Source organism: Streptomyces sp. NPDC053069 (genome assembly GCF_044546895.1).
Classification (GTDB): Bacteria; Actinomycetota; Actinomycetes; order Streptomycetales; family Streptomycetaceae; genus Streptomyces.
This window is the reverse complement of the sequence record NZ_JBITZN010000004.1, coordinates 281,024-338,012: the sequence shown is the minus strand read 5'-3', so window position 1 is coordinate 338,012 and position 56,989 is coordinate 281,024. Positions and strand designations below refer to the sequence as shown.

Genomic DNA, 56,989 nt, shown 5'->3' with positions numbered 1-56,989 from the left:
ACGCCGTTCGTCCAGCTCAGCAGCCTGTGGAATCGTGGATGAACGATCTCCACAGACTGTGGACAAGGGAAGGATCCACAGGCTGTGCACGGAGTTGTCCACCGACGACCCACAGGCCGATGCCGGTTGTCCCCAGCAATACCCGGCTTCTCCACATGGCTGTCCACTGTTCGGCAACGCGACGCACCCTCTCACCGCGTCGAGTGAAAGCCGTCACACGAAGGTGCCGGGTTGGGGTGTGGGAAACGTGGGTAAACCTGGGGACGCAGCTGGGGAGAACTGCCCTCAGGCTGTGGGCGGAGTGTGCAGAACTTTCTGTTCTCCACAGACACCCCTGGTTGTCCACCGCCTCCACCCACAGGCCCCGTGGACAAAATTCCGGCCCTGAGCTGGGCAAACGAGGTTATCCACGGTATCCACAGGCCCTACTACTACTCCCGACTAGAGAGAGCTCGGCAATCGTTTTGAAGCGGGGCCTGTGCACAACTCGCTGTCTCGCGCCCGACTGCCCCTAGGAGCGACTTGACCCCGACGGGCACCTACTGTCAGTGCCGTGCGTCAGACTGGTCCCCGGTGTCCTTCCCTCCGCAGTGAGCGGTGACACCGAGTCGGAGGACTCAGTAGCAACAGCAGGAGGCGGCTTACGGTGAAGATCCGGGTGGAACGCGACGTACTCGCGGAGGCAGTGGCGTGGGCGGCACGCAGCCTCCCGGCCCGTCCGCCGGCGCCTGTCCTCGCCGGCCTCCTCCTCAAGGCCGAGGACGGCCAGCTGAGCCTGTCGAGCTTCGACTACGAGGTCTCCGCGCGCGTGTCCGTGGAAGCCGAGGTCGAGGAGGAGGGCACCGTCCTCGTCTCCGGCCGGCTGCTCGCCGACATCTCCCGCGCGCTGCCCAACCGGCCGGTGGAGATTTCCACAGACGGTGTACGGGCGACGGTGGTCTGCGGGTCCTCCCGGTTCACCCTGCACACCCTGCCTGTGGAGGAATACCCGGCGCTGCCGCAGATGCCGAACGCGACCGGTACGGTCCCCGGCGAGGTCTTCGCGGCCGCCGTCTCCCAGGTGGCCATCGCCGCCGGCCGTGACGACACGCTGCCCGTCCTCACCGGTGTGCGCATCGAGATCGAGGGCGACACGGTCACCCTGGCCTCCACCGACCGCTACCGCTTCGCCGTCCGCGAGTTCCTGTGGAAGCCGGAGAACCCGGACGCCTCCGCGGTCGCCCTGGTCCCGGCCAAGACGCTGCTGGACACCGCCAAGTCGCTCGGCGCCGGTGACAGCGTGACGCTGGCGCTGTCCGGCTCGGGCGCGGGCGAGGGCCTGATCGGTTTCGAGGGCGCCGGGCGTCGTACGACCACGCGGCTGCTGGAGGGCGACCTGCCGAAGTACCGCACGCTGTTCCCGACCGAGTTCAACTCCGTCGCCGTGATCGAGACCGCGCCCTTCGTGGAGGCCGTCAAGCGTGTGGCGCTGGTGGCCGAGCGCAACACCCCGGTGCGACTGAGCTTCGAGAAGGGTGTGCTGATCCTGGAGGCCGGGTCCAGCGACGACGCACAGGCTGTGGAAAGGGTCGACGCCCAGCTGGACGGCGACGACATCTCCATCGCCTTCAACCCGACGTTCCTGCTGGACGGTCTGAGCGCGATCGACTCCCCGGTGGCCCAGCTGTCGTTCACGACGTCCACGAAGCCGGCGCTCCTCAGTGGGAAGCCGGCGGTGGATGCCGAGGCCGACGACGCGTACAAGTACCTGATCATGCCGGTGCGGCTGAGCGGCTGAGCGGCCGACCTTTTTCCACAGCTGTGCATGGTGCCGGGTGCTCTCACGGGTGCCCGGCACCGCAGGTCAGGGGCGTAACGCATGAGCGGGTATGCCCACAACTGTGCGTGACTGGGCGGGTTTAGGCTCGCCTTCGGCACCTCGTGCCTCTCACGCCACACAGCGACCTAAGGAACACAACTGATGGAGCTCGGTCTCGTCGGCCTCGGCAAGATGGGCGGCAACATGCGCGAGCGGATCCGCCGCGCGGGCCACACCGTCATCGGATACGACCGCAACGCGGACCTCGCGGATGTCCACAGCCTGGAAGAGCTTGTGGGCAAGCTCAGCGGTCCGCGCGTGGTCTGGGTGATGGTCCCGGCCGGCGAGCCCACCCAGTCGACCATCGACCAGCTCGCCGAGCTGCTGGAGCCCGGCGACGTGGTCGTGGACGGCGGCAACTCCCGCTGGACGGACGACGAGCGGCACGCCGAGGAGCTGGCGGCCAAGGGCATAGGCTTCGTCGACTGCGGTGTCTCCGGCGGCGTGTGGGGCCTGGAGAACGGGTACGCGCTGATGTACGGCGGCGACGCCGAGAACGTCGCCAAGGTGCAGCCGGTCTTCGACGCGCTGAAGCCGGCGGGCGACTTCGGCTCGGTGCACGCCGGCAAGGTCGGCGCGGGCCACTTCGCGAAGATGGTCCACAACGGCATCGAATACGCGATGATGCAGGCGTACGCCGAGGGCTGGGAGCTGCTGGAGAAGGTCGACTCCGTCACGGACGTCCGCGAGGTGTTCCGCTCGTGGCAGGAGGGCACCGTCATCCGGTCCTGGCTGCTGGACCTCGCCGTCAACGCCCTCGACGAGGACGAGCACCTGGAGGGCCTGCGCGGTTATGCACAGGACTCCGGTGAGGGACGCTGGACCGTGGAGGCCGCGATCGACCACGCGGTGCCGCTGCCGGCGATCACCGCGTCGCTGTTCGCGCGGTTCGCCTCCCGTCAGGAGGACTCGCCGCAGATGAAGATGATCGCCGCGCTGCGCAACCAGTTCGGCGGTCACGCCGTAGAGAAGAAGTAGTCCACAAGGACCCGCAGGGATCCACAGGGCCGCCCCGCGAGGCCCGGGATCCACAGTCCATCAGCACTCTGGGGAAGGCCGGCGGAACGACCATGCACGTCACGCATCTTTCGCTGGCCGACTTCCGCTCGTACGCCCGGGCCGAGGTTCCGCTCGATCCGGGCGTCACCGCATTCGTCGGCCCGAACGGGCAGGGCAAGACCAATCTGGTGGAGGCGGTCGGATACCTCGCCACCCTCGGCAGCCACCGGGTCGCCTCCGACGCCCCCCTCGTCCGCATGGGCGCCGAGCGCGCCGTCATCCGGGCGCAGGTCCGCCAGGGCGACCGGCAGCAGCTGGTCGAGCTGGAGCTGAACCCCGGCAGGGCCAACCGTGCCCGCATCAACCGGTCCTCGCAGGTCAGACCGAGGGACGTGCTGGGGATCGTACGGACCGTGCTGTTCGCGCCCGAGGATCTCGCCCTCGTCAAAGGCGACCCGGGGGAACGGCGGCGGTTCCTCGACGAGCTGATCACCGCCCGGTCACCGCGCATGGCCGGGGTGCGCTCCGACTACGAGCGCGTGCTCAAGCAGCGGAACACCCTGCTCAAGACGGCCGCCCTGGCGCGTCGGCACGGCGCGCGGAGGGGGGCACCTGCCGGGCGAGCGGATTCGAGCCCGGGGGCGGATCTGTCCACGCTCGACGTGTGGGACCAGCATCTGGCGCGTGCGGGCGCCGAGCTGCTCGCGCAGCGGCTGGACCTGATCGCCGCGCTGCAGCCGCTGGCCGACAAGGCGTACGAGCAGCTGGCCCCCGGCGGCGGGCCGCTGGCGCTGGAGTACAAGCCGTCCGCGCCCGGCGAGGCCCATACGCGCGAGGACCTCTACACCCAGCTGATGGCGGCCCTGGCCGAGGCGCGCAAGCAGGAGATCGAGCGCGGTGTCACCCTTGTCGGCCCGCACCGGGACGATGTGATTCTCAAACTCGGTCAGCTGCCGGCCAAGGGGTACGCCTCGCACGGCGAGTCCTGGTCCTACGCGCTCGCTCTGCGGCTGGCCTCCTACGACCTGCTGCGGGCCGAGGGCAACGAACCGGTGCTGGTCCTGGACGACGTCTTCGCCGAGCTGGACACGCGCCGACGCGAGCGGCTGGCCGAGCTGGTCGCGCCCGGTGAGCAGGTGCTGGTCACCGCGGCCGTGGACGACGACGTACCGCATGTGCTGGCCGGGGCGCGATACGCCGTGTCCGGCGGGACGGTGGAGCGCGTATGAGCACCGGCGAACCCGCTCCCGGGAAGGCTCCGGGACCCACCCCGCAGAACGTTCCGGAACCCTCCGGCGTCGACCTCGCGCGCGTGGCGTTGCGCGCGGCGAAGGAACAGGCACGCGCGCGGGGTGACGCGGCGCGGCAGAAGAAGCAGGCGCGGCGCGGCGGTGGGCTGCGCTCCGGTGCGCGCGCCGACGGGCGCGACCCCATGGCGCTGGGTGCCGCGATCAACCGGCTGCTGACCGAGCGCGGCTGGGAGACCCCCGCGGCGGTGGGCGGTGTGATGGGCCGCTGGCCGCAGATCGTCGGCGAGGACCTGGCCAAGCACTGTGTGCCGCAGCGGTACGACGAGGACGAGCGGGTGCTGGTCGTGAGCTGCGACTCGACGGCCTGGGCGACCCAGCTGCGCCACCTCGCGCCCGCGCTGGTCGCCCGCCTCAACGAGGACCTGGGGCACGGCACCGTGCGGATGATCAAGGTGCTCAATCCGGGCGGTCCGGCCCGCCGCTACGGTCCGCTGCGGGCTCCGGGGAGCTCCGGGCCCGGCGATACGTACGGGTGACGTACATCACGTTGGAGCGGGGGGCGGTGCCGTGTGCGTGCCGCCGTATCACAGGTGTGGACGGCCGTCGTGGCGCGGGCGGACGGCCATCTGACCCCCCGGTAGCCAAGGGTTGACGGCTCGAAGCGCTGAGTGCCGCTGTGAGCCCCTTGGAGCCCCCATCCGTATATCGGGACCCGGTCGAGGCCGGTTCAGGGCGGCACATGGGGACTCAGGTACCGGCAAACCCCCATCGATGTCAGAGCTACCGGTAGACTGGAAGACAATCCCGCCCCATCGTGGGGACCGCCCGGGAAAAGCTGAGCAACGCTGATCAAGGCTTACCAACGCAACATGCCGCAGCCGCTCCGGCAACCTGCCGACGAGCCCGGCTCGTGCTGTGCCAGAAAGGGCGCTTCGTGGCCGATTCCGGCAACCCCAACGAGAACATCCCGTCCACCGACGCCGGCGTGCACGGCGAGCCCGCCGAGGCCCCCGTGAACAGCGAGGCAGCAGCCTCCGCCTCCTACGACGCCAGCGCCATCACCGTGCTCGAAGGGCTGGACGCGGTCCGCAAGCGGCCCGGCATGTACATCGGTTCCACGGGCGAGCGCGGTCTGCACCACCTGGTGTACGAGGTCGTCGACAACTCCGTCGACGAGGCGCTGGCCGGGTACGCGGACACGATCGACGTCACGATCCTCGCCGACGGCGGCGTCCGGGTCGTCGACAACGGCCGTGGCATCCCGGTGGGCATCGTGCCCTCCGAGGGCAAGCCGGCCGTCGAGGTCGTGCTGACCGTGCTGCACGCCGGCGGCAAGTTCGGCGGCGGCGGTTACGCCGTCTCCGGCGGTCTGCACGGTGTGGGCGTGTCCGTCGTGAACGCGCTGTCCACGAAGGTCGCCGTCGAGGTGAGGACGGACGGCCACCGGTGGACGCAGGACTACAAGATGGGCGTCCCGACGGCCCCGCTCGCCCAGCACGAGGCGACCGAGCGGACCGGCACGTCGGTCACCTTCTGGGCCGACCCGGAGATCTTCGAGACCACCGAGTACTCCTTCGAGACGCTGTCGCGGCGTTTCCAGGAGATGGCGTTCCTCAACAAGGGTTTGACGATCAAACTCACCGACGAGCGCGAGTCCGCGAAGGCCACCAGCGGCGCGGACGAGGCGGGTGCGGACGAGAAGGCCGAGGTCAAGACCGTCACGTACTACTACGAGGGCGGCATCGTCGACTTCGTGAAGTACCTCAACTCCCGCAAGGGAGAGGCGGTTCACCCCACCGTCATCGACCTGGAGGCGGAGGACAAGGACAAGAGCCTGTCCCTCGAGGTCGCGATGCAGTGGAACAGCGGCTACACCGAGGGCGTGTACTCCTTCGCGAACATCATCCACACGCACGAGGGCGGTACCCACGAAGAGGGCTTCCGCGCCGCGCTGACGTCGCTGATCAACAAGTACGCGCGCGACAAGAAGCTGCTGCGCGAGAAGGACGACAACCTCACCGGTGACGACATCCGCGAGGGTCTGACCGCGATCATCTCGGTCAAGCTGAGCGAGCCTCAGTTCGAGGGCCAGACGAAGACCAAGCTGGGCAACACGGAGGCCAAGACCTTCGTGCAGAAGGCGGTCTACGAGCACCTCAACGACTGGCTGGACCGCAACCCGGTCGAGGCCGCGGACATCATCCGCAAGGGCATCCAGGCGGCCACCGCGCGCGTGGCGGCCCGCAAGGCCCGCGACCTGACCCGCCGCAAGGGCCTGCTGGAGTCGGCGTCCCTGCCCGGCAAGCTCTCCGACTGCCAGTCGAACGACCCCACCAAGTGCGAGATCTTCATCGTCGAGGGTGACTCCGCCGGCGGCTCGGCCAAGTCCGGCCGCAACCCGCAGTACCAGGCGATCCTCCCGATCCGCGGCAAGATCCTGAACGTGGAGAAGGCCAGGATCGACAAGATCCTGCAGAACCAGGAGATCCAGGCGCTGATCTCGGCCTTCGGCACGGGTGTGCACGAGGACTTCGACATCGAGAAGCTCCGCTATCACAAGATCATCCTGATGGCGGACGCCGACGTCGACGGCCAGCACATCAGCACCCTGCTGCTGACCTTCCTGTTCCGCTTCATGCGGCCGCTGGTCGAGGCCGGGCACGTGTACCTGTCCCGTCCCCCGCTGTACAAGATCAAGTGGGGCCGGGACGACGTGGAGTACGCCTACTCGGACCGCGAGCGCGACGCACTGATCGAGATGGGCCGCCAGCGCGGCAAGCGTGTCCGTGAGGACTCGATCCAGCGCTTCAAGGGTCTCGGCGAGATGAACGCCGAGGAGCTGCGCGTGACCACGATGGACCAGGAGCACCGGGTCCTGGGCCAGGTCACCCTGGACGACGCCGCCCAGGCCGACGACCTGTTCTCGGTCCTGATGGGCGAGGACGTCGAGGCCCGGCGCCAGTTCATCCAGCGCAACGCCAAGGACGTCCGCTTCCTCGACATCTGAGTCGGTCTCAGCTGACCGCACCAGGAAGGATCTTCACCAGCAATGGCCGACGAGAACACACCGCAAAGCCCTGAGACCGAGGGCGGCGAACTCGCGATGCGCGTCGAGCCCGTCGGGCTCGAGACGGAGATGCAGCGTTCGTACCTGGACTACGCGATGTCCGTCATCGTGTCCCGTGCGCTGCCGGACGTCCGGGACGGTCTCAAGCCCGTCCACCGGCGCGTGCTGTACGCGATGTACGACGGCGGCTACCGCCCCGAGCGCGGCTTCTACAAGTGCGCCCGCGTGGTCGGCGACGTCATGGGCAACTACCACCCGCACGGCGACAGTTCGATCTACGACGCGCTGGTGCGCCTCGCCCAGCCGTGGTCGATGCGGATGCCGCTGGTGGACTCCAACGGCAACTTCGGCTCCCCGGGCAACGACCCCGCGGCCGCCATGCGGTACACCGAGTGCAAGATGGCGCCGCTGTCGATGGAGATGGTCCGTGACATCGACGAGGAGACCGTCGACTTCACGGACAACTACGACGGCCGCTCCCAGGAGCCGACGGTCCTGCCGGCCCGCTTCCCGAACCTGCTGATCAACGGCTCGGCCGGTATCGCGGTCGGCATGGCGACCAACATCCCGCCGCACAACCTGCGCGAGGTCGCCGCCGGCGCCCAGTGGTACCTGGAGAACCCCGAGGTCTCGCACGAGGAGCTGCTGGACGCGCTCATGGAGCGCATCAAGGGCCCCGACTTCCCGACCGGCGCGCTCGTCGTCGGCCGCAAGGGCATCGAGGAGGCGTACCGCACAGGGCGCGGCTCCATCACGATGCGCGCGGTGGTCGAGGTCGAGGAGATCCAGGGCCGGCAGTGCCTGGTGGTCACCGAGCTGCCGTACCAGGTGAACCCGGACAATCTGGCGCAGAAGATCGCCGACCTGGTGAAGGACGGCAAGATCGGCGGCATCGCGGACGTCCGTGACGAGACCAGCTCCCGCACGGGCCAGCGCCTCGTCATCGTCCTCAAGCGGGACGCGGTCGCCAAGGTCGTGCTGAACAACCTGTACAAGCACACCGACCTGCAGACGAACTTCGGCGCGAACATGCTGGCGCTGGTGGACGGGGTACCGCGCACCCTCTCGCTGGACGCGTTCATCCGGCACTGGGTGACGCACCAGATCGAGGTCATCGTCCGCCGCACCCGTTTCCGGCTGCGCAAGGCGGAGGAGCGCGCGCACATCCTGCGCGGCCTCCTCAAGGCCCTGGACGCCATCGACGAGGTCATCGCGCTGATCCGGCGCAGTGAGACCGTCGATGTCGCGCGCACCGGCCTGATGGACCTGCTGGAGATCGACGAGATCCAGGCCAACGCGATCCTGGAGATGCAGCTGCGGCGCCTGGCGGCCCTGGAGCGGCAGAAGATCGTCCAGGAGCACGACGAACTCCAGGCGAAGATCAACGAGTACAACGAGATCCTCGCCTCCCCGGTCCGCCAGCGCGGGATCGTCAGCGAGGAGCTGGCCGCGATCGTCGAGAAGTACGGCGACGACCGCGCGACCAAGCTGATCCCGTACGAGGGCGACATGTCCATCGAGGACCTGATCGCCGAGGAGGACATCGTCGTCACGGTCACGCGCGGCGGCTATGTCAAGCGGACCAAGACGGACGACTACCGGGCGCAGAAGCGCGGCGGCAAGGGCGTGCGCGGCACGAAGCTGAAGGAAGACGACATCGTCGACCACTTCTTCGTCTCCACCACCCACCACTGGCTGCTGTTCTTCACCAACAAGGGCCGGGTGTACCGGGCGAAGGCGTACGAGCTGCCCGAGGCCGGCCGGGACGCGCGCGGACAGCACGTGGCCAACCTGCTGGCCTTCCAGCCGGACGAGGCGATCGCCGAGATCCTCGCGATCCGGGACTACGAGGCGGCGCCGTACCTGGTGCTGGCCACCAAGTCCGGTCTGGTCAAGAAGACGCCTCTGAAGGATTACGATTCGCCCCGCTCCGGCGGCGTGATCGCGATCAACCTGCGCGAGCGCGAGGACGGAACGGACGACGAGCTGATCGGTGCCGAGCTGGTCTCGGCCGACGACGATCTGCTTCTGATCAGCAAGAAGGCACAGTCGATCCGGTTCACCGCCTCGGACGAGTCCCTGCGCCCGATGGGCCGCGCCACCTCCGGCGTCAAGGGGATGAGTTTCCGTGAAGGCGATGAACTTCTGTCGATGAATGTTGTTCGACCCGGTACGTTCGTGTTCACTGCCACCGACGGTGGGTACGCGAAGCGGACCGCCGTCGACGAGTACCGCGTCCAGGGCCGCGGCGGCCTCGGCATCAAGGCCGCCAAGATCGTGGAGGACCGCGGTTCGCTCGTCGGCGCGCTGGTCGTCGAGGAGAGTGACGAGATCCTCGCGATCACCCTCTCCGGCGGTGTGATTCGCACGCGAGTCAGCGAGGTCAGGGAGACGGGCCGTGACACCATGGGCGTCCAACTGATCAACCTGGGCAAGCGCGATGCCGTGGTCGGTATCGCACGTAACGCCGAGGCGGGGCGCGAGGCGGAGGAAGTCGACGGCGACGTGGCCGTGGACGAGACCGCCGAAGGTGCCGCGACCACCGGCACGGACGAGGGTGAGGCACCCTCGGCCGAGTAGCACGAGGAGTGAGTCATCGTGAGCGGAGCCACGGGCGCCGGATCGGCCGGTACCTCCACGGGTACGGAAACGGACGGCGGCGGCCGTGGCTCCGCCGCGAACGGGACGGGTGCGGGGAGCATGGCCGACCCGCACACGACCAACCTGAAGCCGGTGCAGGTGTCCGGTACGGACTCCGCCGGCACGTCTGGACCCCAGGGGGGCACTGTGACGGACACCCGAGGACCGGCCGCGGCCGGCGAGGCCCAGCAGCCGGCGTCCCCGCTCCCCGGTGAGCGGCGCCCGGAGCAGCCCGCCGGGCCGTACCACCCGCCGCAGGCCTATCCGGCGCAGGCCCCGGCCGGCGCCGTACGCCGCCCCCGCACCGGCGCGCGCACGGCCCCGCGCACCCGCAAGGCCCGGCTGCGCGTGGCCAAGGCCGACCCGTGGTCGGTGATGAAGGTCAGCTTCCTGCTCTCCATCGCGCTCGGCATCTGCACGATCGTCGCCTCGGCGGTGCTGTGGATGGTCATGGACGCGATGGGCGTGTTCTCGACGGTGGGCGGCACGATCTCGGAGGCGACCGGCTCGAACGAGGCGAACGGCTTCGATCTCCAGGCGTTCCTGTCGCTCCCCCACGTGCTGATGTTCACGACGGTCATCGCGGTCATCGACGTGGTCCTGGCCACGGCGCTCGCGACACTCGGCGCGTTCGTCTACAACCTCTCCGCGGGCTTCGTGGGCGGCATCGAGCTGACCCTGGCGGAGGACGAGTGACCGCCTTCCGACGCCCTGCGGGTTCCTGACCTGACAGTCCCCCGACAACCGATTTTGGGACTGACGTGGTCGTGCGCTAATCTTCAGGAGTCAGCGCGCGGAACACACACCGCAAAGCGCGGCGGGGCTATAGCTCAGTTGGTTAGAGCGCATCCCTGATAAGGATGAGGCCACAGGTTCAAATCCTGTTAGCCCCACCAGTTCGACGACCCCCAGCCGGTATCGGTTCGGGGGTCTTCGGCATTCGAGGGCCCGGCCCCGCACGGGAACAGAAAAGGCCCGACCGCTGGCGACGGGGGATGCACCAGCGATCGGGCTGTGGCCAAGGGTAACAAGCCTCGGCGCCTGGCGGGGGAAGTCGGGCAGGAATAAGCCAGATTGGTCGATCAGTGGCCGCAGGGCGGATCGTAGGAGAGGCGGGGCAGGTACTCGTGCCACTTCTGCGGGGTCAGTACGCCCCGGGTGACCGCGCAGATGTGCTCGATCGCCGCGTCGGCGTCCAGGCTCCACAGGCGGACCGTGCCGGTGCCGCTGGAGACCCCGAGGACGTTGCTCCTGGGGCTGAAGGACAGGAACGTACCCGACCTGGCGTTGGGGCCCATCGACTGACCGATGGGGGTCGCCGAGGCGGGGCGGCCGACGTTCCACAGCCGGTCCGTGTTGTCGTTGCCGCCGCTGGCCAACACGTGCCCGTCCGGGCTGAACGTCAGCAACTTGACCGCTTCCGTGTGGCCGACGAGCGGCGCACCCAGCCCGCGCGCCGCGGCGGGGTGGCCGACGTTCCACAGCCGGACCGTGTCGTCGTCACTGCCGCTGGCCAGAACCTGCCCGTCCGGACTGAACGCGATCGCGTTGACCGGTCCCGTGTGGTCCGTGAGCCGGCCGAGCGCGGTCGCCCGGGCCGGATCGGTGACGTTCCAGAGGCGGACCGTGCTGTCCGCGCTGCCGGAGGCGAGGGTCCGGCCGTCGGGGCTGAAGGCGAGCGCGTTGACGTAGCCGCGGTGACCCGTCAGCGGCTTGCCGAGCGCGGCGGGGTGCCCGGGGCGGGTGACGTCCCACAGCTGGACGGTGGTGTCGTCGTAGGCCGTGGCCAGGGTGCGGCCGTCCGGGCTGAAGGCGAGCGTGGCCGGCCCCGCGAAGCGCGTCCGCAGCGTGATGGGTGATCCGGCGGCGACCGGGTGGGCCGGATCGCTGACGTTCCACAGGTACACGGCATGGTCGTAGGTGAGGACGGCGAGGACGCGGCCGTCGGGGGAGAACCGCAGCGCACGATGGCCGGCGTCCCCCTGCATGAACGGTTTGCTCAGCAGCACCGGCCGGTCGGGCCGCGTCACGTTCCACAGCCGGAGCCTGCCGTCCCGCGCCGCCGTGCCCAGCACCCGTCCGTCCGGCCGGAACGCGCCGGTGCGGCCGACGATGTCCGAGGTCGGCAGCGACCACAGACGCACCTTGCTGTCGCCGCTGCCGGTGGCCAGGGTCCGCCCGTCGGGGCTGAACCCCAGGGCGTACATCTCCCCGCTGCTGCCCGCGAGCGGCCCCCCGACCTGCGACGGGGACGAGGGGTCGCTGACGTCCCACAGGCTCGCCGTGCTGTCCGCGCTCGCGGCGGCCAGTCTGCTGCCGTCCGGGCTGAAGGCCACCGACCAGATCGGCCCGGTGTGGCCGGCCAGCGGTGAGCCGAGCGCGGACGGGCGGGCGGGATCGGTGACGTTCCACAGCCGGATCGTGTCGTCCGCGCTGCCGGAGGCGAGGGTGCGCCCGTCGGGGCTGAACGCCACCGAGTGCACGAGGTCCGTGTGGCCCTTAAGCGCGCTGCGGTACTGTTTCGGGTGGCGCGGGTCGGCGGTGTTCCACAGCAGGATCGTGTCGTCGTCACCACCCGCTGCGAGGGTGTGCCCGTCCGGGCTGAACGCGACGCTGCGCGCCGCGGCGCTGTGCCCGCGCAGGGCGCCGAGCGCACTGGGCCGGTGCGGGTCGGTCACGTTCCACAGCCGGACCGTGTGGTCTTCGCCGGCCGAGGCCAGCGTGTGTCCGTCGGGACTGAAGGCGACCAGGTAGATCGTGCCCCGGTGCCCGGCGAGCGGCTTGCCCAGCGCCTTCGGGCGGGCGGGGTCGGTCACGTCCCACAGCCGGATCGTGCCGTCGTCGCCGGCGCTCGCGAGAGTGTGGCCGTCCGGGCTGAAGACGGCACTGCTCACCCAGCTGGTGTGGCCGGTCAGCGGCTTGCCGAGCGGCTCGGGGCGGCTGCGGTCGGCCACGTTCCACAGCCGGACGGTCCGGTCGTAGCTGGCCGTGGCCAGGGTCTTGCCGTCGGGGCTGAACGAGGTCAGGTAGACGGCACCGGTGTGGCCGGACAGCGGGGTGGCCAGCGGCGCGTTGAGGATCGAGATCAGCCTGCTGTACGTCCCCTCGTCGTCCGGGCGCAGCCGATGGGCGACCAGATCGAGCTGGGCGGCCAGGGAGGGATCCGTGCGCTCGACCCGGTCGGCCTCGGCGACCACCTGCTCGAACACGGCGTCGTCCCGCTGCTTCCAGGCGATCACCGCCGTACCGCCCGCGACCAGGGCCAGCGCCACCAGCGCCGCCACCGCGGCGCGGCTGAGCCACACCGAGCGCTTGCGCAGCCGGACCGCCGCGGCCAGGAACTCCACCGCGCTGCGGGTCAGATACGTGTCCCCGGCCGACCTCGCCCAGCTGCGCGCCTGCTCCAGCCGAGAACCCCGGTAGAGCAGCGAGCTGTCCCGGCCCGAGTCCTCCCAGGCCCGGCCGTCCTCCTCCAGCCGCTGGCGCAGCAGCTGGTCGCCCCGGTCGTCGTCGATCCAGTGCCGCAGCCGGGGCCAGGCGTGCAGCAGCGCCTCATGGGTGATCTCCACGGTGTCGGCGTCCAGCGTCACCAGCCGGGCTTGTACGAGGGCCTCCAGGGACTCCTCCGTCTTGCCGGGGTCCGCCGACTCCTGCGCCAGCTGCCGCCGGGTGCCCCGCCGCCGGGTGGCCTGGGTGTCCTCGCCCAGCCGGACCAGCCGCAGCAGGAGCAGCCGGGCGGCCGTACGGGCCGCGGGGTCGAGCCCCGACCAGGCACGCTCGGCGGTCGCCGCGACAGCCCCCTGGATCCCGCCCGCCGCCCGGTAGCCGGCCAGTGTCAGGCGTCCGGCCTTGCGGCGCTGCCAGGTGGCGAGCAGGGCGTGCGAGAGCAGCGGCAGCACGCCCGCGTCGTGCGCGCCGCGCGGGCCGTCGGCGCTCACCTCGCGGACGATCAGCTCGGCGAGCCCCGGTTCCAGCTCCAGCCCCACCGCCTTGGCCGGTCCGGTCACCGCCTCGCGCAGTTCGGCGCTGGTCAGCGGGCCGAGCACCATGTGCCGGTGCTGGAGGGCGTCGGCGAGCTCCGGGTAGCCGAGGCACTGCTCGTAGAAGTCGGCGCGGATGCCGAGGACGACGAGCACCGGGGCGGCCCCGCCCGTGCCGGCGGGCGGGGTGCAGGCGGCGTGCAGGAGCTGGAGGAACGTACGCCGGTCCGCCTCGTCGGGGCAGAGGGTGAACGCCTCCTCGAACTGGTCCACGATGACGACCGGCCGGCTCTCGCCGCTCCCCTCGCGGCGCGCCCACGCCGCCATGGCCTCCCGCGCCGCCTGCGCCACGCGCGGAGAGTCGGAGCCGGGAACCGCCGGATTCTCCGTGGCCTCCTGCTCGGCCCGGCGCGCGTCGGCGGCGACGGCGGTGAGGTCGGGGACACGGCGCACCAGCTCACCCAGGGGGTCGGCGCCGGGCACGAGATGCAGCACGCAGTCGGCGGTGCCGTCCCCGGGGGGCCCGAGCGCTGCGCCGGTGCCCTGGCCGTCGCGCAGGGCGCCGCCGCGGACGGCGGGGACCAGGCCGGCGTTCAGCAGGGACGACTTACCGGCTCCCGAGGCGCCCACCAGCATCACCAGGCCGCCGGTCCGCTCCGCGGCGCGCAGCTGGGCGACGAGCGCGCTCGTGCTCCGTTCCCGGCCGAAGAACCAGCGGGCGTCCTCCTGCCGGTAGGGCGCCAGCCCGCGGTAGGGGCACACGCCTCCGGCGACGGACGGGGCCTGGGCGGGCGGCGGCCGGTTCTCCTCGGCGGGCGGTGCCGGCCGGTCACCGACCGGGTCGGCCAGCGCGCGCTCCCACAGCCGCTGCCAGTGCACGAGGTCGTACAGGCCCGTGGACACGGGCGCGGGCCGCAGTCGCCGCGCCTCCGGGATCAGGATGTGCAGCACCGCCGCGAGGGCGGTGAACTGGGCGGGCACGTTCTTGGCCCGGCGCCAGTCGCTGATCCGCTGCGCGGACACCCGCACGGGCCGCCCGCGCTCGTCGATCCGCTGCAGCCGTACGACGGCCTCGGCGACGCTCTTGAGGGGAGGGTTTCCAGCCTCCTTGTACAGCAGCGCGAGCCGCTCGGCGAAAGCTGTGCGTGTCCCTGAGTCGGAACTCAAGGTCCCACCCCTTTACTTTCCCCCCGCATCTGGACGTCCGGACCGGAAAACCCACCCTATACGTCTGACCTGCGGAGAAGCACGGGGCACAGTGGCCGCGGTCTCCTCGTTGCGGGCAACAGATGGCAGGATCCGGACCCGTCGGCGGACGCCGTGCACACCGTCCGGACAGGCCACGGACCTGCGCTCGGAGAGACAGTCCATGACACCGATGCATCTCGGCCAACTTGCTCCTTTCTTCGACCCGCGCCGAGCCGACACGGCACGGGTCGACACCTCGCACCGTCGGCACCGGTCCCCACGAGGGGAGGGACCGGTGCCGACGGGCGGGGGCTGTGTGGTTCTTCCGGCTCTTTCTGCGTCCGTGTGTCAGCCGTCCGTCGTGTGCACGCCGAACCAGCCGGCCGCTCGGGCCATGGTCACGGCGTGCCGCTCGGCCTGCTCGGCGGAGGCGTTCAGGGCCGCGTTCCGCCCCTGTGCACTGCCACCGGCCGCGACCGCGGCGGCCTGGGACGCCGCGAGCGCCGCTCGCAGGGCCACCGCGGACGCCGTGGTGCTGTCGGTGCCCTGGGCGCCGTCCCGGGTGGTCGCCACCTGGGCGGCCAGCGCCGCCGCGGCGGCCGTGTTGCGGGCGCAGCGGGCGTCCGCCGCCGGGTCCGGGGTGCGCACGGTCAGCGTGGCGAGCGACTCGGCCGACAGGCGCAGCGCGCCTGCGGCCCGGCCGACGGGGTCCCTCGGTACGGCCTCGGCCGCGTCCTCGCCGACACCGGCGTACCGGCACGCGGCGACCGCACGGTCGTGGGCGCTGTGCGCGCGGGCCGCGTGGAGCTGCCGTAACGCCTCGGCGTCGGTGACCGCTCCGGCCGCTGCTTCTTCCCGTCCGCTCATCCTCGGCCTCCCTCGTCCGGGACGACACCGCACCCCGCTCCGGGGTGCGGGCAGGGTGCCACGCCGGCCGCGAAGAGGCCAGAAGCAGGAGGAGCCGCCCTTCCCCGGCGGACCCTGGTGATCTGACGGTCCATCAGATATGGTCGCCTTCCGTCTGCGGTTCCCCAAGGGCCGGGTTCCGGCCGTTCCGGAAGGGGTGAGTGACATGCACAAGCGTCCCCCGTGCCCGCGACCGCCCGGTGCTCCGCGCTGGGTCGCGATGTTCCACCGGCCCGCGCAGGACTCCTGGACGGTGGGCGCCGAGTCGCCCGACCGGGACCCCGTGCTGTACGCCGTCGGAGACATGACCCAGACCGTGCGGGCGCGCGGCGAGCAGGTGACGGTCGCGCTGTGGGGGCCCGAGGACGGTGCCTGGCGCCGCTACGACACTCCGGCCGCGGCCAAGGAACCCGCCCCCGCCGCCTCGACCGGGCGGCCGGCGACCGGCTCCGGTGAACCGGCCAAGCTCGCGGAACGCATGACCGACCGCCGGCACCAGGTGCTCATGGCCGGTCTGAGCAAGGCGGGCCTGTACGACCTGAGCGCCGAGGACGACGAGGCGGTACGGGCCATGACCGAGCTGCTCGACGAAGTCACGGTCCGCCGGGTGGCCCACTGGCTCTCGCTCGCGGGCGGGGAGCGGTAGGGACGGACGGCCGCGGGCGGCCGGGTTGCGCGGCTGCGAGCAGGGCGGGCGGGCGGTGGTCGGTTCGTGGGGTGTCCGGGCGGGCAGGGTCGTCCTGGAGGTCACCGAGCCGACCCGCGGCCGGACCCGTCGGCCGGGGTCGTCGACGACTGGAGGGCACATGAAAGTCTCCGTCGACCGCGCCCTGTGCTACGGCTCCGCCGAGTGCGCGCACCGGGCGCCGGCCGTGTTCGCGTTCGAGGACGGATACGGCGTCGTACGGCCGGGCCGGGCGGAGTCCGCCGACGACCCGCAGGTCAGGGAAGCGGCCGAGAAGTGCCCCGCGCAGGCGATTCTGCTCGGTGAGTGAGGCCGTGACCGGCCGCCCGGCTCATGAAGCGGACCCGAGGCCGGCCGGGTAGGCCCAGGTGAGGCCGGCCAGCGCACGGGCCCGGGCCTCCGCGACCGCCATACGGGCCTCGCGCTCGACGGGGTCGACATGCGACGCCTGGCCCGTGACCTGACCCTCCCACTTGCGGTACAGCAGGCCGGCCTCCGCGCAGAACCAGCCGCGGCTCACCGCGTCCAGTGCCAGCAGCAGGCCCGTGTCCTCGGAGGCCGGCAGGGCCATCCAGCCGCCGAGCGCGAGGAGCAGTTCCCGCCGGACGCACAGGCTCGCCGGATGGACCGGGGCACGGAAGCCGTTCCGCTTCCAGTGGTCGAGCACGGCGCCGCGTTCGAGCGGGCCGTCCTCCGGGTCGCCGGGAAAGCCCGCCGTCGAACCGTCGGGCAGCAGGTCGAGGACCCGGGACGTCGTCCAGCCGACGGCCGGGTCCGCCTCCAGCACGGCCAGATCGCGGGCCAGCGCCCCCGGTGTGAGCTGGTCGTCGGCGTCCAGGACCTTCACATAGGCGCCCGCCGCGCGCGCCAGCGCGATCGTCCGGGCGACTCCGGGCCCGCCCGGCCGTCCCTGGCCGAAGCTCACGCGCGCGTCGTCCGGCACATGGGGGCGGACCTCGTCCGTCGTGCCGTCCTCCTGGATCACCCACTCCCACTCCCAGTCGCCGGGAAGCCGCTGCGCGCACAGGGAGGCGTAGGCGTCCGGCAGGAACCGCGCGGAGGGTGCATGGACAGCGGTGACGACGGTGATGCGCCGGGTCACGGCGGCACGCACCGCCTCGGGCGCAGGCGTGGTCGGTGTGTCGGTCATGGTCCCAGGTAACAACAGCTCATGGGCGGTAACAGCGCGAGACCCCCGGCCGACCGGCCGGGGGTCTTTCCGTTTCGACTGATGCGTACGCAAGTCGCCGTGGTGTCGAGACGTTGCGGTACTGCGAGGGGCGGGAGGGGTCAGCAGTCGAGTCTGGCCGCCGAGGCCTGTTCGGGGATGGTCACGGTCTCCGCCTGGCCGTCGGTGAGGGGCCGGTGCCTGCACCTCGGGGACTTTCCGTGGGCCTCGGCCCGGATGCGCTGCTTCATCGTGGGGGGCAGGGCCCTGCCGTGGGACCAGGCCCAGTGGTGTGCCGCCGGGATCGTCGGGACCGCCGGGATGGTGCGGTGCGCGGTGCCGGTACGGGGGTTCTCGCTCCGGGGTGCGGCCGCCGCGGACGAGGCGGCGACGAGTCCGAGCGCCGTGCAGAGCGCGAAGAAGGCGGTGACGATGGCGGTCCACAGCTTCATGACCTTGTTCTCGGTCATGGCCCCTCACTTTCGGGTTGGGCGATTTGCGTACTTTCCTCATGATGTGTATGTGGGTCGCGAAGTGGTGGACCGACGCCCGTGGCGCGTTGATGTTCCGATGAACACCACTCGGATGGACGCAAGGGGGCCGGAAAGCTCCCGAAACCCCGCAACGGCGAGCGAAAAGGGAGCAAAGTAACCGTCCGTGGGGGTGTGATCACCCTCCGATCGGAACGGCGCCGGACCTCCTCTATTGCTCTGCCGGAGGCGGTAGTTGAGGTCCGGCATAGGTCACCGATCGATATCGGTCGGTGTGTATAGTCGGGCGCCAGAGGTCCCCTACGTCAAGGAAAGACGAGGTCGCGCGGTGAAGAAGCTGCTCCTGGTCGCACTGGCCGCCATCGGCGGGCTCCTCGTGTACCGCCAGATCCAGGCGGATCGCGCCGAGCAGGATCTGTGGACGGAGGCGACTGACTCCGTGCCCACGGGTTCGTGAGTGCCGATATCAGAGTCTGAACAGACCCCGACCGCCCTTCGCGGTCGGGGTTTTGTGTTGCGGGGGCTCACCGGGTGCGGTAGGCGTTCGGGGCAGGATGAGACGCGGCCGGCCGCGGCGAGTGTGCCGGCCGTACGGCAATGACACGGGAGGGCGGCAGGTGCGGGGGCGAGGGCGACGTACGGCGTGGTGGCGGCGGTACGGTCGCCGGGCGGTCCCCGGCACGGTGCGGACGGCCCTGGTGCCGGGGCTGTGCGCCCTGCTTCTCCTGTCGGCCGGCACCGCGTCCGCGTCCGCCGCCGACGCCACGCGGCCGCAGCCGTACGCCTTCACGCCCGGCGCCCGTGCCGTCGCGGGTGCGGCGAGCGCCGGTACGGCCGAACGGCTGGACCCCGGCCGCACCTACCGCAGCTCCCTGCCGAGGAACGGCAAGCTCTACTACCGGCTCGACCTCACGGCCGCCGACACGGCGTACGTCCCCGTCACCGCGGTACCCCCGCCGGGCACCACCGTTTCCGCCACCGACGGCATCAAGGTGTCCGTCCGGGACGCGCACGGAACGCCCTGCTCCTTCGCCTCCGCCCGCTTCGGCGCGGGGCTCAGCGCGCGCCCGGTCACCGCGCTGGGGCAGCGGGAGGCGGGCAGGACGGTGTGCCAGGGCGGCGGGACGTACTACGTGCTCGTCCAGCGCCTGGACGCCGAGGGCTCCGGTACGGCAGCCACGGCGCAGCGCTGGGACCTGGAGATCGCGCCCGTCACGGAACCGCGCCCGGCCCGGGCCGGGGCCACCTCCGCGCCGCGGGCCTGGGACTCCGCCACGCCCGAGCCGCTCACCGGTGCGCCCCGCGACCGTTTTGGCGGCACCGGTTTCGCCTCGGCCGGCCCGCTGGGCCAAGGGGTGTGGCGGACCGCGCTGGTGCCCGGCGAGACCCGGTTCTACAAGGTGCCGGTCGACTGGGGCCGGCAACTGCACGCCTCCGTCGAACTGGACGGGGCCCAGGGCCACGGCTATGTCGGCGGCGCCCTGAACCTGTCGGTCTACAACCCCGTCCGCGGCTACGTCGAGGACGCCGCCGTCGGCTACACCGGCACCCGCAAACCCGCCGTGCTCGCCCCGCTGCCGCCGGTGGAGTACGCCAACCGCTACGCCGCGCCCGCCGCCGTGACCTCCGTCCGTTTCGCCGGCGACTACTACCTGGTCCTGCACCTCAGCGAGCAGATGACCGGCCTGTTCGGGCAGGGACCGTTCGGTGTGACGCTGCGGGTCCGGGTGGCCGGGCAGGCGCACACGGGGCCCCAGTACGCCGGACGGCCCGTGCCCGGTGACGTGTTCACGCTCACGCAGCAGGAGAGGGAGGTGGCGCTCCCCGGGAGCCCCGGAGGCGGGGGCGGCGACCGCGTGATGAAGCTGGTCGCGATCGGCGGGATCGGCCTGGGAACCGCGCTGCTGGCGGTGCTGGCCGGCTGGACGGTGGCGGCCCGGCGGGCTCAGACGCGGGTCAGCGCCCAGAAACCCACGGCGTAGCAGGCCAGCGCCAGCAGCAGAATCGGGATCGCGGCCCTGGCCGGGGGTCCGGGCCGCCGGCTCCGGCGCGCTCTGCGCCCTTGCGGGGGTGCGGCGGGAGCGGGGACGCCGTAGACCGGCTGGGCCGGAGTGGGAGCGTGCACGTCCTGAGCGGTGTACGAGGCAGTGGAGGCATCGGCAGGATGCGCCTGCATCGGGCTCGGGGTGGGGACGTGGGGGGAGAAGTAGGGCTGGTGGAGCGGGGGTTGAGGGGGAAGTGAGGGCTGCTGGACGGACGGAGGGCAGGGGGAAGGGGCACCGGCGGGCTGAGGGAGCTGCTCCTGGGGCGGCGGCAGACGGAAACTGCCGGTGTCAGAGAGGGAGCCGGTGGAGTTGTCCCTCCCAGCGGTGCCGGTGGTCTCTTCGACTCCCTTGATTCCACCGGTACCGGTGTCCGCCCGCCCGTCGGCCGCAGCACCGGAATCGGTGCCCGTGCCGGCATCCGGATCCGCGTCCAGATCCGAGGCCAGTCCGGACGCTCTTCTGAGCGGTCCGTCGGGGGCGAACCCGGGTGGGAGGGGCGGGAGTTGGTCGAAGATTTCGATCAACTCGTCGTCGGGCTCCGGCTCGGGCAGGAGTTCCACGGCGGAGGCGAGGGCCTTGCGCGCCCCGTTGGCGGTGCGGAAACGCGCGGCCGGGTCGGGCTGGAGCAGCGTGGCGACGACCTGCCAGAGCGGTTCCGGTATGCCCTTGGGCGGGCCGGGCGTCCCCTGTTCCGCGAAGTACTGCACCAGCGCCTTGGTATCAGGCTTGGCCCCTTCGAGCAGATACAGCGCGACCAGGCCCACGGCGAACAGATCGGCGGGAAAGTCGGGTTCCGAGCCGAGCATCTGCTCGGGCGCCAGGTAACCGGGCGTGCCCACCACGAGGTTGGTCTCCGTCAGGCGGGGTTCGCCGAGCCGCATGGCGATCCCGAAGTCGGACAGCCGCAGTCGCGGTCTGCCGGTTCCGGTGGCTTCGAGGAGGACGTTGGCGGGCTTGATGTCCCGGTGGATGACGCCTTCGGCGTGGACGGCCGCGAGCCCGGACAGGAGCTGATCGAGCAGGGTGCACACGAACACCGGCGGCAGCGGGCCGTAGTCGCCCACGAGGTGGACCAGCGAGCCGCCGGCGACCAGGTCCATGGTGAAGAGGACCTTGTCGTCGTCGGCGGCCCAGCTCGCCGGGGCGAGGACATGCGGATGATCGATCCGCAGGGCCTGCTCCCGTACGAAGCGGAGCAGGGAGTGGGCGTCACGCTGCTGGAGCACCTTGGCGGCCACATAACGCCGTCGGCGGTGGTCCCAGGCGCGCCAGACGGCGCCCACGCCCCCGCGTCCGATCGGGTCGGCCAGCTCATAGCGTCCGGCGAACACCTCACCCATGGCAGCCCATCGCTCCTCCCCCTGAACCTGAGGCTCGTCCCCCCGGCCCCCTTACTTCCCCCTACCCCGCGCTTCCCCCCTGTCACGCAGGGCCCCGAGCCCACGGACCGTCCCCCCGGCCCACGGACCGTCCCCCGATCTCACGGACCGTCCCCCGTCGTGAGTCTGGACCTCGGCCCGGCGACCGGACCCCCTCCGGTGCACCGGGCCGAGGGCCTCAGTTCTGGTGGGACTGGTAGTGCGCGACGGCGTCGGAGGTGCGGCCGGCGCCATAGACACGGAGGAACTCCGCCAGTTCGGGATGGGTCGGGGCGAGGCTGTCCGCGGCGTCGATGATGTCGCCCGCGGCGGCCACCGAGCGCAGCAGCGACTGGATCTCGCGGACCACGCGCTTGACCGTCGGCGCGCCCGAACCGCTCGTGGTCTGCGTGGTGTTGCTGAGCACGGAGCCCCCCTGCGACTTCTTGATCTCGTCCATGCGCTCGGTCGCCTCGGCGGCGCTGACGCTGCCGTCCGCGACCTGGGCCGCCAGCTCCTGCAGCAGCTGCACCCGCTGGACCACGGCGGGATTGCCGATCTTCGCCCGCTGTCCGCTCATCAGCTGCGAGAGCATCGGGGCGGACAGCCCCAGCACCGCAGCGAGACGGGCCTGGTTGAGCCCGAGATCGTCGATGAGCTTACGGAAGAGCGCCCCCAACGGCTCCCCGTACCAGTTCCGCTGCAGCTCCCGCGCTCTCGCGGTGGCTTCCTGCTGTGCGGCGTCCATTGCGTCTCCCCATCGCTTCCCCTAAAAAAACGCGGTTCGCTGTAGCGAACCACGTCGAGCATCTTACGGAGAGTGGTCATCCGCGGGGACCCCCAATATTTTTGCGGGATACCCGGGGGGACCCGGTACTCTGGTCTGCGGCGCCCGCCGGAACATGGTTCCTCCGGCAGGCTGCTGCTTTCCGGGGCCTTAGCTCAGTTGGTAGAGCGCCGTCTTTGCATGGCGGATGTCAGGGGTTCGACTCCCCTAGGCTCCACTCACACACACCCCTCTGACCTGTGAAAACACGGTCAGGGGGGTGTCTTGGTCGCAGGGCGCGGCAGGCGTTCGACGAGGTCGTGGCCGAGGAACACCGGTGGCCGCGGCGGGCTCGGTCACCAGGGGCGCCGGTCCTGGACGGCGAGGGGCTCTCCGAGCTGCTCCCCGATGACGGGGCGATTGTGGCCTCGGTCGCGGAGGACACCAGCCCGCGCCTCAGCGCTGCCGACGGAGGCGGAGCCACCCGCGCCGGGGTCCGTGCGGCCGGCCGTGCCGCTTCGGTGATCTTCATTCGTGACTGCAACGGATGTCTGGCGACAGGAAAAAAATGTCGCCCTCAATAAGGGGCGCGGCAGCAGCGCCGGGGGGACACATCAGGACTTCTTTTGGGAGCTATTCGAAGTCCTTCTGGAAGAAAGCACCGAGCGGCAGCGGTGAGATCGGTGATCGTCCCGGTTCTGCTACGGAACAACCGGTATCTGTCCCGCCCTTGTCACAGCCGACCGGCAGACGCGGGATCTGCCCATTTTCACCCGAGTTCAGCGAATCATCGAATACTTGATGATTGGTACCCTTGGCTGTTCAAGCAAGGCCAACGGGGGCGTATCTGTGACAAACGAACCGAGCTCGCTGGACCATCTCTCCACACTGGTGAAGGGCTGGCGAAGACGCCTCACACGGGATCAGATCCCGGAACTGAGACGGAGCCGTCAGGGGAGATCGAAGCTGGTCAGCCAGGAGGACATGGCGCGGCTGACCGGTGTCAGCAGCGTCTGGTACGGGAAGTTCGAACGGGGTGGAGCGGCGCAGTATTCGGAGGACTTTCTGAACCGTGTCTCCTGCGCCCTGAGGCTCGACGAGGCCGAACGAAAGCTGCTGTTCCTCCACGCGGTCGGCTGGGAGCCGACGAGCCCTGCGAATTGCCAGGACACCGGTATCACCGACGGAGTCCGGCAACTTCTCGAACTCCAGCCGTGGCCCGCCTACGCATCCGACACGGCCTGGGACGTCATTTACCAGAACCGGGTCTTCGGTGAATGGTTCCCTTCCGGGCTAGCCGGTCAGAACATCGCCAAGGAGGTGTTCGCTCCCGACACCGGCAGGCGGATCCGTTTCCACAACTGGGAACGGGACTGGGCCGGGCCGATGCTGGCCCAGATGCGGATGGCGCAGGCCCGCCACCCGGAGAACACCCGTCTGAGCACGGTGGTCGAGGAGATCCTCGAAACCAGCCCGTGCGCACGCCGGCTGTGGCGTGAGCACCGGGTCGTCGAGCATGCGGACGGGAACCGGCGCGAGGTGCTCCTGGCGGGCCAGGAGACACCGACGACCATCGAGATCGTCATGACCTCTCCGCTGAGCAACGGAGAGCTGCGGCTGGTCTCGCTCATCCCGGTGCAGCCGCACGAGAGCGCCGGGTAGCGGACGGCACCGGCCGGCGCCGCCCCGGACGAGGGCCGGGGAGGCGCCGGCCGATGGGCCGGAGCCCCCGGATTCACCAGGAGGGAGTCTCCGGGAGCGGCTCGCCGTACCAATGCTCGATCATCATCCGGGCGATCGACACGCCGGACGGCAGCGCCACCACTCCCTCGGCCATCGCCCCCCGCAGCTCGGCCCGGGAGAACCAGCGCGCCTGGGCAATCTCCTCGCCGTCCACGGTGATCCCCGGATCCGTGGTCCGCCCGAAGAAACCGACCATCAGGCTCGCGGGGAACGGCCACGCCTGGCTCCCGGCGTACTCGACCGAGTCCGCCCGGACGCCCACCTCCTCCAGCACCTCTCGGCGGACCGCCTGCTCCAGTGACTCACCGGGGTCGACGAACCCCGCCAGCACGGACCAACGGCCCTCGTCCCACGCCGCGTTCCGGGCCAGCAGGCAGCGGTCCTCGGCATCGGTGACCAGCATGATCACCGCGGGGTCCGTACGCGGGAAGTGCTCCGTCCCGCAGGAGAGACAGCGCCTCATGTGCCCGCCGAAGGCGATGTCGGTGGGGTGCGCGCAACGAGGGCAGAAGGGGTGGGTCCGGTGCCAGGCGTCCAGAGCCACGGCGTGGACCAGCAGCCCGACGTCCCGGGCCGCCAGGAGCGTTCCGATCTCGCGGAGTCCGGCCTCGCGCACGCCGGGGGTCCGGTGGGACCGCAGGTCGGGCACCGAGACGGCGAAGTAGTCCACCCCCGCGGTGTCCGAGCCTAGGAAGTACCGCATCCCGTCGGGCGCCGCCGAGGCCGGCAGCAGCACGATCCCCGTCTGCCCGGTGCCGTCCTCGGCCACCAGGGTGCGGTCCTGGGCCACCAGTGCCACCCGGGTGCTCTCCCGGAGCCAGGCCGCACTCAGCCAGTCCTCGTCCGTCCGGTGCTCCCCGGCGCGGTCCAGCGTGGCCCGGGACAGCGCCGGTTCCGGCATCCCGGCGGCTGCTGCGGTCCGCACTACGACTCGGTCCCCGAAGCGAGTATCCCCACCGTGAGCTCGGCCACCCGCGCTGCGGAGGCGGGGTTCTGCCCGGTCACCAGACGGCCGTCCGCCACGGTGTTCTCGGCCCACATCGGACCGGTGCGGACCTTGGCCCCGCGCTCCGTCAGCCGCGTCTGAAGGAGGAACGGAACCACCTCGGCCAGCTCCACGGACTCCTCCTCGTCGTTGGTGAAGACCGCGACCTCCTTGCCGTCCACCAGATGGGTCCCGTCGGACAGCCGCAGATTCACCAGCGCGGACGGGCCGTGGCAGACCGCCGCCACCACACCGCCCCGCTCGTACACGGCCGCCGCGAAGGCGGTCAGCTCGGTGGCATCCGGGAAGTCCCACATGGTCCCGTGTCCGCCGACGAAGTACACGGCGGCGTAGTCCGCGGGATCGAGCAGGTCCGCGGTGGGCGTGTCGGCGAGCTTCGCGGCCACCGCCGGATCGGCGAGGAACCGGGCCGAGTCCTCGTCGTCGGGTGCGACACCGTCCACCGGTGACGAACCGCCGCGCACGGAGACGAAGTCGACCTGGTACCCGGCCTTGACGAAGACCTCGTAGGGATGCGCCGCCTCGGGCACGTAGAACCCGGTGCTGCGGCCCGTGTCCCCCAGCTCGCCATGGCTGGTGAGCGCGAGCAGGACCTTCGCAAACGAGGCAGGTGAAGCAGAAGGAGCGGGAGACGCGGAGGAAGACGTGGAGGAAGACGTGGTCATGGTTACCTCTCGGAGGGGACGGTGGGCGTGCGGCCGGGGCGGTGTGCGCCCCATGGGCCGCGACGTGCGGCCGAAGGGGGCGAGGACGTGTCGGCCCACCGGGAGGCCGGGGACCGCCGGGAGGCCGTCGGTACGGCCGAGGACCGGGGGGCGGCAGCGGGGCTCCCCGACGGTGTCCGCCGGCGCACGGCGTCCTGCCGTACCGACGGCGTCCGCCGGCGGCCGGCAGCGGCACCGGCGCTCTCCGGCCGGCCGTTCGCGGCCAGTGACCGCAGGACGCGGTCCGCGCTGGCCGGGTTCAGGGCCATCGGGATGTCCTGGAGGACCGCCAGCCGCATGAGTGCCTGCACATCGGGGCTGTGCGGGTGCAGTCCCATCGGGTCCCAGAAGAAGATCATCAGCTCCACCCGCTGATCGACGATCATGGCGCCGATCTGCTGGTCCCCGCCGAGCGGACCGCTGGCCACCTGCTGGACGGTCAGCCCGAACCGCTCTGCCAGCAGCGCGCCGGTGGATTCGGTCGCCACCAGTTCGTGCTGGGCGAGTTCCCGGTACTGTCGGCCGACCCAGTCGACCATCATCGTCTTCATGCCGTCATGGGCGATCAGCGCGATGCGCATGTCACTTACCCCCGTAGTGAAGTCGGCGCTGTGCGCCGCGACCGTGTCCGGCGTCGTCGCAGCCCCGACGATTGGCCGCCGTGCTCATCAGTTCTCCGTCTGCTCCGGCGCCCACCGCCTATACCGCGTAGCCGTACGGGTCGGGCCAGTTCGACTCGCCGCCGAGCTTGGCCGCGGCGTACTGCGGCCAGTACGGATTGCGCAGCAGTTCACGGCCGAGCAGCACGACATCGGCCCTGCCGTCCGCCAGGATCTCCTCGGCCTGCCACGGCTCGGTGATCTTGCCGACCGCGCCGACCGGCATCGAGGTCTCGTTGCGCACCTGCTCCGCCAACGGAACCTGGTAGCCGGGGCCGACCGGGATCCGGGCGTCCGGGGCGATGCCTCCGCTGGACACGTCGAGCAGGTCGATGCCGTGCTCCATCAGCTCCCTCGCCAGCCGCACGGTGTCCTCGCCGGTCCAGCCCTCGCGGTCGTCCCGGGTGTCCTCGCTCAGCCAGTCGGTGGCCGACGTACGGAAGAACATCGGCAGGTCGTCCGGCCAGACCTCGCCCACCGCGTCCACGATCTCCAGAGCCAGCCGGATGCGGTTCTCGAAGGAGCCGCCGTAGGCGTCCGTCCGCTTGTTGCTGTACGGGGAGAGGAACGAGTTGATCAGGAAGCCGTGTGCTCCGTGCACCTCGACGGCCTGGAAACCGGCCCGCAGGGCGCGCCTGGCGGCCTCTGCGAAGTCCTTGACGACGCCCGCGACCTCACGGGTCGTCAGCTCGGTCGGTGCCGGGTAGTCGCCGAACGGTACCGTGCTGGGACCCACCGTCTGCCAGCCTCCGTCGGCTGGGGCGACCGGCTTCCCGCCGCGGAAGGGCGCCGCCGTCGAGGCCTTGCGCCCGGCGTGGGCCAGCTGGATCGCCGGCACGGTGCCGTGCTCCAGCAGCGAGTCGTTGATCTTCCGGAACGCCTCCTGCTGGCGGTCGTTCCACAGCCCGAGGCAGCCGGGAGTGATCCGGCCCTCCGGGTTGACCGCGGTGGCCTCGACCATGATCAGGCCGGCCCCGCCCACCGCGCGGGTGGTCAGATGCGTGGCGTGCCAGTCGTTGGGCACGCCGAGCTCGGGGCCGCTGGAGGCCGCCGAGTACTGGCACATGGGGGCCATCCACACACGGTTGGGGATGGTCAGGTTGCGAAGTCTGATGGGCTCGAAGAGTCTGCTCATGTCTGGCTTCCTTGCAGTGGCGCTGAACGAGGTCTGAGAGTGATCAGGGCCGGGGCTCAGTGCCCCATGCCGAGGCCGCCGTCGACGGGAATGACCGCGCCGGTGATGTAGGCGGCCTCCGGTGAGGCGATGAACCGTACGACCGGGGCGATCTCACCCGGCTCCGCCATCCGCCGCAGCGGGACGTGCGCACAGATCTCGTCCCTGCGCTCCTGGGAGAGCACGGCTGTCATGTCTGTCGCCACGATGCCCGGCGCCACGATGTTCACGGTGATGCCGCGACTGCCCAACTCCCGGGCCAGCGACCGGCCGAAGCCGATCAGACCCGCTTTGGCCGCCGCATAGTTGCACTGGCCTGCCTCACCCGACAGACCGACCACCGACGAGATCAACACGATCCGTCCCGACCTGGCCCTCAGCATCCCTCGGCCGGCGCGCTTGACGACCCTGAAGACGCCGCCGAGGTTGGTGTCCAGCACGGCGCCGAAGTCGTCCTCGTCCATCCTGAGCAGCAGCTTGTCGCGGGTGATCCCGGCATTGGCCACCACCACCTCGACCGGCCCGTGCTCCGCCTCCACTTCGGTGAAGGCGCGTTCCACGTCTGCCGCCGACGTCACATCGCAGCGGACCCCGAAGAGGCCCTGGGGCGGTTCGCCCGAGCGGTATGTGACGGCAACCCGGTCGCCGGCCGCGGCGAACTCCCGGGCGATCGACAGCCCGATTCCCCGATTCCCGCCGGTGATGAGAACTGAGCGTCCCACAGCTTTCTCCTTGCCTGTCGTGCGCGGCCGCCATCCATTCGGATGGCTCCCCCGCCGGCGCCGACAAGGCAGAGAGTAGAGGCAGGGATCAGCAACTCGCACTTTCGAAAGTTCTGGTTTCCCGTCGTACCTGACAGGAGCCCATCGGGGCGGTTTCGGCGGCAAGTTGACAACCCGCTCGATGGTCTTTTTCACTGGCCACCGCAAGCCGTATCGCGGATGACTACAGGCACGACCAAAGGAACAGCGCATATGAAGTTCTGGCTCGTCGCAGGCGGCGCCGGCTACATCGGCGGACACGTCGTGAAGGCAATGCACGACGCCGGCGAGCATGTGCTCGTCGTGGACGATCTCTCCACCGGGGCGAAGTTCAATGTGCCCGAGGGAGTTCCCCTTGTCGTCGCCGACGTTCGCGATGAACGAGCCCTGGACCGAGTTTTTCAGGAATATCAGGTGGAAGGCGTCGTCAACCTGGTCGCTCGGACACAGGTCGGTGAATCCGTCGCGCTTCCCCTGGCGCACTACCACCAGAACGTCGAGGGGTTCCGCGTTCTTCTGTCCGCGATGAACACCGCCGGGGTTCGGAAGCTGGTGTACTCCTCCAGCGCCTCCGTCTACGGGATGCCGGACGTGGACCTGGTCACCGAGGAGACCCCGTGTTCACCGATGAGCCCGTACGGACAGACCAAGCTCATCGGCGAGTGGCTCGGCATGGCGGCCCATGAGGCGTACGGCGTGGACGTGATCAACCTGCGCTACTTCAACGTCGCCGGGGCCGCCACCCCGGTCATGGCCGACAAGCGCGTGCTGAACCTCGTCCCGATGGTCTTCGAGAGGCTCACCGCCGGTGAGGCGCCGCAGATCTTCGGCGACGACTACGCGACGCCGGACGGCACCTGTGTGCGCGACTACATCCATGTGGCCGACATCGCCTCCGCCCACCTGGCCGCCACCCGCCATCTGCGCGCGCACGACGGCGTCGCCCGCACCTTCAACGTCGGCCGGGGCAAGGGGCTTTCGGTGCGCGAGCTGATCGAGGTCATCGCCACGGTGACCGGCTACGGCACCGAGCCGGTCGTGGTCGGCCGGCGCCCGGGAGACCCGGCGAAGGTCGTCGCGGACGCCACTCCGATCCAGCGGCACCTGGGCTGGTCCGCCCGGTACGGCGTGACCGACATGGTCTCCTCCGCCTGGGAGGGCTGGTGCCTGCGCCACCCCGAGGCGCGCAGGACCGCCTGACCGCAGGGCGCGAACATCCTCTGCGACGCCCAGTGGGTGCGTCTTTGCCGGTACGCAGGCCCCGCACCGTGGGCCAGCGGCCGGCCCTCCGCGGCGAAAAGTAGACAGCTGTTGATTTTCTTGGGAGCGGGAGCTTAGGGTCGTTGGTGGCTCCACACGGGACCTCAGGATCCTTGCCATGGCGTGGAGTTGGGGCTTACCCATGTCGCGAAGGGCTAGAGATGATCTTGGTTACGGGGGCGACCGGGAACGTCGGCCGCAACCTGGTGTCGTACCTGCTGGAGGCCGGCCACCCGGTGCGGGCGCTGACGCGGGACCCGGAGCGCGCCGCGCTGCCGGACGGCGTGGAGGTGGTCCAGGGCGATCTGGAGCAGCCGGACACGCTCGCCGCCGCCCTCAAGGGCGTGACCGGCGCGTTCCTCTTCCCCGTGCACGGCCGGCTGGCCGGGTTCCTCGGGTCGGCGGTGGCAGCGGGCGTGCAGCACGTGGTGCTGCTCTCGTCGGCCTCGGTGACCGACGAGTACCTCAGCAAGGAACGCATGGGGCAGCTCAACGCCGCGGACGAGCAGGAGGTCGCCGCCTCGGGGCTGGACTGGACCTTCGTGCGCCCGGGCCCCTTCATGGTCAACGACCTGCCCTGGGCGTGGGGCATCCGCGCCGAGGGCGTGGTCCGCGCGGCCTACGGTGCCGCCGTCACCGCGCCGGTCGACGAGCGGGACATCGCCGCGGTGGCCGCGCATGCGCTGACCGACCCCCGGCACCGCAACAAGGCGTACGAGCTGACGGGCCCGCAGGGGCTCTCCCAGATCGAGCGAGTGCGGATTCTCGGCCAGGTGCTCGGCCGTGAGCTGGTCTTCGACGAGCTCACGGTGGCGGAGGCCCGGGAGCGGATGACCCGGTACCTCCCCGGGGAGACCGCCGACTCCCTGCTGCGGATGTACGCGCGCCAGTCGGGCGCGACGGTGCCGGTGCAGCCGACGGTGCAGGAGGTGACCGGGCGGCCCGCGCACACCTACGCCGAGTGGGCGGTCCACCACCTCGAGGACTTCCGGTAGCCATGACGGTCGACGGCGGAGAGCGCTCCTTTCGCGGACGGCTCTCCTTCCCGCCCCGCCCTCCGGCCGACCCGTTACCATCGGGGCCTCACGGCAGAGGAGGGCACGGGCACAGTGGCCACGGCGCAGCGGCAGGTCCCCGCGGGCGAGCCCCGCGAACGCAAGGGGGAGCGGACCCGACGGCGGATCACCGAGGCGGCGCGCCGGAAGTTCGCCGAGGTGGGGTACGAACGAGCCACCATCCGTGCCATCGCCGCCGAGGCGGACGTGGACAAGTCCTCGGTCATCCAGTACTTCGGCACCAAGCAGGAGCTCTTCCGGGAGGCCGTCAGCTGGCACATGCCGATCGAGGAGCTGACCGTTGCCGACGATCCGGCGCGCACGGTGGACAACTACCTCCGCGCCATGATGAGCAGTTGGGCCGCGGACCAGGACAGCCCGATGGCGGTTCTGCTGCGCGCCAGCATGACCAGCGAGGAAGCCGCGGAGCTGCTGAGGCACCATGTCACGGCGGAGGTCGTGGACCGTGTGACGGAGGCGGTGGACGCCCCCGACGCGCGACTGCGCGCCGCGCTGTCGGGGGCGATGATGTTCGGTATCGCGACACAGCGCTATCTGCTGCGGATGCCGGATCTGGCGGCGGCGGATCTGGAGGACGTCCTTCGGATCGCGGCACCGCTGTTCAGGAGTCTGATCGCGCCGGAGGACTGAACGGCGCGGCAGATGAGGTCACGGATCGTCAGGTACGGTCCGGATTCGCCGCGGACTCCTCCGGTTCCCCTCGGCCGGGACGGCCGGCGCTGCCGGCGCTGCCGGAGCGGCCGGCGCTGCCGGAGCGGTCGGTACTCGTGGCGCGGGCGGCGACCAGGGCCGTGAGTTCGGCGAGGTCGTACTCCGCGCGTCGCGGGCTGCCGTGCCGGGTGATCTTGCCGCGGCTGGCCCACTTGCGGATTGTCGCCTCGGTCACCCCTGCGGCGAGCGCGGCGAGTTCGGTCGGTACCCTGCGGATTTTACGGTCTCCATTCATCGCTGGGCCTCTGCTAATGAATCCCGACGCGCGGCCGAACCGATTCTGTCGGCGACCAGCAGCCATTGCCGGGGCGGTAGGGCATGCCCGGATTCACAGGTCACCCGGCCGGTGGCAGTGCCGGCGGAATCCGAGTCGGGAAGAATGGCGTAGAGCGTGCTGCTGCACCGCGGTTGCAGGCAGCTTCCGATGGCCATACGGCGCTCGGGGACCGGCCCGGCGATCATTTTCGCGGATTTTGCGAGGGCGGTGATCTCCTCGGCGAAATCGACGGCCGCCGGGTGTTCCTGTATCCAGTCGGCGTGCCGGGAGAGGAAACCGACCAGGCTCCGGACGTCGCTGCCGTTCGGGCCGGGCGCCCGGCGCTCATGGATCACCAGCAGCGCCCAGGAGCGAAGGACCTCCTCCATCTCCGAGCGCAGGGCCAGGACCTTCTCGTTGAGTGTGGTGCCGATCCCCTTGGTGCCGCTGACCCGCTCCCGGAGGGAGCCCGGTGTGCGGGTGAGGAGATGGCCGCAGAGTTCGTGCAGTTCGGTGAGCCTGCGAAGATCTTTCCAGAGGCTCGGATACAGCTGGTCGACCGGCTTGGAAATAGTGCGCATTTCGTAGCCCCTTGTGCAGTTTTTCTGACCCTTATTTTGTCAGAGTTAAGCCCTCATGAAATCTCGTGGATTTCTTTGTGAAGGGCATGTTGCAGGGGCACTGCGACACGACTTGGAAAGGTCACTGTAACCCCCGTTATTGACCCAAATCCGAGCCGGTCGTCGTTGACCAGCCGCTGGCAGCGTAGGCAGGCCGAAGAGTGGGAGTCAAGCAATCCAGATGTGAGCCGGAGTGTTGTGGCAGGGCCGTCACGATGGCCGAAAAAATACCGACCCGTGCATCAGCCAACGAACCGACAGCTCCGCGCGACGCCAGGGGAGTCCGGGCGAACCGGTTGTGTCCGAGGGATTGACACGCAGCTGTCGTGACTGTCACGCTGGCCGAGCGGGATACGTGTGCCCATCGGACCTACGGGGTCCGGCGGTTGAGACCTCCCTTCCGGACGCAGCAGACGTCCGGGCGAGGCGCGTAGGCCCGCCTTTTCTTTTCCCTTCCCACGGCGGCGCCTCCGGCGTCCGCCTGTCCTGCCCTGCGCCGGAAGGAGTCATGGATGGATGCACCCGTCATCGTGGTGGGTGCCGGGCCCACGGGGCTGATGCTCGCAGGTGAACTGCGGTTGGGCGGGGTCGAGGTCATCCTCGTCGACCGGCTGCCCCGACCCAGCGGGGAGTCCCGCGGCCTGGGGTTCACCCCGCGCACCATGGAGATCCTCGACCAGCGCGGGCTGCTGCCCCGCTACGGCCCCATCGTCACCAGTTCGCTGGGCCACTTCGGCGGTATCCCGGTCGACTTCGGGGTGCTGGACGGCGCCCACTTCAGCGTCAAGGACGTGCCTCAGCACCGCACCGAGGCGGTGCTCGGCGACTGGATCACCGAGCTGGGCGCCGAGCTGCGACGCGGCCGGGAGGTGGTCGGCCTCGCCGCGGACGACGAGGGCGTCACCGTCGAACTTCAGGGGCCCGACGGCCCGGAACGGCTGCGCGCCGCCTACCTGGTGGGCTGCGACGGCGGCCGCAGTACCGTCCGCAAACTGGCCGGCTTCGACTTCCCCGGCAGTGCCGCGACCATGGAGATGTACCTGGCCGATGTGGCCGACTGCGAGGTCCGGCCGCGCCCCATCGGCGAGTCCGTCGCCGGCGGTATGGCGATGTCGGTACCGCTCGGCGACGGTGTGCACCGCATCATCGTCTGCGAGCGCGGCAACAAGCCGAAGCACCGCGACCAGCCACTGGAGTTCGCCGAGGTGGCGGCCGCCTGGAATCGGCTGACCCACCAGGACATCAGCGGCGCGACCCCGGTGTGGATCAGCGCCTTCGGCAATGCGGCGCGTCAGGTCACCGAGTACCGACGCGGCCGGGTCCTGCTGGCCGGGGACGCCGCGCACATCCATCTGCCGGCCGGCGGACAGGGGATGAACACCGGCATCCAGGACGCCGTCAACCTCGGCTGGAAGCTGGCCGCGGTCGCCCGCGGCTCGGCACCGCAGACGCTGCTCGACAGCTACCACGAGGAGCGGCACCCGGTCGGGGAACGGCTGCTGATGAACACGCAGGCCCAGGGGCTGCTCTACCTCAGCGGCAGCGAGGTGCAGCCGTTGCGGGACGTCCTCGGCGAGCTGGTCGGGATCGAGGAGGTCGGCCGCCATCTCGCGGGCATGATCAGCGGATTGGACATCCGCTACCGGGTCGGCCCGGGCAGCCATCCGCTGCTCGGCGGCCGGATGCCCCACCAGGAGCTGGCCGTCGCGGACGGCCGGACCAGTACGGCTGCACTGCTGCACCGGGCGCGCGGGGTGCTGCTGGACCTGGCCGGCGACACCGGGCTGCGCGGCGCCGCCGCCGGATGGGCGGACCGGGTGGACCTCGTCACAGCCACTCCCACAGACATCCCGGACGACGCACCGCTGGCGGACACCGCGGCCCTGCTCGTCCGTCCCGACGGCCATATCGCCTGGGCAGCGGGGCCCGACACCGCAGGTGAAGCGCTGCCGACCGCACTGGAGCGCTGGTTCGGCCCCGCCTCGGCGGCCGTGGCCGCCTGACGCTCCGCCGGAGCAAGTAGCCAGAGACAGGAGAGAGGAATCATGCACAGCACCCTCATCGTGGCCCGCATGCAGCCACAGTCGGCGGAGGAGGTCGCCAAGCTCTTCCAGGCCTTCGACGAGACCGAGATGCCCCATCGCATGGGCACCCGGCGCCGCCAGCTCTTCTCGTACCGCGGCCTCTACTTCCATCTGCAGGACTTCGACGAGGACAACGGCGGCCGGCTGATCGAGGAGGCCAAGACCGACCCGCGGTTCGTCGGCATCAGCGAGGACCTCAAGCCGTTCATCCAGGCCTACGACCCGGCCACCTGGCGCTCGCCCGCCGACGCCATGGCCACCCGCTTCTACAACTGGGAGGGGTCTGCATGAGCGGCCGACGGGTGGCCGTCACCGGCATCGGGGTGCTCGCGCCCGGCGGTGTCGGGGTCAAGAACTTCTGGAGCCTGCTGAGCGAGGGGCGCACCGCGACCCGCGGCATCACCTTCTTCGACGCCTCTCCGTTCCGTTCACGGGTCGCCGCAGAGATCGACTTCGACCCGGAGGAGCACGGGCTCAGCCCGCACGAGATCCGCCGGACGGACCGCGCCGCGCAGCTGGCCGTGGTCGCCGCCCGGGAGGCGGTGGCCGACAGCGGACTGGAGCTGGAGCAGCTGGACCCGCACCGGGTCGGCGTCACCGTCGGCAGCGCGGTGGGCGCGACCATGGGCCTGGACCAGGAGTACCGGGTGGTGAGCGACGGCGGCCGGCTGGACCTGGTGGACCACGCCTACGCCGTGCCGCACCTCTACAACTACCTGGTGCCCAGCTCCTTCGCCGCCGAGGTGGCCTGGGCGGTGGGCGCCGAGGGGCCGAGCACGGTGGTGTCCACCGGCTGCACGTCCGGCCTGGACTCGGTCGGTCACGCCGTGGAGCTGATCCGTGAGGGCTCCACCGATGTGATGGTGGCCGGTTCCTCGGACGCCCCGATCTCGCCCATCACGGTGGCCTGCTTCGACGCCATCAAGGCGACCACGCCCCGCAACGACGACCCGGAGCACGCCTCGCGACCCTTCGACGCCAGCCGCAACGGCTTCGTCCTGGGCGAGGGTTCGGCCTTCTTCGTCCTGGAGGAGCTGGAGTCGGCCCGGGCCCGGGGCGCGCACATCTACGCCGAGATCGCCGGATACGCCTCGCGCTGCAACGCCTTCCACATGACCGGACTGCGGCCGGACGGCGCCGAGATGGCCGAGGCCATCCGGGTGGCCATGGCCGAGGCCCGGATCAACCCGCAGGACATCGACTACATCAACGCGCACGGCTCCGGTACCAAGCAGAACGACCGGCACGAGACCGCGGCCTTCAAGAAGAGCCTGGGCGAGCACGCCTACCGGGCCCCGGTGAGCTCGATCAAGTCCATGGTGGGGCATTCGCTGGGGGCCATCGGCTCCATCGAGATCGCGGCCTCCGCGCTGGCCATGGAGCACAACGTGGTGCCGCCCACGGCGAATCTGCACACCAAGGACCCGGAGTGCGATCTGGACTACGTCCCGCTGACCGCCCGTGAATGGCAGACGGACACCGTACTGACCGTGGGCAGCGGCTTCGGCGGCTTCCAGAGCGCGATGATCCTGGCCCGACCCGATCGGCAGGTGGCGGCGTGAGCAGCACCCTGAGCACTCCCAGCACCCTCAGCCCCTCCCGTACGCCCGTGGACCAGCGCCGTGTGGTGGTCACCGGACTGGGCGTGGCGGCCCCCAACGGCCTCGGCACGGAGGACTTCTGGGCGGCCACCCTGGCCGCGAAGAGCGGCATCGGCCGGATCACCCGTTTCGACCCGGAGCAGTACCCGGCCCGGCTGGCGGGGGAGGTCCCGGGCTTCGTCGCCGAGGACCACCTGCCGAGCCGGCTGATCCCGCAGACCGACCGGATGACCAGGCTGGCACTCGTCGCCACGGACTGGGCACTGGCGGACGCCGGGGTGGACCCGAGCCGGCTGCCCGAGTTCGACATGGGCGTGGTGACCGCCAGCTCCTCCGGAGGGTTCGAATTCGGCCAGAACGAGCTGCAGGCCCTGTGGAGCAAGGGCGGCCAGTACGTCAGCGCCTACCAGTCCTTCGCCTGGTTCTATGCGGTGAACAGCGGCCAGATATCCATCCGCAACGGGATGAAGGGCCCCAGCGGCGTCCTGGTCAGCGACCAGGCGGGCGGGCTGGACGCGGTCGCGCAGGCGCGGCGGCAGATCCGCAAGGGCACCCGGCTGATCGTCTCCGGCAGCGTCGACGCCTCGATCTGCCCCTGGGGCTGGGTGGCCCAGCTCGCCAGTGGCCGGCTCAGCACCAGCAGTGAGCCGGAGCGGGCCTATCTGCCCTTCGACCCGGCGGCCCGCGGGCATGTGCCGGGCGAGGGCGGGGCGATCCTCATCCTGGAGGACGCGGAGGCCGCCCGTGAGCGCGGTGCCCGGGTCTACGGCGAGATCGCCGGCTACGGCGCCACCTTCGACCCCCGGCCCGGCAGCGGGCGCGAGCCCGGACTGCGCAAGGCCATCGAAATCGCCCTGGCGGACGCGGGGGCCGAACCGGCCGAGGTGGACGTGGTCTTCGCGGATGCCGCGGCCGTTCCCGAACTCGACCGGACCGAGGCGGCGGCGCTGGGCGCGGTCTTCGGCGAGTGGAGTGTTCCGGTCACGGCGCCCAAGACGATGACCGGGCGGCTGTACTCGGGCGCGGCCCCGCTCGACCTGGCCACGGCGCTGCTCGCCATCCGGGACGGGGTGATCCCCCCGACCACCCATGTCCAGCCGGCCGCCGAGTACGGCCTCGACCTGGTGCGGGGCGAACCGCGCAGCGCCCAGGTCCGTACCGCGCTGGTACTGGCCCGCGGCCACGGCGGGTTCAACTCCGCCGTCGTCGTGCGGGCGGCGGACTGAGCCCGCCGCACCTGCCGACCCCCACAGAGCTCCTGAGCAAGTGACGAGATCGAGAGGAATCCCCATGACGCACACCGAATTCACCCTTGAGGACCTCAAGCGCATCCTGCGCGAGGGCGCCGGCACCGACGAGGGCGTGGACCTGGACGGCGACATCCTCGACGTGGACTTCGAAGACCTGGGCTACGAGTCGCTGGCCCTGCTGGAGACCGGCGGCCGCATCGAGCGCGAGTACGAGATATCACTCGACGAGGATGCACTGAGCGAGGCCAGGACGCCTCGCGCCCTGCTGGAGGCGGTCAACGCCCAGCTGTCGGTCATGGTCTGACGTCCACGTCACCGTGCCGTGGGGCCGCCGCTGCGATGCGGCGGCCCCTTTCCTTTCCCCCCGACCCGACCCGCTAAGGAGCGGACATGTCAGAGCAGACCCAGCGCACGGCGATCGTCACGGGCGGCACCAGCGGTATCGGGCTGGCCAGCGCGCGCCTGCTGGCCGAGCAGAACCACCGGGTCTTCATCGGCGCCCGTAACGCCGACAACGTGGCCGCCACGGTCAAGGAGCTGCGCAACGAGGGCCTCACCGTGGAGGGAGCGGTCTGTGACGTCCGCTCCGGTGCGGAGGTCAAGGCGTTCGTCCAGGCCGCGGTCGACACCTTCGGAACGATCGACGTACTGGTGAACAACGCGGGCCGCAGCGGCGGCGGAGTGACCGCGGACATCCCCGACGAGCTCTGGTACGACGTCATCGACACCAACCTCAACAGCGTCTTCCTGATGACCCGCGAGGTGCTCACCACCGGCGGTATGCGCGACAAGCAGCGCGGACGGATCATCAACATCGCGTCGACGGCGGGCAAGCAGGGTGTGGTCCTGGGCGCCCCCTACTCGGCGTCCAAGCACGGCGTGGTCGGGTTCACCAAGGCGCTGGGCAACGAGCTCGCGCCGACCGGCATCACGGTGAACGCGGTGTGCCCGGGCTATGTCGAAACCCCCATGGCGCAGCGTGTGCGGGCCGGCTACGCGCAGGCCTACGACACCACCGAGGACGCGATCCTGGAGAAGTTCAGCGCCAAGATCCCGCTCGGCCGCTACTCCACCCCGGAGGAGGTCGCCGGGCTGGTCGGCTACCTCGCCTCCGACACCGCCGCGTCCATCACCTCCCAGGCGCTCAACGTCTGCGGTGGTCTCGGGAACTTCTGATCCCCCCAAGCCGGAAGCACAGAGGAAGGAACACGACCATGGCGCCCAGCGCAGCCCGCGAGGTCGAGCACGAGATCACCGTCTCCGCACCGGCCGCCGCCGTCTACCGGCTGATAGCCGAGGTCCAGAACTGGCCGCGGATCTTCCCGCCGACCATCTACGTCGATCATGTCGAGCGCAGCGGGCAGGAGGAACGCATCCGCATCTGGGCCACCGCCAACGGCGAGGCCAAGAACTGGACGTCGCGCCGCAGGCTGGACCCGGAGGGCCTGCGGATCGACTTCCGGCAGGAGGTCTCCACCCCGCCGGTGGCCTCGATGGGCGGGGCCTGGCTGATCGAGCCGGTTTCCGAGACCGAGTCCCGGATCCGCCTGCTGCACGACTACCGCGCCGTCGACGACGACCCGGACGGCCTGGCCTGGATCGACGAGGCCGTGGACCGCAACTCCCGCTCCGAGCTGGCCGCCCTCAAGGAGAACGTCGAACGCGCCCACGCCGCCGCGGAGTTGACCTTCTCCTTTGTGGACACCGTGCAGATCGCCGGCTCGGCCAAGGACGTCTACGACTTCATCAACGAGGCGGACCGCTGGCAGGAGCGCCTGCCGCACGTGGCCAAGGTACGCCTGGAGGAGGAGACGCCGGGCCTGCAGACCCTGGAGATGGACACCCGGGCCAAGGACGGCTCCACCCACACCACCAAGTCGTACCGGGTGACCTTCCCGCACCAGAAGATCGCCTACAAGCAGGTCACCCTCCCCGCCCTGATGACCCTGCACACCGGCATCTGGACCTTCGAGGAGAACGAGCAGGGCGTCGCGGCCTCCTCGCAGCACACGGTCGTCCTGAACACCGAGAACATCACCCGGATCCTGGGCCCCGAGGCAGGCGTCCCCGAGGCCCGCGAGTATGTGCAGACGGCGCTCAGCACCAACAGCCGCGCCACGCTCGGCCACGCCAAGGCCTACGCGGAGCGCAGGGACTGACCATGACGACGACCATCCGTACCGAGGTCGCCGTGGTCGGGGCCGGCCCGGTCGGCCTTGCGCTCGCCGGGGAGCTGCGGCTGGCCGGCGCCGCCGTGCTGGTGGTGGAGCAGCTTGCGGCCCCGACCACCGAGTCGAGGGCCTCGACCCTGCACGCCCGCACCATGGAACTGCTGGATTCGCGCGGCCTGCTGGACCGCTTCGGCACCCTGCCCGGACAGCCGCAGGGCCACTTCGGCGGTATCCCGCTCGACCTCACCCTGCCCGGCCCCTGGCCGGGCCAGTGGAAGGTTCCGCAGACCCGCACCGAGGAGGTCCTGCAGGACTGGGCCCGCTCGCTGGGCGCGGACATCCGCCGCGGCCATGCGGTGCGCGAGGTGACCGTCGCCGAGGACCACGTCGAGGCGGTGGCCGTCGGACCCGGCGGCCCGGTTCGCATCCGGGCCGAGTACCTGGTCGGCTGCGACGGCGAGGACAGCACCGTGCGCCGCCTGGTCGGCGCCGACTTCCCGGGCACGGACGCCGAACGCGAGCTGCTGCGGGCGGACGTGGCCGGGGTGGAGATCCCCGACCGCCGCTTCCAGCGCCTGGAGCGGGGCTTCGCCGTGGCCGCCCGCCGGGCGGACGGGGTGACCCGGGTGATGGTGCACGAGTTCGACAGCACCCCCCGGTACACCCGGCCCGGTGCCGGGGCACCGGAGTTCGGCGAGATCGCGGACGCCTGGAAGCGCGTCACCGGCGAGGACATCAGCGGCGGAACGCCTCTGTGGGTCAACGCCTTCGGCGATGCCAACCGCCAGCTGTCCGCCTACCGCCACGGCCGGGTGCTGTTCGCCGGTGACGCCGCGCACCGGCAGCTGCCGGTCGGCGGACAGGCCCTCAACCTCGGCCTGCAGGACGCCTTCAACCTGGGCTGGAAGCTGGGCCGCCAGGTCCGCGGCGAGGCCCCGGCGGGCCTGCTGGACAGCTACCACAGCGAGCGGCACGCCGTCGGCCGACGGACCCTCGGCAATATCAAGGCACAGGCCATGCTGCTGCTCGGCGGCCCCGATGTGGAGGCGGCCCGCGCGGTCTTCGGCGAACTGATCGCCCTCGAAGGGACCCGCCGCCACCTGGCCGGAATGATCTCCGGCGTGGACGTCCGCTACGACGTCGGCCCCGGCGACCACCCGCTGCTCGGCGCCCGCCTGCCGCAGCTGACGCTCGCCACGACCGTACCGGGACAGGAGCGGACCACGACCACCGTGCTGCTGCGCACCGGCCGCGGCCTGCTGCTGGACCTGACCGGCGACGAGCACGAGGCCGCCCGGATCCGCGCGGCGGCGGAGCCCTGGGCCGGGCGGGTGGACGTGGTGGCCGGCCGCCCGGAACCGGACGGTGCCGAACCCTCGGGCGCCGACCAGCTCGGCCCCGGCCTTTTCCTGGTCCGCCCGGACGGCCACCTGGCCTGGGCCGGCGACGCGGGCGCGGACCCGCGGCCCGCGCTGCACCGCTGTTTCGGCGAGCCCGCCGCCTGATGCCGGATCCGACCGGGTCCGCGAGTTCTGCGAGTTTGGAGGAACCCCCGCCATGCCCACCGATTCCGCCGATCCGGAGGTGCTGGTCGCCGGCGCGGGCCCGACCGGCCTGCTGCTCGCCGGCGACCTCGCCGCCTCCGGGGTGCGGGTGCGGATCCTGGAGAAGCGCGGCCGGAAGGCGAGCAATCTCACCCGTTCCTTCACGGTGCACGCCCGCACCCTGGAGCAGCTGGACGCGCGCGGCCTCGCCGAGGGCGTCATCGCCACCGGCACCGCCCTGCCCACCCTGCCCCTCTTCGGCGACCTCGACATCGACTTCACGCACCTGCCCACCCGCTATCCCTATGTGCTGATCACCCCGCAGTTCCAGGTGGAGCGCGCACTGGAGGAGCGGGCCGCGGGCCTCGGCGTCGAGATCGAGTACGAGGCAGAGGTGGTCGGCCTGCGCCAGGACGCGGGCGGGGTCGACCTGGAGGTGCGCACCGAGGGCGGCGGAACGGCCGTCCGGCGGGCGCGCTACGCGGTCGGCACCGACGGGGTACGGAGCAGGGTGCGGGAACTCCTGGGCATCCCGTTCCCCGGTGACTCCGTGCTGCGCTCGGTGATCCTCGGCGACGTCCTGATGCGCGAGGCGCCCGCCAACCTGCTCACCGTCGATGCCAATGCGCACGGTTTCGCCTTCGTCTGTCCCTTCGGTGACGGCTACTACCGGGTGCTGGCCTGGAACCGGCACAACGAGCAGTCCGCGGAAGCGGCGGCCGACTTCGAGGAGCTGCGGCGGCTCACCCGGGACATCCTCGGCACCGACTTCGGCATGCACGATCCGCGCTGGGTCTCCCGTTTCCACAGCGACGAGCGGCAGGCGACCCGCTACCGCGACGGCCGGGTCTTCCTCGCCGGGGACGCCGCCCACGTCCACTCCCCGGCCGGTGGCATGGGGATGAACACCGGGCTGCAGGACGCCATGAACCTGGCCTGGAAGCTGGCCGCCGCGGTGCACGGGTACGGCGACGACACCCTGCTCGACAGCTACCAGGCGGAGACCCACCCGGTCGGCGAGGCGGTGCTGCGCACCTCCGGATCCCTGGTCCGGGCCGCCATCGCGCAGAGCGGACGCACCCGGGCGGCCCAGCAGTTCATGCTCTGGCTGACCGGTCACCTGGGCTTCCTCGGCCGCAGTCTCGGCCGGCGGGAGGGCAGGGCCATCTCCGGGACGGGCATCAGCTACTCCCGGCCGCGCGGCAGCCACCGGCTGGTCGGGCAGTTCTGCCGCAACCTGCCGGCGGACCCCTCGGTGCACCAGGCGCTGGGCAGCGGCCGGTTCGTCCTCCTCACCGGGGACGACAGGGTCACCGGGGGCGAGCTCGCGGACTGGGCCGACCGCGTGATCCCCGCACGTCCCTCCGCCGCCGCGGAGCACCCGGGCACCACGATCCTCGTCCGCCCGGACGGATACATCGCCTGGGCCGCCGAGCGCCCCGAACCGTCCGAGGTCCGCGCCGCGCTGCAGCGCTGGGCCGGTCCGGCGGGGCCACTGCGCACGCCGCTGGGAGCGGCGACCGGTGCCTGAGGTCGGCCCCGGGGCCCCCGAGGGTGTCGACCCGAGGCCGGTGGGCCGGTCGCGGCCGGATGCCGGTGCGGTCGGGGTGGATCTGGCTTTGTTGGAGGAGTCCGAGCGCCGCCGGGTGCGGGGGCCGGTGCTTGAAGATGTCCCGGGGGCGCCCGAGGGTGTCGACCCGAGGCTGGTGGGCCGGTCGCGGCCGGGTGCCGGTGCGGTCGGGGTGGATCTGGCGTTGTTGGAGGAGTCCGAGCGCCGCCGGGTGCGGGGGCCGGTGCTGGAAGATGTCCCGAGGGCCCTTGATGGTGTCGATCTGAGGCTGGTCGGTCAGCCGCGGCCGGGTGCCGGTGCGGTCGCGGCGGATCTGGCCCTGCTGGACGAGTCCGAACGCCGCCGGGCGGCCCGCTTCCGCCGGGTCGCCGACCGGGACCTCTATGTGGCCGTGCACCTCGCCCTGCGGCGGGCCCTCGCCGGCTACCTGGGCCTCCCGCCCCAGGACGTCGTCCTCGTACGCGAACCGTGCCCCGGCTGCGGTGGTCCGCACGGCCGTCCGGCCGTGGCGGGGGCGGCCGGCGCGCTGCACTTCTCCCTCTCGCACAGCCACGGACTCGCCCTGATCGCGCTCGCCGCCGTCCCGGTCGGGGCGGACATCCAGCGGCTGCCGGGGCCGGACACGGTGGAGGTGTGCAGTGCGGCCCTGCACCCGGCCGAGCGCGCCGAACTGGCCGCCGTCCCGGAGCCCGAGCGGCCGGCGGCCTTCGCCCGGCTCTGGTCCCGCAAGGAGGCCTACCTCAAGGGCCTGGGCATCGGCCTGGCCCGGCCGGCCCACGCCGACTACCTCGGCGACACGGTCGCCGACCGGCCGCGCGGCTGGACGGTGGGCAACGTCCCCTGCGGCCCGGGCCACGCGGCCGCGGTCGCCCTGCGCGGACCGCACCCCCGCAACGGAGCCCGCACCCACACCCGCAACCGCACTCAGGAGTAAGGACTCAACTGCCATGGCCAACACCGCCTTTGTGTTCCCGGGTCAGGGAGCGCAGCGCGTGGGTATGGGCCTCGCCCTGGTCGCACGATGGCCCGAAGCGACCCGTGACTACTACCGGACCGCCGACGACATCCTGGGCATGCCCCTGTCCCGGCTGTGCTGGGAGGGCCCGGCCGAGGCACTGCGCGACACCTCGGTCACCCAGCCCGCGGTCTTCGTCAGCAGCGTGGCCACCCTGGAGGTGCTGCGCCGGCACGGCGTCACCCCCGCGGTGGTTTCCGGCCACAGCCTGGGCGAGTACGCCGCACTCGTGAGCGCGGGCGTCCTGGACTGGACCGACGCCCTGCGGCTGGTCCGTCTGCGCGGCGAGCTGATGGCCGGGGTCAACGACCGGGTCCCCGGGAGCATGGCCGCGGTCATGGGCCTCCCGCTCGCCGCCGTGGAACCGCTCTGCGCCGCGGTCGCCGAGCAGACCGGCCAGGTCGTCGAGGTGGCCAATGACAACGAGCCCGGCCAGATCGTGGTCTCCGGCCAGACCGAGGCGGTCGACCGGGTGGTCCGCGAGGCCCGGGAGGCCGGTGCGCTGCGGGTGGTGGCGCTGGACGTCGGTGCGCCGTTCCACAGCAGCCTGATGCGGGAGATCGAGGCGGAGTTCGCCGAGGCGCTGGCCGGCACCGAGTTCCACGACCCGGTCGTACCCGTCGTCTCCAGCGTCACCGCCGAGTACGTCACCTCCGCCGAACAGGCCATCGGCCTGCTGCGCCGGCAACTCACCGCCCGGGTGCGGTGGACGGACACCGTCACCCGGATCACCGCCGACGGCACCGACCAGTTCGTGGAGGTGGGGCCGGGAAAGGCGCTCGGCGGCCTGTGCCGCCGGATCGCGCCCGGTGTCGGGACCCACCGCACCGACGAGGCCGACCGGCTCGCGGCGGTCATCCAGGAATTCAAGGGGGACGAGGGGGACGCATGAAGGAACGTCTGGACGAACTGACCGAGGTCAAGCGGGCCGCCCGGCTCGGACCGAGCCCGCAGGCCACCGAACGCCAGCACGCCAAGGGCAAGCTGACGGCGCATGAGCGGATCGCGCTGCTGCTGGACGAGGGCTCCTTCCACGAGGTGGAGCCGCTGCGGCGGCACCGGGCCACCGGTTTCGGACTGGAGGACAAGAAGCCGTACTCGGACGGTGTGATCACCGGCTGGGGGAGCGTGCACGGGCGGACCGTGTTCGTCTACGCCCACGACTTCAGGATCTTCGGCGGCGCGCTGGGTGAGGCGCATGCCCAGAAGATCCACAAGATCATGGACATGGCGATCGCCGCCGGGGCTCCCCTGGTGTCGCTCAACGACGGCGCGGGAGCCCGGATCCAGGAGGGCGTGACCGCTCTGGCGGGGTACGGCGGGATCTTCCAGCGCAACACCCGGGCCTCGGGTGTCATCCCGCAGATCTCGGTGATGCTCGGCCCGTGCGCGGGCGGGGCCGCGTACTCGCCCGCACTGACCGACTTCGTCTTCATGGTCCGCGGCACCTCGCAGATGTTCATCACCGGCCCGGACGTGGTCCGGGCGGTCACCGGCGAGCAGGTCAGCCAGGACGGACTGGGCGGGGCCGATGTGCACGCCGAGGTCTCGGGGGTGGCCCACTTCGCCTACGACGACGAGCAGACCTGCCTGGAGGAGGTCCGCTACCTGCTCTCCCTCCTCCCGCAGAACAACCGGGAGACGCCCCCGCCCCAGGTGACCGAGGACCCCGTCGACCGGCGCGGCGAGTCCCTGCACACGCTGGTCCCGGCGGACGGCAACCGCCCCTACGACATGCGCACGGTCATCGAGGAGATCGTCGACGACGGTACTCACCTGGAGGTGCACGAGCGCTGGGCCACCAACGTCATCTGCACGGTCGCCCGCCTGGACGGCCACACGGTGGGCATCGTCGCCAACCAGCCGCAGTCGATGGCCGGGGTGCTGGACATCGCCTCCTCGGAGAAGGCAGCCGGCTTTGTGCAGATGTGCGACTCCTTCAACATCCCGATCGTCACGCTGCTGGACGTCCCCGGCTTCCTGCCCGGGGTGGACCAGGAGCACGGCGGGATCATCCGGCACGGCGCGAAACTGCTCTACGCCTACTGCAACGCGACCGTCCCGCGGATCCAGGTGATCCTGCGCAAGGCCTACGGTGGCGCGTACATCGTCATGGACTCCCGCTCCGTGGGGGCCGACCTGTCGTACGCGTGGCCGACCAACGAGATCGCGGTGATGGGGGCCGAGGGCGCGGCCAACGTCATCTTCCGCCGCCAGATCCAGGCGGCCGACGACCCCGAGGCGATGCGCCAGCGCATGGTCAAGGAGTACAAGGCCGAGCTCATGCACCCCTATTACGCGGCCGAGCGCGGCCTCGTCGACGACGTGATCGAACCCGCCGATACCCGCCAGGTGCTCATCCGCTCCCTGCACATGCTGCGCACGAAACACGCCGACCTGCCGATGCGCAAACACGGCAACCCGCCCCAGTGACCAGGAGGTTGACCATGACCGACCACCCCTTCCTGCGCGTGGAGCGCGGACAGGCCACGGACGAGGAACTCGCCGCCGTCATGGTCGTCCTGCTCGCCCGCAGCGGCGCCGTCGCCGACCCGGCGGAACAGACACCCACCGTGCAGGCGCCCCGCTGGCTGCGGCTGGAGCGCAGCGCAGCGTTCTGCCCCCCGCACAGCTGGCAGATCGCCTCGTAAAGGAGAGAGGACGAGATGACTACCCAGTCCGACCGCACAGAGCCCGGCGAGGGCCGGTGCCTCGGTGAGCCGGCGGTGGAGTCGGTATGGAGTTCGGGTACAGCGAGGAGTCATCGTGCATAAGGTGCTCATCGCCAACCGTGGCGAAATCGCTGTCCGCGTGGCCCGGGCCTGCCGGGACGCCGGGATCGCGAGCGTGGCCGTCTACGCCGACCCGGACCGGGACGCTCTGCATGTCCGCGCCGCGGATGAGGCGTTCGCTCTGGGCGGTGACACTCCGGCCACCAGCTATCTGGTCATCGACAAGATCCTGAACGCGGCGCGTGAGTCCGGCGCGGACGCGATCCATCCCGGTTACGGGTTCTTGTCGGAGAACGCCGACTTCGCGCAGGCGGTGCTGGATGCGGGTCTGATCTGGATCGGCCCGCCGCCGCAGGCCATCCGTGACCTGGGTGACAAGGTCGCCGCCCGGCACATCGCGCAGCGTGCCGGCGCGCCTTTGGTCGCCGGTACGCCCGATCCGGTCTCGGGGGCGGAGGAGGTCGTGGCGTTCGCCCAGGAGCACGGCCTGCCCATCGCGATCAAGGCCGCGTTCGGTGGCGGTGGCCGGGGTCTGAAGGTCGCCCGGACCCTGGAGGAGGTCCCGGAGCTGTATGAGTCGGCGGTGCGCGAGGCGGTCGCCGCGTTCGGCCGTGGGGAGTGCTTCGTCGAGCGCTACCTGGACCGGCCCCGGCACGTGGAGACCCAGTGCCTGGCCGACAAGCACGGCAACGTGGTCGTCGTCTCCACCCGTGACTGCTCCCTGCAGCGCCGTCACCAGAAGCTGGTCGAGGAGGCCCCGGCGCCGTTCTTGTCCAAGGAGCAGGTCGCCGAGCTGTACCGCGCCTCCAAGGCCATCCTGAAGGAGGCCGGCTACCAGGGTGCGGGCACCTGTGAGTTCCTGGTCGGCCAGGACGGCACGATCTCGTTCCTGGAGGTCAACACCCGCCTGCAGGTGGAGCACCCGGTGACCGAGGAGGTCGCCGGCATCGACCTGGTGCGCGAGATGTTCCGCATCGCCGACGGCGAGGAACTCGGCTACGACGACCCGGTGCTGCGCGGACACTCCTTCGAGTTCCGCATCAACGGCGAGGACCCGGGCCGCAACTTCCTGCCCGCCCCGGGCACGGTCACCCGTTTCGACGCGCCCTCCGGGCCGGGTGTCCGTCTGGACGCCGGTGTGGAGGCGGGCAGCGTGATCGGTCCGGCCTGGGACTCCCTGCTCGCCAAGCTGATCGTGACCGGCCGTACCCGCAAGGAGGCCCTGGAGCGGGCCGCGCGCGCCCTGGACGAGTTCCAGGTCGAGGGCATGGCCACCGCGATCCCCTTCCACCGCGCGGTGGTGAGGGACCCGGCGTTCGCGCCGGAGCTGACCGGCTCCGGCGACTCGTTCACGGTCCACACCCGCTGGATCGAGACCGAGTTCGTCAACGACATCAAGCCCTTCGCCGCTCCCGCCGACACGGAGGCGGACGAGGAGAGCGGGCGTGAGACGGTCGTGGTCGAGGTCGGCGGCAAGCGCCTGGAGGTCTCCCTGCCCTCCTCGCTGGGCATGTCCCTGGCCCGTACCGGCCTGGCGGCCGGCGCCAAGCCCAAGCGCCGCGCGGCCAAGAAGTCCGGCCCCGTCGCCTCCGGCGACACCCTCGCCTCCCCGATGCAGGGCACGATCGTGAAGGTCGCGGTCGAGGAGGGCCAGGAGGTCAAGGAGGGCGACCTGGTCGTCGTCCTGGAGGCCATGAAGATGGAACAGCCCCTCAACGCCCACAAGGCGGGCACCATCAAGGGCCTGACCGCCGAGGTCGGCGCCTCCCTCACCTCCGGCGCCCCGATCTGCGAGATCAAGGACTGAGCTCAGCGCCTCCCGCTCCCGCTCCCGGGCGCGGGCCCCTCCAGGGCGAGGAGGAGTGTCTTGAGGTCACGGTTGAGGCGGCGCTGGGTGTCCCCGTCGAGCGAGGCCAGGGCCTGCGACTCGGTCCTGGTCTTGGTCAGGAAGACATCCAGCGCCCGCTTCTCGCCCTCGGGCGTCAGACAGACCAGGACCTGGCGGCGGTCCTCGGGAACGACCTCCCGGCGTACCCAGCCCTTTCGCTCCAGCGCGGCCACACGCTTGGTGACCGCTCCCGTGGTGAGCTGCATGCTGTCCTGCAGCACACCCGCCGTGACCTGGTACGGCGGCCCGGAGCGCCGTAGCGAGGCCAGCAGTTCCAGCTCCCACGGCTCGATGCCGAAGGCGGAGAGCTCTCGCCGCAGGTGTGTCTCCAGATGGTGCGCGACGCGCTGCAGGCGCATGCACAGCTCCTTGGAGGTGAGGTCCGCGACCGGCGAGACCTGGGCCACCTGTCTCATGATCGCTTCGATCCGGTCGGCCGGTTGCTGGGGGTCCGTCATGGGTCTAGTCTAGCGACGCGTAGTTATCTTCCTGGTCGTTAAATGACTGGTGATAAGTACGCGACCGACGACGGCAATGCGTGAATGAGGTGCTGGCAGCGATGACGGACACGGGAACCGCAACGAGGCCGCTTGAGGGCAAGGTCGCACTGGTGACGGGGGGAAGCCGCGGGATCGGGGCGGCCACCTCCCTCGCGCTCGCCGACCAGGGCGCCGATGTGGTGCTCACCTACCGCAGCTCGCTGGACGAGGCCACGTCCGTCGCCCAGGCCTGCGAGGCCAAGGGCGTCAAGGCCACCGTCCTCCAGGCGGACCTGGACGACCCGGCGTGCCCGCAGGCCCTGGTCTCCGCGGTGAGCGAAACGGTGCCGCAGCTCGACGTCGTGGTCAGCAATGCCTGCGCCTCCTACCCGCGCAAGCCGCTGCCCCAGCTGGACCCGGACGCGCTCGGCGCCAAGGTCCGCGCCGACGTCGTCCTGCTGCACCACCTCGCCACCGCCTTCGTGCCCCCGATGCGGGAGCGCGGATTCGGCCGCCTGGTGGTCATCTCCAGTGGCTCCTCCTGGGGCCCGACCGCGCCCGGACTGGCCGCCCACGGAGTGACCAAGGCCGCTCTGGAGGCGTATGTCCGCTACGCCGCCGACGAGCTCGGCGGCCCGGGCGTCACCATCAACGGCCTCGCGCTGGGCTTCGTGCAGACCCAGGCGAGCGCGGCGGTGCCGCAGCCGGCCCGCGAGGCGCTGGCCCGGGCCACCCCGGCCGGTCGCCTGGGCACCCCGCAGGACATCGCCGGTGCGGTGACCCTGCTCACCCAGCCCACCGCGGAGTGGATCAACGGCACCACCATCCCCGTCACCGGTGGCCTCAACTACCCGCTGAACCTCTTCCGGGTCAGCGGCGGCCACTGACCCGGGCACCACGGACGCGAACCATGCCGCAGACGTCCACCGCCCCGCCCGAGGCGGGCAACCGGGACGACCGCCCGCCGGCCCGCTGGGCCCACCGGGTGGTCATCCCGCTCCGTGCCGTGTCCCTCGCCTTCACCGTCGACACCGTGATCCAGGCCGTGCTCGCCGGCCAGTTCGTCAACGGCGACGTCGGACTGCTGTCCGTCCACGAACTCAACGCGCGCGTCCTCACCTTCATGCTCGTGGCGGCGACCGTGCTGGCCACAGTGGCCTGGAGGGCCCGGGCCGCGCGGGTCTGGCCGGCCGTCCTCGGGGCCGTTCTGATCCTGCTGGTGGTCCTGGAGCAGCTGGCCGGCTACCAGCGGGCGCTCGCCGTGCACATCCCGCTCGGCGTCGCGATCACCGGCGGTGCCGCCATGCTGGCGGTCTGGGCCTTCACCCTCACCCGCCCGGTGCGGGAGCTCAAGTCGCTCCGGGAGGGCCGGCGGTGACCGCGCGGTTCTCCCGCCGCGGCCTCCTCGGACTGGCGGCGGGCGGGGCCGCGGCGGCCGTGGGCGGTCTCACCGGCTGCGGGACGGACGACGGGACGACGGGGGCGCAGCTGCGCAGCGAACTCCCGCTGCCGCGGCCGTTCACCGTGCCGCTGACCCTTCCCGACGAGGCGTCACCACTGCCGCGGGCCAAGGACGGCCCCGACGCCGGGTACGACGTGTACCGGGTGACGCAGCGCCCCGCCGAGCTGGAGATCCTGCCCGGAGTGCGCACCCCCGTCTGGTCCTACGGCGGGTCCTTCCCCGGCCCGACCTTCCGTGGCCGCTCCGGGCGCCCGGTCCGGCTGCGGATCGACAACGCCCTTCCCCGCCCGACCTCCACGCATCTGCACGGCGGGGTCACTCCCCCCTCCTCGGACGGCTATCCGACGGACCTGCTGCACCCCTCCTCGGGAGCGCGCGCCTACACCTATCCGCTCCGGCAGCGCGCCGCGACGCTCTGGTACCACGACCACCGCATGGACTTCAGCGGTCCGCAGGTCTGGCGCGGGCTCGCCGGGTTCTTCCTGGTGCACGACGAGGAGGAGGACGCGCTGCCGCTGCCGAGGGGCGAGCGCGAGCTTCCGCTGCTGCTGGCCGACCGGTCCTTCGCCGCCGACGGCTCGTTCCGCTACCCGTCGACGGACCCCACCCTGAGCCACACCCCGGGCGTCGAGTCGGCGTACATGGACGGGGTGCTCGGCGATGTGCAGCTGGTCAACGGCCGGCCGTGGCCGTACCGGGAGGTCACCGCCACCCGCTACCGGCTGCGCCTGCTCAACGGCTCCAACGCCCGCCGCTACCGGCTGGCCCTGCGCGCCTCGAACGGCCGCTCGCTGCCCTTCGTCCAGATCGGCAGCGACCAAGGGCTGCTCGCCCGTCCGCAGACGCTGGAAACACTCACCCTCACCCCCGGCGAGCGCTTCGACGTGGTGGTCGACTTCTCCGCCTGCTCCGCGGGGACCGAGGTCACCCTCGTCAACGCCCTCGCCGACGGGCCGATGCGGAACGTGCTGCGCTTCCGCGTCACCGGCCCGGCCCGCGACGACAGCACGATCCCCACCCGGCTGTCGTCCTTCCGGCCGCTGAGCACCGCACAGTCCGTGGCGACCCGGCACTTCGACTTCCGGCTGGCCACGGACGGCATGTGGACCATCAACGGCCGCCCCTTCGACCCCGGCGGGGTCTGGGCCGAACCGCGTCTGGGCACCGTCGAACTCTGGCGGCTGACCAGCGACTTCCACCACCCCGTCCATCTGCACCTGGCGCACTTCCAGGTGGTGTCCCGAGCGGGCGGCCCACCCGAGCCGAAGGACCGCGGCTGGAAGGACACGGTGGATGTGCGTCCGTACGAGGTGGTCGAGATCCTGGCCCGCTTCGACGGCCACCGCGGGCGCTACATGCTGCACTGCCACAACCTGGAGCACGAGGACATGGCGATGATGGCCAACTTCCTCGTGCGCTGATGGGACCCGACAACCCAACATCTAGGACGAGGAGTCAGAGACGATGACCGCAGGGACATTGCCGAGGATTCTGGGTCTGGGTACGGCCGCCGGCGCGCTGGCGCTCGCCGTGGCCGTTCCGCAGACCGCGGTGGCCGACACCACGTACTCCGTCTCACCCGTGGGCACCTGGGCGGTGGTCACCACCGAGGACCGCGGCCCCCAGGACGGCTCCATCACCTTCAACCCGGACCACACCCTGGAGCTGAGGGCGCACAACGGCCCCGACGGGCAGCCGGTGTTCATCGGCCACGGCACCTGGCGGACCACCGGAACCGACGGGCTGGACTACGCGTTCAGCCACACCATCCCGGGCACCCCCAGCGGCACCGCCTACGTCGCGCTCCACGGCACCTACGGCGCCACCTCCTTCTCCGCCGCCGGGACGACGGTGCGCGACTACGACAACGGCACCGTGCAGACGGTCGGCATCACCATGACCGGGACCCGCTGAGCACCTCGCTCGAAGTCCGCTGCACCACCGGCCGGGAGCGCCACCGCTCCCGGCCGGTTCCCGTGCAGCGACCCGTCATACGAAGTCGGCGGCGTGGCGGGCCGCCCACTGCGCATACCGCGTCGGCGGCCGGCCCGTCACCCGCTCCACGGTGTCCAGCACCGGGGACTCGGCGTCCACCAGGGACGCGTAGAGGCTGAGCGAGCCGTCCACGATCTCGGCCGGGGCGTGCTTGGTCCACTCCGCCCGGGCCTGCTCGGGGCTCTGCTCCTCGAAGCGCAGCTCACGCCCCAGGACCTCGCCCAGGATCCGCACCCGCTCGACCGGCGTCAGCGCCTGCGGCCCGCTCAGTTCGAGGGTCGCGCCGGTGTGCGCGTCGTCGAGCAGCGCGCGGGTGGCGACCGCGGCGATGTCGCGCTCGTCGATGGGGCTGGTCACCGCGCGCCCGAAGGGGGCGCGGACGACACCGTCACCGCGTACGGCGGGGGCCCAGCGCAGATCGTTCACCATGAAGGCGCCCGGCCGCAGCACGGTCCACGGCAGCTCCGAGGCCCGCACGGCCCGCTCGCACTCCGCGTGCGCCCGCCCCAGCGGGCCCGCCTCCTCGGAGCCCACCGCGGAGGCCGACAGCAGCACCACCCGCTCGGCACCTGCCTTCTTCGCCGCCCGCAGAAACCCGTCCAGGCCTCCGGGCGCCGGAAAGAGGAACAGTCCCTGCACGCCCTCCAGGGCGCTGCCGGCCGACTCCGGCCGCTGGAGGTCACCCGCGACCACCTCGACGCCGTCGGGCAGTCCGGCGGTCTCGGGCCGGCGGCTGAGCGCCCGGACCCGCGCACCGGCGTCCAGCAGCAGCTCGACCACCTGGCGACCCACGTTGCCGGTTGCCCCGGTCACTAAGAACATTGCAACTCCGTTCCTGGAGAACATCAGCGGACCAACAGCATCACTCGCGCAGGCACCACTCCACCAAAGCCCGGATGCTGGGGTCCACCCGGCCCTCCCCGTCCGCGACCGCCGCCGTGCAGAAGAAGCGGACCTCGCCGAACTCCAGGTCCATCGTCTTCACCAGGTTGCGCAGCCCCAGCCGCTCGCACAGCCACGCCCGGGTCGTGCCGCTGTCGTCCGGGCGGTCGGGCAGCACGGCGGGCCGGCCGGACAGGAGGTCCCTCTTGCTGACGGCGACGGCGAGGCGGGCCTTGTCGAGGCGGGTGCCCATGGTGCGTACGGTCTGTACCGAGCGCGCGAAGACGTCCTCCGGGTCGACCGTCGAAGCCAGGGTGCGGTCCACCTTCGGGGCCGCCGGGTCGAGGCGGGTCCAGAACGCGTCGACGGCCATCGGGTCGAGGACGAAGAGGAAGGTGCGGGCCTCGCGGATGTAGCGCAGCGCGTCGGTCTCCTCGCGGTTGACGAAGCGCTCGCCGGCCGTGTCGAAAATGTGCACCAGCCGCTCCGCGCGGCCGCTGCCGAGCACGAACGAATGGGCTCGGGGCAGCGTCTTCTGGGTGGGGCGGGTGTGGCCCTGGATCTCCAGGACCTCGTTCAGCACCCGCTGGTTGGCACTCGACTCGGGGTCCGCGAGCCGGATCGCCGGCCCGCCGTTCTCCGCCGCCGTCTCCAGCGACTTCACCATCGCCGCCATCAGCTGGGTCTTGCCCGCGGCCCGGCCGCCGACCAGCGGCAGGACCAGCTCGGGCATGTGCCCGGCGTCCGGGTTCATCGGCTTGCCGCAGTGCTCGTGCACGCAGTGGCCGTTCAGCCGGGCGTCCCTGCTCATCAGCATCAGCAGCGTCGGTATCCGCTCGCCGCAGGCGCACCGGCGCCGGAAGAGACCGAAGGTGCCCGGGCGGATGTCGGCGTGCCGGCGCCGGCAGGTCCCGCGGGGGCAGTCGTACGCCGGATAGGGGACGCGTTCGAAGCAGCTCGGGCACAGCATGCCCCGGGGCAGCCCGCGCAGGACCATCACCGCACGGTCGGTGGCCCGCAGGGTGAGGGCGGTGAGCCGGGCGCCGCCCGTCAGCAGGGCCACGCCGAGCGCCTGCACACCGAGGAGCGCCCCCAGCACCGGTACCGCGGCGCCGGCACCGATGCCGAGGCCCAGGTAGAGGGTCAGACCGTACGGGACCGAGGCGGCCCGGTGCACGGAGGGGGCGGTGAACTGGCGGGCGGTCACCCGGCGGTAGGCGTCGGTGACCGTACGGACGTACAACCGGCGTCCCTGTGTGACCAGTTGGCGGAGATCACGGGTGGCGGGGCCGAAGAAGTAGTTGCGGTGGGCCAGTTCGTCGGCGGGGCGGTACGGCGGGACGGTCACGAACTCGGGGGTGCGCAGGCGCAGTACGCCGTTGAGTAACTGGCAGTACCGCCAGAGAAGTTCGCTGACCAGGGCGGCCCCGCGCAGTGCCGCGATCGCCGGGGCGACGAGCAGGTAGAGCAGGAGCAGGACCAGGCAGGCCGCGGGGATGATGACGAAGAGCAGGATGTCGTCCATCGTCGGCTCACCCCTTTTCCGGTCGGGGGCCGTCAGGGGACCGCCGCGGGGTGAGCTTGCGGCTCCACTTCCTCATGCGGCCCACACGGTTCTCGGCGCACTCCTGATAGGCGTCGGCGAGCCGCACGTCGTAGGGGCGGAGCGCGCGGGCCAGGCGGTCCAGGTCCTCCGACCGCCAGTGGTGGGCGGTGTGCAGGCGCAGCGTGTCGACGATCTCCACGTGTGCCTGTGGCAGCACGCCCCGTTCGGCGTTGACCGCGATCACCCCGGTGACATGGCTGAACAGCACCTCGTCCAGACGTCCCGAGGTCACCGCGGCCCGCTGTACGGCGCGCAGATAGCCGTCGGCGAGCGAGAAGCCGAACTCGCCGATCTCCGTGCGCAGCCGGCCCGGGTCGGCGGGCAGCCGGAGCATGGCGGGGAGCAGCCGGTGGTGCTTCAGGGCGCGGGGCGCCGCCCAGGCGTCGACCTGCGGGATCCTGAACGTGCGGGCGAGCGCGGTGGCCTCGGTGGCCTCGCGCAGGGCCGCGTCCAGCCGGAGGGTGGTCCGCACGCACTCCTGGGTGACCGCCCGCAGCCAGGCGAAGCGGCCGGGTGCGGTGAGGGTGTCGCACAGCACCAGGCAGGCCCGCAGTGCCTGCTCGTCCCGGACCTCCTGTTTCACCGCGCGGTCGAACCACTCGCCGACCGCCTCGTCCACCGGCCGGTCCGACGGCAGCCGGCGGGCGATCTCGGTCGCCTCCTCGTACGTCCACGCAGGCGACGGCTGCCGCCACAGGCCCCGCAGCAGCTCCGCGTCCGGCGAGGCCTGGCCGCGCACCTGAAGGATCCTGAACAGCAGGTCGACCGTGCGGGCGGGCTCCCGCTCGGCCTGTGCCCGCCAGTAGTGCTCCAGGAGGCGGGGCCGACCGTCGAGGTCCCGCTCGTCCAGCAACCGGGCCGGGAACTGGGCGAACAACTGCTCCTGACCGCCGCCCCGCTCGTCCAGCACCTCCTGCACCGCTGCCGACAGGGCGGCCCTGAACTCCGGAAGGGTGTGGAGGAGACGGGCGGCATCCTCGCGCAGGCCGGGGCCCGCGCCGGAGGAGCCGAGCAGGGCGCGGCCCAGTTCCAGGCTCTGGGCCGCGAGCAGCTCCGGCGGCGGGGCGAGCCGCGCGCCCACCGCCCACAGCAGCAGCCGTACCCGCTGACGGCTGGTGGCGGCCTCGCCGAGCAGCCGCTGCCACAGGGCGGTGGCCCGCTCCCGCTCGGCGGGATGCGTGATCGGCACCGGGCCGGGCGCGTTCTCCACGCAGTTCATGTACGCGCGGACCCGGGACTGGTGGAGCTTGCCCTCCAGCTCCTGGTGCAGCACCGTGTCGCCGCCCGCCTCGGCGGCCGCGCTCAGCGCCGCGAGCTGCTCGTCGTCCAGGTCCCGGTGCTTGTGGTGGATGTCCGCCGCCACCGTCGCCCGGCGCGGCCCGAGATGACCCGCGCCGGGCAGCCAGTCGATCACCGCGCGGACGTCGGCGTCGGTCAGCTCGATGCCGCCCGCCGCCGCGGCCGCCGCCACCGGGGCGTGCCAGTCGCCCAGGGCCCGCTCCTGGCCGTGCGTGTACTCGGCCGTCCAGGACCACACCGAGCGGATGGACCCGACCCCGATCCGGGTCAGCAGCCGTACCAGATGGTGGGTGGGCACCACCTCGGGGAAGCGGCCGGCGCAGAAGTCGAAGACGGTGTACGACTCCTCGTCGTCGGGGCCGAAGTCGGGGTGCGCCCCGGGCACCGTGCCGATCAGGTGCAGCCGGCTGCGGGCGGGACGGAAGAGGTAGGTGGCGAAGGACAGGGTGCGGGCCAGCGCGGGGGGCAGCAGATAGCAGACGGTCGCGAACCAGTGGGCGATCCGGTCCGTCGTCTCGTCGATCACCACCACCGAGCCGTCCTCCGCGAGCGCCGCGAACACCGCCGCCAGCAGGGCCGGCAGCTGCTCGGCGTGCGGGTGCGCGCGCAGGAAGGCGCGCGCCGCGCGGGGGGACAGCGGGCCGCGTGGCAGGGGTGCGGGCAGCTCGGGAAGCTCGGTCGTATCGGCGACCTGTGCGGTCCACAGCGGGGAGTCCCACAGCTCGATCGCGAGCAGCCCGCCGCTGTCCGGCGTGAACTCGCCCTCGGTGTACAGGGCGTGGGCGAAGTAGTTGCCGAAGCGGCGCGCCGAGTCCCGGCCGACGTAGCGCACGCACAGTGTCGTGGCGCCGCCCGCCCGGTCCGGGGTGTGGCAGAGGTTCACCGGGCAGCGGGCCAGCAGCTCGGGGGTGTCCGACTCGGCCAGGGCACGGGGTGGTTCGTACCCGGCCAGGCCCTCCACCCGGTGCCGGGTCTCCGCCGAGACCCGCTCGCTCACCGCGTTGAACTGGAAGCCGGAGGAACCGCTGAGCCCGTGCTCG

At 71.4% G+C, this 56,989-nt stretch carries 50 protein-coding genes and 2 tRNA genes (1 of these 52 only partly in view); 35 read left to right on the top strand and 17 right to left on the bottom strand.

The genetic code is table 11. The annotated features are described in order from the left end of the window. Positions 1–646 precede the first annotated feature (646 nt). The 8 genes from dnaN to ACIGXP_RS11360 all read left to right on the top strand — a co-directional run bounded on the left by dnaN (position 647) and on the right by ACIGXP_RS11360 (position 10,710). A complete protein-coding gene (dnaN, locus tag ACIGXP_RS11395; RefSeq protein WP_363214135.1) occupies positions 647–1,777 on the top strand; it encodes a DNA polymerase III subunit beta in 1,131 nt (376 codons plus the stop codon). 183 nt (positions 1,778–1,960) lie between these two features. Beyond that, entirely contained in the window at positions 1,961–2,836 is an 876-nt protein-coding gene (gnd, locus tag ACIGXP_RS11390; protein ID WP_399766814.1) for a phosphogluconate dehydrogenase (NAD(+)-dependent, decarboxylating), read from the top strand. 92 nt (positions 2,837–2,928) lie between these two features. Beyond that, positions 2,929–4,086, top strand: coding sequence for a DNA replication/repair protein RecF (recF, locus tag ACIGXP_RS11385; RefSeq protein ID WP_363214137.1), 1,158 nt, complete (start codon positions 2,929–2,931; stop codon positions 4,084–4,086). Next, the gene (locus ACIGXP_RS11380) at positions 4,083–4,643 is read left to right on the top strand and encodes a DciA family protein (RefSeq protein ID WP_363214138.1); all 561 of its coding nucleotides are present in this window, start codon (positions 4,083–4,085) and stop codon (positions 4,641–4,643) included. The genes recF and ACIGXP_RS11380 overlap by 4 nt, the downstream gene beginning before the upstream one ends. A gap of 374 nt (positions 4,644–5,017) precedes the next feature. Next, positions 5,018–7,114 carry a DNA topoisomerase (ATP-hydrolyzing) subunit B gene (gyrB, locus tag ACIGXP_RS11375; RefSeq protein WP_363214139.1) on the top strand — a complete coding sequence of 699 codons (2,097 nt, stop codon included), beginning with the start codon at positions 5,018–5,020 and terminating at the stop codon, positions 7,112–7,114. A gap of 42 nt (positions 7,115–7,156) precedes the next feature. Then, positions 7,157–9,754 carry a DNA gyrase subunit A gene (gene gyrA / locus ACIGXP_RS11370; RefSeq protein ID WP_399766809.1) on the top strand — a complete coding sequence of 866 codons (2,598 nt, stop codon included), beginning with the start codon at positions 7,157–7,159 and terminating at the stop codon, positions 9,752–9,754. Positions 9,755–9,772: 18 nt separating this feature from the next. Then, positions 9,773–10,510, top strand: a complete 738-nt coding sequence (locus tag ACIGXP_RS11365) for a DUF3566 domain-containing protein (protein ID WP_363214142.1) — start codon at positions 9,773–9,775, stop codon at positions 10,508–10,510. A 123-nt stretch (positions 10,511–10,633) separates the two neighbouring features. Then, positions 10,634–10,710, top strand: a tRNA-Ile gene (locus ACIGXP_RS11360). Between the two features lie 186 nt (positions 10,711–10,896). On the opposite strand, the gene ACIGXP_RS11355 is transcribed toward ACIGXP_RS11360, so the two are convergent. Both ACIGXP_RS11355 and ACIGXP_RS11350 read right to left on the bottom strand, forming a co-directional pair. After that, on the bottom strand, positions 10,897–14,961 hold the full coding sequence (locus ACIGXP_RS11355; protein WP_399766806.1) for an AAA family ATPase: 4,065 nt from the start codon (positions 14,959–14,961) through the stop codon (positions 10,897–10,899). Positions 14,962–15,330: 369 nt separating this feature from the next. Further along, positions 15,331–15,849, bottom strand: a complete 519-nt coding sequence (locus tag ACIGXP_RS11350; RefSeq protein WP_399766803.1) for a hypothetical protein — start codon at positions 15,847–15,849, stop codon at positions 15,331–15,333. Between the two features lie 205 nt (positions 15,850–16,054). On the opposite strand from ACIGXP_RS11350, the gene ACIGXP_RS11345 reads away from it, so the two are divergent. Beyond that, positions 16,055–16,534, top strand: coding sequence for a hypothetical protein (locus tag ACIGXP_RS11345; RefSeq protein ID WP_399766800.1), 480 nt, complete (start codon positions 16,055–16,057; stop codon positions 16,532–16,534). Between the two features lie 160 nt (positions 16,535–16,694). Further along, entirely contained in the window at positions 16,695–16,883 is a 189-nt protein-coding gene (locus ACIGXP_RS11340) for a ferredoxin (protein WP_363214146.1), read from the top strand. Between the two features lie 21 nt (positions 16,884–16,904). Here the strand turns inward: ACIGXP_RS11340 and ACIGXP_RS11335 are convergent, their stop codons facing one another. Together ACIGXP_RS11335 and ACIGXP_RS11330 are read right to left on the bottom strand one after the other, a co-directional pair. Then, on the bottom strand, positions 16,905–17,723 hold the full coding sequence (locus tag ACIGXP_RS11335) for a glycosyltransferase family 2 protein (protein ID WP_399766797.1): 819 nt from the start codon (positions 17,721–17,723) through the stop codon (positions 16,905–16,907). A gap of 140 nt (positions 17,724–17,863) precedes the next feature. Next, on the bottom strand, positions 17,864–18,211 hold the full coding sequence (locus ACIGXP_RS11330) for a DUF6344 domain-containing protein (protein WP_399766795.1): 348 nt from the start codon (positions 18,209–18,211) through the stop codon (positions 17,864–17,866). 349 nt (positions 18,212–18,560) lie between these two features. On the opposite strand from ACIGXP_RS11330, the gene ACIGXP_RS11325 reads away from it, so the two are divergent. Both ACIGXP_RS11325 and ACIGXP_RS11320 read left to right on the top strand, forming a co-directional pair. Beyond that, positions 18,561–18,689 carry a DLW-39 family protein gene (locus tag ACIGXP_RS11325; protein WP_003999697.1) on the top strand — a complete coding sequence of 43 codons (129 nt, stop codon included), beginning with the start codon at positions 18,561–18,563 and terminating at the stop codon, positions 18,687–18,689. A 226-nt stretch (positions 18,690–18,915) separates the two neighbouring features. Further along, on the top strand, positions 18,916–20,214 hold the full coding sequence (locus tag ACIGXP_RS11320) for a hypothetical protein (RefSeq protein WP_399766793.1): 1,299 nt from the start codon (positions 18,916–18,918) through the stop codon (positions 20,212–20,214). Here ACIGXP_RS11320 and ACIGXP_RS11315 read toward each other — a convergent pair. Together ACIGXP_RS11315 and ACIGXP_RS11310 are read right to left on the bottom strand one after the other, a co-directional pair. Next, complete coding sequence (locus ACIGXP_RS11315) at positions 20,178–21,617, bottom strand: serine/threonine-protein kinase (protein WP_399766790.1); 1,440 nt, start codon at positions 21,615–21,617, stop codon at positions 20,178–20,180. The genes ACIGXP_RS11320 and ACIGXP_RS11315 overlap by 37 nt on opposite strands. A 217-nt stretch (positions 21,618–21,834) precedes the next feature. Next, positions 21,835–22,383, bottom strand: coding sequence for a DNA-binding protein (locus ACIGXP_RS11310; RefSeq protein ID WP_351242024.1), 549 nt, complete (start codon positions 22,381–22,383; stop codon positions 21,835–21,837). 183 nt (positions 22,384–22,566) lie between these two features. On the opposite strand from ACIGXP_RS11310, the gene ACIGXP_RS11305 reads away from it, so the two are divergent. Together ACIGXP_RS11305 and ACIGXP_RS11300 are read left to right on the top strand one after the other, a co-directional pair. Beyond that, positions 22,567–22,639, top strand: a tRNA-Ala gene (locus tag ACIGXP_RS11305). Between the two features lie 563 nt (positions 22,640–23,202). Then, on the top strand, positions 23,203–24,063 hold the full coding sequence (locus tag ACIGXP_RS11300; protein ID WP_399766787.1) for a helix-turn-helix transcriptional regulator: 861 nt from the start codon (positions 23,203–23,205) through the stop codon (positions 24,061–24,063). Between the two features lie 73 nt (positions 24,064–24,136). On the opposite strand, the gene nudC is transcribed toward ACIGXP_RS11300, so the two are convergent. The 5 genes from nudC to ACIGXP_RS11275 form a co-directional block, all read right to left on the bottom strand. Continuing rightward, the gene (gene nudC / locus ACIGXP_RS11295) at positions 24,137–25,069 is read right to left on the bottom strand and encodes an NAD(+) diphosphatase (protein ID WP_399766785.1); all 933 of its coding nucleotides are present in this window, start codon (positions 25,067–25,069) and stop codon (positions 24,137–24,139) included. Beyond that, positions 25,069–25,815, bottom strand: a complete 747-nt coding sequence (locus ACIGXP_RS11290) for a type 1 glutamine amidotransferase domain-containing protein (protein WP_399766782.1) — start codon at positions 25,813–25,815, stop codon at positions 25,069–25,071. Before ACIGXP_RS11290 ends, nudC begins: the two co-directional genes overlap by 1 nt. Positions 25,816–25,817: 2 nt before the next feature. Next, a complete protein-coding gene (locus ACIGXP_RS11285) occupies positions 25,818–26,435 on the bottom strand; it encodes a methylglyoxal synthase (protein ID WP_399766779.1) in 618 nt (205 codons plus the stop codon). Positions 26,436–26,553: 118 nt separating this feature from the next. Beyond that, complete coding sequence (locus tag ACIGXP_RS11280) at positions 26,554–27,648, bottom strand: NADH:flavin oxidoreductase/NADH oxidase (RefSeq protein ID WP_399766777.1); 1,095 nt, start codon at positions 27,646–27,648, stop codon at positions 26,554–26,556. 56 nt (positions 27,649–27,704) lie between these two features. Then, positions 27,705–28,409 carry a beta-ketoacyl-ACP reductase gene (locus ACIGXP_RS11275; RefSeq protein ID WP_399766774.1) on the bottom strand — a complete coding sequence of 235 codons (705 nt, stop codon included), beginning with the start codon at positions 28,407–28,409 and terminating at the stop codon, positions 27,705–27,707. Positions 28,410–28,661: 252 nt separating this feature from the next. Here ACIGXP_RS11275 and galE point away from each other — a divergent pair, with 252 nt between their 5' ends. From galE to ACIGXP_RS11260, 3 genes are all read left to right on the top strand, one after another. Further along, positions 28,662–29,648, top strand: coding sequence for a UDP-glucose 4-epimerase GalE (gene galE / locus ACIGXP_RS11270; RefSeq protein ID WP_399766771.1), 987 nt, complete (start codon positions 28,662–28,664; stop codon positions 29,646–29,648). A 221-nt stretch (positions 29,649–29,869) separates the two neighbouring features. After that, a complete protein-coding gene (locus tag ACIGXP_RS11265) occupies positions 29,870–30,703 on the top strand; it encodes an NAD(P)H-binding protein (protein ID WP_399766769.1) in 834 nt (277 codons plus the stop codon). Between the two features lie 114 nt (positions 30,704–30,817). Continuing rightward, complete coding sequence (locus tag ACIGXP_RS11260; RefSeq protein WP_363214158.1) at positions 30,818–31,414, top strand: TetR family transcriptional regulator; 597 nt, start codon at positions 30,818–30,820, stop codon at positions 31,412–31,414. Between the two features lie 28 nt (positions 31,415–31,442). On the opposite strand, the gene ACIGXP_RS11255 is transcribed toward ACIGXP_RS11260, so the two are convergent. Continuing rightward, on the bottom strand, positions 31,443–31,730 hold the full coding sequence (locus tag ACIGXP_RS11255) for a transcriptional regulator (protein WP_399766766.1): 288 nt from the start codon (positions 31,728–31,730) through the stop codon (positions 31,443–31,445). Continuing rightward, entirely contained in the window at positions 31,727–32,332 is a 606-nt protein-coding gene (locus ACIGXP_RS11250; RefSeq protein WP_363214160.1) for an OvmZ protein, read from the bottom strand. The genes ACIGXP_RS11255 and ACIGXP_RS11250 overlap by 4 nt, the downstream gene beginning before the upstream one ends. Positions 32,333–32,883: 551 nt before the next feature. Between ACIGXP_RS11250 and ACIGXP_RS11245 the strand changes: the two genes are divergently transcribed. The 14 genes from ACIGXP_RS11245 to ACIGXP_RS11180 all read left to right on the top strand — a co-directional run bounded on the left by ACIGXP_RS11245 (position 32,884) and on the right by ACIGXP_RS11180 (position 48,145). Then, the gene (locus tag ACIGXP_RS11245; RefSeq protein ID WP_399766762.1) at positions 32,884–34,374 is read left to right on the top strand and encodes an FAD-dependent monooxygenase; all 1,491 of its coding nucleotides are present in this window, start codon (positions 32,884–32,886) and stop codon (positions 34,372–34,374) included. A gap of 42 nt (positions 34,375–34,416) precedes the next feature. Continuing rightward, the gene (locus tag ACIGXP_RS11240; protein ID WP_363214162.1) at positions 34,417–34,746 is read left to right on the top strand and encodes a TcmI family type II polyketide cyclase; all 330 of its coding nucleotides are present in this window, start codon (positions 34,417–34,419) and stop codon (positions 34,744–34,746) included. Further along, complete coding sequence (locus ACIGXP_RS11235) at positions 34,743–36,017, top strand: beta-ketoacyl-[acyl-carrier-protein] synthase family protein (protein ID WP_363214163.1); 1,275 nt, start codon at positions 34,743–34,745, stop codon at positions 36,015–36,017. Before ACIGXP_RS11240 ends, ACIGXP_RS11235 begins: the two co-directional genes overlap by 4 nt. A gap of 47 nt (positions 36,018–36,064) precedes the next feature. Then, positions 36,065–37,282, top strand: coding sequence for a ketosynthase chain-length factor (locus ACIGXP_RS11230; RefSeq protein ID WP_363214178.1), 1,218 nt, complete (start codon positions 36,065–36,067; stop codon positions 37,280–37,282). A 64-nt stretch (positions 37,283–37,346) separates the two neighbouring features. Next, a complete protein-coding gene (locus ACIGXP_RS11225; RefSeq protein ID WP_363214164.1) occupies positions 37,347–37,610 on the top strand; it encodes an acyl carrier protein in 264 nt (87 codons plus the stop codon). Between the two features lie 86 nt (positions 37,611–37,696). Then, positions 37,697–38,482, top strand: coding sequence for a 3-oxoacyl-ACP reductase FabG (fabG, locus tag ACIGXP_RS11220; protein ID WP_363214165.1), 786 nt, complete (start codon positions 37,697–37,699; stop codon positions 38,480–38,482). A 38-nt stretch (positions 38,483–38,520) separates the two neighbouring features. After that, positions 38,521–39,465, top strand: a complete 945-nt coding sequence (locus ACIGXP_RS11215; protein WP_363214166.1) for an aromatase/cyclase — start codon at positions 38,521–38,523, stop codon at positions 39,463–39,465. A gap of 2 nt (positions 39,466–39,467) precedes the next feature. Beyond that, positions 39,468–40,982 carry an FAD-dependent monooxygenase gene (locus tag ACIGXP_RS11210; protein WP_399766757.1) on the top strand — a complete coding sequence of 505 codons (1,515 nt, stop codon included), beginning with the start codon at positions 39,468–39,470 and terminating at the stop codon, positions 40,980–40,982. Positions 40,983–41,034: 52 nt separating this feature from the next. After that, positions 41,035–42,552: an FAD-dependent monooxygenase gene (locus ACIGXP_RS11205; RefSeq protein ID WP_363214168.1), complete on the top strand. Its 1,518-nt coding sequence runs from the start codon at positions 41,035–41,037 to the stop codon at positions 42,550–42,552. Between the two features lie 127 nt (positions 42,553–42,679). Beyond that, on the top strand, positions 42,680–43,525 hold the full coding sequence (locus tag ACIGXP_RS11200; protein WP_399766754.1) for a 4'-phosphopantetheinyl transferase family protein: 846 nt from the start codon (positions 42,680–42,682) through the stop codon (positions 43,523–43,525). A 13-nt stretch (positions 43,526–43,538) separates the two neighbouring features. Beyond that, complete coding sequence (gene fabD, locus ACIGXP_RS11195; RefSeq protein WP_363214170.1) at positions 43,539–44,498, top strand: ACP S-malonyltransferase; 960 nt, start codon at positions 43,539–43,541, stop codon at positions 44,496–44,498. Next, the gene (locus ACIGXP_RS11190) at positions 44,495–46,039 is read left to right on the top strand and encodes an acyl-CoA carboxylase subunit beta (protein WP_399766751.1); all 1,545 of its coding nucleotides are present in this window, start codon (positions 44,495–44,497) and stop codon (positions 46,037–46,039) included. Before fabD ends, ACIGXP_RS11190 begins: the two co-directional genes overlap by 4 nt. Positions 46,040–46,053: 14 nt before the next feature. Beyond that, positions 46,054–46,257 carry an acyl-CoA carboxylase subunit epsilon gene (locus ACIGXP_RS11185; protein ID WP_363214172.1) on the top strand — a complete coding sequence of 68 codons (204 nt, stop codon included), beginning with the start codon at positions 46,054–46,056 and terminating at the stop codon, positions 46,255–46,257. Between the two features lie 115 nt (positions 46,258–46,372). Continuing rightward, the gene (locus ACIGXP_RS11180; protein WP_399766748.1) at positions 46,373–48,145 is read left to right on the top strand and encodes an acetyl/propionyl/methylcrotonyl-CoA carboxylase subunit alpha; all 1,773 of its coding nucleotides are present in this window, start codon (positions 46,373–46,375) and stop codon (positions 48,143–48,145) included. Between the two features lie 2 nt (positions 48,146–48,147). Here the strand turns inward: ACIGXP_RS11180 and ACIGXP_RS11175 are convergent, their stop codons facing one another. After that, the gene (locus tag ACIGXP_RS11175) at positions 48,148–48,684 is read right to left on the bottom strand and encodes a MarR family transcriptional regulator (protein ID WP_363217697.1); all 537 of its coding nucleotides are present in this window, start codon (positions 48,682–48,684) and stop codon (positions 48,148–48,150) included. A gap of 101 nt (positions 48,685–48,785) precedes the next feature. On the opposite strand from ACIGXP_RS11175, the gene ACIGXP_RS11170 reads away from it, so the two are divergent. Genes ACIGXP_RS11170 through ACIGXP_RS11155 form a run of 4 tightly spaced genes read left to right on the top strand, consistent with a single transcriptional unit; the run spans position 48,786 to position 52,081 of the window. Further along, on the top strand, positions 48,786–49,592 hold the full coding sequence (locus ACIGXP_RS11170) for an SDR family oxidoreductase (RefSeq protein ID WP_363217696.1): 807 nt from the start codon (positions 48,786–48,788) through the stop codon (positions 49,590–49,592). A gap of 23 nt (positions 49,593–49,615) precedes the next feature. After that, a complete protein-coding gene (locus tag ACIGXP_RS11165) occupies positions 49,616–50,083 on the top strand; it encodes a hypothetical protein (RefSeq protein ID WP_363217695.1) in 468 nt (155 codons plus the stop codon). Further along, positions 50,080–51,588: a multicopper oxidase family protein gene (locus tag ACIGXP_RS11160; protein ID WP_399766744.1), complete on the top strand. Its 1,509-nt coding sequence runs from the start codon at positions 50,080–50,082 to the stop codon at positions 51,586–51,588. Before ACIGXP_RS11165 ends, ACIGXP_RS11160 begins: the two co-directional genes overlap by 4 nt. Before the next feature lie 43 nt (positions 51,589–51,631). Further along, positions 51,632–52,081, top strand: a complete 450-nt coding sequence (locus ACIGXP_RS11155; RefSeq protein ID WP_399766741.1) for a hypothetical protein — start codon at positions 51,632–51,634, stop codon at positions 52,079–52,081. Between the two features lie 75 nt (positions 52,082–52,156). On the opposite strand, the gene ACIGXP_RS11150 is transcribed toward ACIGXP_RS11155, so the two are convergent. The 3 genes in view from ACIGXP_RS11150 to ACIGXP_RS11140 are tightly spaced (at most 40 nt apart) and all read right to left on the bottom strand, a layout consistent with a single transcriptional unit that may run on beyond the window. After that, complete coding sequence (locus ACIGXP_RS11150) at positions 52,157–52,984, bottom strand: SDR family oxidoreductase (RefSeq protein ID WP_399766738.1); 828 nt, start codon at positions 52,982–52,984, stop codon at positions 52,157–52,159. Positions 52,985–53,024: 40 nt separating this feature from the next. Beyond that, positions 53,025–54,569, bottom strand: coding sequence for a hypothetical protein (locus ACIGXP_RS11145; RefSeq protein WP_399766735.1), 1,545 nt, complete (start codon positions 54,567–54,569; stop codon positions 53,025–53,027). Between the two features lie 7 nt (positions 54,570–54,576). Then, a protein-coding gene (locus ACIGXP_RS11140; protein ID WP_399766732.1) for a GTPase-associated protein 1-related protein crosses the window boundary here: on the bottom strand, positions 54,577–56,989 show its 3' portion. Its footprint extends 47 nt past the window's final position; 2,413 of the gene's 2,460 nt are visible here — the last part of the coding sequence; the start codon falls outside the window, past its right edge; the stop codon is at positions 54,577–54,579.

Bases quoted from the DNA above. Each gene is read 5' to 3' on its own strand.
- gnd (WP_399766814.1), top strand. From the start codon at position 1,961: ATGGAGCTCGGTCTCGTCGGCCTCGGCAAGATGGGCGGCAACATGCGC.
- recF (WP_363214137.1), top strand. From the start codon at position 2,929: ATGCACGTCACGCATCTTTCGCTGGCCGACTTCCGCTCGTACGCCCGG.
- ACIGXP_RS11380 (WP_363214138.1), top strand. From the start codon at position 4,083: ATGAGCACCGGCGAACCCGCTCCCGGGAAGGCTCCGGGACCCACCCCG.
- gyrA (WP_399766809.1), top strand. From the start codon at position 7,157: ATGGCCGACGAGAACACACCGCAAAGCCCTGAGACCGAGGGCGGCGAA.
- ACIGXP_RS11350 (WP_399766803.1), bottom strand. From the start codon at position 15,849: ATGAGCGGACGGGAAGAAGCAGCGGCCGGAGCGGTCACCGACGCCGAG.
- ACIGXP_RS11345 (WP_399766800.1), top strand. From the start codon at position 16,055: ATGCACAAGCGTCCCCCGTGCCCGCGACCGCCCGGTGCTCCGCGCTGG.
- ACIGXP_RS11340 (WP_363214146.1), top strand. From the start codon at position 16,695: ATGAAAGTCTCCGTCGACCGCGCCCTGTGCTACGGCTCCGCCGAGTGC.
- ACIGXP_RS11335 (WP_399766797.1), bottom strand. From the start codon at position 17,723: ATGACCGACACACCGACCACGCCTGCGCCCGAGGCGGTGCGTGCCGCC.
- ACIGXP_RS11330 (WP_399766795.1), bottom strand. From the start codon at position 18,211: ATGACCGAGAACAAGGTCATGAAGCTGTGGACCGCCATCGTCACCGCC.
- ACIGXP_RS11315 (WP_399766790.1), bottom strand. From the start codon at position 21,617: ATGGGTGAGGTGTTCGCCGGACGCTATGAGCTGGCCGACCCGATCGGA.
- ACIGXP_RS11310 (WP_351242024.1), bottom strand. From the start codon at position 22,383: ATGGACGCCGCACAGCAGGAAGCCACCGCGAGAGCGCGGGAGCTGCAG.
- ACIGXP_RS11300 (WP_399766787.1), top strand. From the start codon at position 23,203: ATGATTGGTACCCTTGGCTGTTCAAGCAAGGCCAACGGGGGCGTATCT.
- ACIGXP_RS11290 (WP_399766782.1), bottom strand. From the start codon at position 25,815: ATGACCACGTCTTCCTCCACGTCTTCCTCCGCGTCTCCCGCTCCTTCT.
- ACIGXP_RS11285 (WP_399766779.1), bottom strand. From the start codon at position 26,435: ATGCGCATCGCGCTGATCGCCCATGACGGCATGAAGACGATGATGGTC.
- ACIGXP_RS11280 (WP_399766777.1), bottom strand. From the start codon at position 27,648: ATGAGCAGACTCTTCGAGCCCATCAGACTTCGCAACCTGACCATCCCC.
- galE (WP_399766771.1), top strand. From the start codon at position 28,662: ATGAAGTTCTGGCTCGTCGCAGGCGGCGCCGGCTACATCGGCGGACAC.
- ACIGXP_RS11265 (WP_399766769.1), top strand. From the start codon at position 29,870: ATGATCTTGGTTACGGGGGCGACCGGGAACGTCGGCCGCAACCTGGTG.
- ACIGXP_RS11255 (WP_399766766.1), bottom strand. From the start codon at position 31,730: ATGAATGGAGACCGTAAAATCCGCAGGGTACCGACCGAACTCGCCGCG.
- ACIGXP_RS11250 (WP_363214160.1), bottom strand. From the start codon at position 32,332: ATGCGCACTATTTCCAAGCCGGTCGACCAGCTGTATCCGAGCCTCTGG.
- ACIGXP_RS11245 (WP_399766762.1), top strand. From the start codon at position 32,884: ATGGATGCACCCGTCATCGTGGTGGGTGCCGGGCCCACGGGGCTGATG.
- ACIGXP_RS11240 (WP_363214162.1), top strand. From the start codon at position 34,417: ATGCACAGCACCCTCATCGTGGCCCGCATGCAGCCACAGTCGGCGGAG.
- ACIGXP_RS11235 (WP_363214163.1), top strand. From the start codon at position 34,743: ATGAGCGGCCGACGGGTGGCCGTCACCGGCATCGGGGTGCTCGCGCCC.
- ACIGXP_RS11225 (WP_363214164.1), top strand. From the start codon at position 37,347: ATGACGCACACCGAATTCACCCTTGAGGACCTCAAGCGCATCCTGCGC.
- fabG (WP_363214165.1), top strand. From the start codon at position 37,697: ATGTCAGAGCAGACCCAGCGCACGGCGATCGTCACGGGCGGCACCAGC.
- ACIGXP_RS11215 (WP_363214166.1), top strand. From the start codon at position 38,521: ATGGCGCCCAGCGCAGCCCGCGAGGTCGAGCACGAGATCACCGTCTCC.
- ACIGXP_RS11210 (WP_399766757.1), top strand. From the start codon at position 39,468: ATGACGACGACCATCCGTACCGAGGTCGCCGTGGTCGGGGCCGGCCCG.
- ACIGXP_RS11205 (WP_363214168.1), top strand. From the start codon at position 41,035: ATGCCCACCGATTCCGCCGATCCGGAGGTGCTGGTCGCCGGCGCGGGC.
- fabD (WP_363214170.1), top strand. From the start codon at position 43,539: ATGGCCAACACCGCCTTTGTGTTCCCGGGTCAGGGAGCGCAGCGCGTG.
- ACIGXP_RS11190 (WP_399766751.1), top strand. From the start codon at position 44,495: ATGAAGGAACGTCTGGACGAACTGACCGAGGTCAAGCGGGCCGCCCGG.
- ACIGXP_RS11185 (WP_363214172.1), top strand. From the start codon at position 46,054: ATGACCGACCACCCCTTCCTGCGCGTGGAGCGCGGACAGGCCACGGAC.
- ACIGXP_RS11175 (WP_363217697.1), bottom strand. From the start codon at position 48,684: ATGACGGACCCCCAGCAACCGGCCGACCGGATCGAAGCGATCATGAGA.
- ACIGXP_RS11170 (WP_363217696.1), top strand. From the start codon at position 48,786: ATGACGGACACGGGAACCGCAACGAGGCCGCTTGAGGGCAAGGTCGCA.
- ACIGXP_RS11165 (WP_363217695.1), top strand. From the start codon at position 49,616: ATGCCGCAGACGTCCACCGCCCCGCCCGAGGCGGGCAACCGGGACGAC.
- ACIGXP_RS11155 (WP_399766741.1), top strand. From the start codon at position 51,632: ATGACCGCAGGGACATTGCCGAGGATTCTGGGTCTGGGTACGGCCGCC.
- ACIGXP_RS11150 (WP_399766738.1), bottom strand. From the start codon at position 52,984: ATGTTCTTAGTGACCGGGGCAACCGGCAACGTGGGTCGCCAGGTGGTC.
- ACIGXP_RS11145 (WP_399766735.1), bottom strand. From the start codon at position 54,569: ATGGACGACATCCTGCTCTTCGTCATCATCCCCGCGGCCTGCCTGGTC.